The organism is Ochrobactrum vermis (genome assembly GCF_002975205.1).
In the GTDB taxonomy this organism is placed as follows: Bacteria; Pseudomonadota; Alphaproteobacteria; order Rhizobiales; family Rhizobiaceae; genus Brucella; species Brucella vermis.
On sequence record NZ_PCOC01000001.1, the window covers coordinates 2,109,777 to 2,164,613 of the forward strand.

Genomic DNA, 54,837 nt, shown 5'->3' on the forward strand with positions numbered 1-54,837 from the left:
GTGGGGGCGCGCGAGCTGTTCCTGTCTTATGTCGAGCTTGGCAATGATCTGGCGGAACAGCCGAAATTCTACAATACGCTGACCGCGAACTGCACCACGATCATCTTCCACATGGCGCGTGTGCTGGACCCTGCCTTCCCCTTCGACTACCGCATTCTCCTGTCAGGCTACCTGCCCGGCTATCTCTACGATCACGGCTGGATCGAGAATGGCGGTACGCTGGAGGAAGCACGGGAACGTGCGTCGATCGATGCAAGAGCGCTGGCAGGCGGACGCGACGGCTTTTCGGAACGAATCCGCAAATAAAAACCCCGCCGAAACCGGAATTTCGACGGGGTTCGCATCGATATGAAGAAATTACACCGCAGCGGTGATGATGATTTCAACCTTGTAGTCAGGCGTTGCCAGCGCTGCTTCGCCGGTGGCGCGGGCGGGCGTATGTGCCGGATCGACCCATGCATCCCAGACAGCGTTCATTTCGGCAAAGTCCTTCATGTCGGCGAGCCAGATGATGGCCTGAAGGATCTTGGTCTTGTCGGAGCCTACTTCCTTGAGAAGACGGTCCACCTCAGCCAGAACGGCCTTGGTCTGTTCGGTGACGCTGGCGCCCGGATTTCCCACCTGACCGGCGAGATAAACGGTGTTGCCGTGAACAACGGCCTGGCTCATGCGCGGGCCGACTCCGATGCGACGGATGCTCATGGTGAACTCCTCTCAATACTGCTCTTCTGCGGGACCAGTCCCGCATGTGAATATGTTGCGCATCCTTATTAAAGCCCTAGTCTGCTTTGGCAATGCCAATGCCGGTCCGAATGATGCAATTTCAGTAAAAAGAGCATTTCCAGCAAAAGTGCGAAGCGGTTTTGCGTGAGGATAATGCGAGGAAACAAATACTTGGAGCGGTCTCAGCGACTCAGCTTCAACTGAAACCGCTCCAAAGAGGAGGACAGCCATGTCGGAACCGCTCGCCGAGATTTATCGCGACTATATTGCATGTCTGAACCGGCAGGCCTGGGACGACCTCGGACTATATGTGCACGAGGAGGCCATTCATAATGGCAGACCCTTGGGACTGGATGGTTACCGTGCAATGCTGGAGCAGGATTTCGAGGCTATCCCCGACCTGCGCTTCAATATTGAACTGCTTGTCAGCGAACCGCCTTATATTGCCAGCCGCCTTCAGTTCGACTGCACGCCGAAGGCGATGCTGTTCGGACTTCCGGTCAACGGCAGACGAATCCAGTTCGCCGAGAATGTTTTCTATGAGTTCGAGAACACGCTGATACGGAAAGTCTGGTCCATCATCGACAAGGCAGCAATAGAGGCACAGCTCGGGTAAAGCAGCGAAACAGCGCGCGGTTGATCAGCGAGCTTCCTCGAAGTCGCCCGGTTTCCAACTGCCGTCGAACGCGGGCTCTTGCGGCCCGTAGATACGAATGTAAGCGAACCACCCACGCCCCGGCACCGTCTTGATCCAGCGCCCATCTTCACCTGACGGCTTTTCGGGACCGAAGAAGAGATTGACCGGTTCACCACCCTTCAAATCCTTCAGCTCGAACAACGAGCGCAAGGCAGCTTTGTCCTGATCTGTCTGAACTTCCGAGCGCGTCTGAGCGTCATAGACCGTCACCGACCAGAACAGATTGCCCGGAACCGGCTGCGGGATCGACAGCCTGTAGGTCTTGCCACCGTCAAGATAGGCCCCGGTGCCATCACGCGCTGCGAGCCAGTAGAGCGACCCCGCGCCCGCGCTGCGCCGGAACATGGCAGGCGAAGTCACGATCGCCTGGGCGAACCATCGGTCGCGCGCTTCCAGATCGATTCCCGCCGGCGTTTCGAACTGAGCGCTATCCGGCACCAGACCGGCCCATTCCCATTTGCGATCCGGCCATGCGAGACGGTCAGGGCGGTTGCTGTCGAAAGCAGAAACCAGCATCTGGTCACGCCCTTCCCTTGCCGCGCGCTCCAATATGGCCTTCATCCGCTCATCCGGCTTGAATGCCTTGCCTTTTTCTATTCCAAGCGCCGAAAGAAGGCCGTACATCGGTTCGAACTTCTGTACGACGGGTTCTTCATCAATAACGCGGCTCAAAACTTGCCAGAACTGGATATTGTCTTCCCAGCGCAGGGACGTGCTATCCATTTTCATCTCGGTGGTATCGACGACTTTTGCCAGCTTTGGCTCTCTCGCGGTCGAAAGCGGATAGATCTTGATGGCGTGCAATGCCTCCAGCGCCTTTTTTTGGTCGCCCGCAACCGGCAGGGCTCTGGCCGCCATCAAGGCCTTGTTCGTCGCGGAGTGGCCAACATAAAAACCGTCCGGAATTTCTCCCGTGTAGCCGGGCCCGACAATCAAATGTTTTCCACCCTTGCCAGCATCGGGGCCCGGAATTCCCATATCGAGAATCCAGCCCTGATTGTGATCGTTGACAAGGCCGATATATGCCCCTTCCGGCAGCTCTATAACCATCGGTTCCTTTGAGACATCAAGTGTCGCCGAACCATAGGGCGTGTCTGAATTCAATGTGAACCCAACCTGTCGCGGACCTGCTGCGGCAGCACCCAGCGCTTCGTTGTCTTTCAACCCTGCTTCCCTGTTCCCGTTGAAGATGCCTTCGACCGAAACTGTCGGATACCAAAAACGGTAGGCGGTGACGGCGCGCTGAAAATCAGCATCGTCACGCGCCCGAGCGCTGGTTTCGGCGGTGGGGTACCCCTGTTCAAATGTGTAACCCGGCAGGTCTGCCGCCCGAGCCGAACCAATGCCCAAAGATGTACTCGCCAGAACGGCGACCAGCACCGCGCCAACAAACTGCGAATTCGTCCCCTTGATGTGCGTCATTTTTCGACTCCAGCGAAATGCAGTTGAACAGAATATGGAAATTCCCCTGCCTGCCTCAGCAACCGACTGTCATTCGATCTTTTCGACATCAGGCAGAACCCATGCTTTCTCGAACAGGGCCTTGGTCGGTGCATAAAGCCGGAACATCAGCTCGAAGCCGCGTTGAGGATCGGTGGGCACCCAGTTGCTTTCCTTGCCCTGCGGCGCAGCCGGACCGAAAAAGATATCGACGAAACCGTCCGGATTCTTTTGCAGGTCAGCGATTTGCGACGAACGACTAGCCCTTGCCATGTTTTTGACGAGAGCGTGGGTATCGCGATCATAAACGGTGACAGACCAGTATTGTTGAACCGGTGGTTTCGGCGGCACGGTCAGACGATAAGTCTTGCCGCCATCAAAGTTCTCGCCATTCTTGTCCTTGATGGAGATCAGATACATCTGGCCAGTTCCCAGATGCTTGATGCCAATATAACCGTAAGTATAGGTCAGGCCGCGCGCATCGACTGGATAGGCATTGGGATCGTTGAACGAGGCCTGCGCCGCCTTCACCAGTTCTGGAAAAGCGGGTGCCGCCCAATGGCTGCCGTCCCAGAATGCGGGCAATCCGGCATCGTATCTGGCTGCAAGCGTCGCATGGGCTTCCTTGACCGCAGCGTCCAGTACCTGCCTGGTCTGACCTGTGGGAGTATAGGCTTTGCCTTTCTCGATGCCGATCGTTCGGAGCGGATCAATCATGAGCCGATCACGATCCAGCCATGGTTCCTCCTGAACAATGCGATTAAGATTGTCGAAAAAGCTCGCATCGTAGCGAATCGTCGTATCGAACAGGACGTCCTTTGCATCCACAAACACGGTTTCCGGCGGATTATCGGCCCGCGAAAGTGGATAGATCCTAAGTTTGCGACCGTACTCCACCGACTTGGCGACGTCCTCATCGCTGTGACTTGGCAGATTGGAGCGCAAAAGCGCATAACCGCCAAAACTATTCGATCTCAATGGGATAAAGCCTTCTGGCACGGGCTTCTCGTAGTCCGGTGGGAGAAGCAGATATTTACCACCCTTGCCCTTGTCGGCGCCCAGCAGCCCCACATCCTCCAGCGGCATCTGCCAGATGTCGACAATATTACCGTTGAACGAACCACCATTTGCAGTTGGTACATCAATGACCACCGGACCGACTTCTCTGGTGTCGTAGAACACCATGAAATAGAGAGCATCCGGATTGGGCGTCAGTGTCTGGTTGTGCCAGTCGAGAGGATGCCCCCAGTAAAGAACCTGATTGACCCTGGCGTCGGTCGTGGTCAGCATTTCCTGACGCATCAGATCATAATTGACCGCTGGCATGCCCCAGATCACCGCGCTGACGGCCTTTCGCTCCAGATCGCGTTGCGCTAACTGGTCCGGGGTGTCGCTGGCGGCCCATCCGACAGACCCGGCGAACAGTAGAAACAGAAATACGAGGAACCTCATCTGACCTTCCTCCATTTGGGAAAATGAACGGAAAATACGCCTCGTCAGACGCGAGTATAAGTTGTGTTACGGTAAATCCAGATGTTTTAGCCAAACCGGGGTATCAGGGTGGGCCGGCCGCCATTGACTCTTTGCCACCCTCCCCCTATAAGCCGCGTCACGTTCGCCCGCGCGGTTTACGGATGGTTTTTTGCTGTCCGTCGCAAAGGACAAGAACCAGCTCCTGTTCAATAGAACATGATCCCGAAAGGTGAAAACGTTTTCGGACAAGATCGTGTTCAACGGAAAAACAGAATTAAGAAGGGCCGCACACCGCGGTATTAAATAAATGAAGCGCACTTACCAGCCATCCAAGATCGTCCGCAAGCGTCGCCACGGTTTCCGTGCACGCATGGCAACCACCGGCGGCCGCAAGGTTCTCGCCGCTCGCCGTTCGCGCGGCCGTAAGCGGCTTTCCGCTTAATCTTTTCCCGCGCTGTCGCGCGGTGAATGAAGATATGAAAAAGCCGAAACAAATACTCCGCCTTCGCAAGAGAGCGGAGTTTTTGGCTTTGAGGAATGGTGAAAAGCGACGTGGTCCACTGTTTCTTCTCGAAGTCCGTGAACGGACCGAAGAAGAATCGCAAACCGCCAAAATCGGCGAAAAACCCCGTGCCGGTTTCACCGTAACGAAAAAAAACGGCAACGCCGTGATACGAAACCGCATCCGCCGCAGGCTGCGAGAAGCGGTTCGTTGTCACGCAGGGCGTGACATGGCGCCTTCGACCGACTATGTGATCGTAGCGCGCGAGCAAGCCCTCACTGCGCCCTTTTCGCGACTGACCGAAGAACTCTCCCGCCGCATCAAGGCGAAGGGTGAACGGCGGGGCGATGGGAAACGCCGAACGGAAAGACCGGAATCAGGACCCGTCAATGGAAAATAATCGCAATTTCTTCATCACCATTGCCCTGTCCATCCTCGTGCTAACGCTGTGGCAAGTGTTTTATCTGGGTCCGAAAACGGAAGCCCAGCGGGAGCAGGCGCGCATTGAGGAGCAGCAGCAACAGAAACAACAGGCTACGCAACAGCAGGCCCAAGGTGGCCAGGCCAGCGGCGACACGCCGCAAATGCCGACCACATCCGGGAACATTCCCGGCCATGGCGATGTTGCAGCCGCCGGCGGCACACTCACCCGTGAAGCAGCCGTCGCACAGACGCAGCGTGTCGAAATCGATACGCCTTCGCTACGCGGTTCGATCAATCTGACCGGCGCACGTCTCGATGATCTTTTCCTGAAAAAGTACCACGAGACCGTCGATGACAATTCTCCGAATATCGAACTGCTCGCACCCTCGGCGCTGAAGCAGGGCTATTTCGTCGAACTTGGCTTCACCGGCAACGACACGACAGGCCCCGTTCCGGGTCCGAACACGGTCTGGACTGTTGAAGGCAACGACCGGCTGACGGCGTCCACGCCCGTCACATTGACCTATACCAACGAGAAGAACATCACGTTCAAGCGCGTCATCTCGGTCGACGACGCCTATATGTTCGCCGTTGAAGACACCATCACCAACAATACCGGCGCGCCGATCTCGCTGGCCTCCTATGGCCGCGTGACCCGCTTCAACCAGCCGGAACATGCAAGCGCGACCTATGTGCTTCATGAGGGCCTGATCGGCGTCATGGGCCAGGACGGCCTGCAGGAAATCAAATATTCCAAGGTCGAAGACGACAAGGACATCTCGTTCAAGGATGTCATGGGCGGCTGGCTCGGCATCACCGACAAGTACTGGGCGGCAACGCTCGTACCGCCGCAGGACGAAAAGTTCACCGGTCGTTTCTCGCACTTCACCAATGATCGTCCGCGCTACCAGACCGACTTCCTTGGCGCGCCGATGACCATCGCACCTGGCCAGGCACAGACGCTGAAAAACCACGTCTTCGCCGGTGCGAAAGTGGTTTCCAACATCAAGAACTACGAAGAAAAGCTCGGCATCAAGCAGTTCGAACTCCTGATCGACTGGGGCTGGTTCTACTTCATCACCAAGCCGATGTTCTATCTCATCGACTGGATCTACAAATTCTCGGGCAATTTCGGCGTCGCCATTCTGGTCGTCACCGTTCTGCTGAAGGGTCTGTTCTTCCCGCTTGCCAACAAGTCGTACAAGTCGATGGCGCGCATGAAGCTTGTGCAGCCGAAGCTGACTGAAATCCGTGAAAAATATGCGGATGACAAGATGAAGCAGCAGCAGGAGATGATGCAGCTCTACAAGCAGGAAAAGATCAATCCGCTTGCCGGTTGCTGGCCGGTGGTGGTGCAGATTCCGGTGTTCTTCGCCTTGTATAAGGTTCTGTATGTCACCATCGAAATGCGTCACGCGCCGTTCTTTGGCTGGATTCATGACCTTGCAGCGCCCGATCCGACCTCGCTCTTCAACCTGTTCGGCCTTCTGCCTTACACCGTGCCGCACTTCCTGATGATCGGCGTCTGGCCGCTCCTGATGGGCATCACGATGTTCCTGCAGATGCGCATGAACCCGACGCCGCCGGATCCGACGCAGGCAGCCATCTTCACCTGGATGCCAGTGATCTTCACCTTCATGCTGGCTTCGTTCCCGGCCGGTCTGGTGATCTACTGGGCATGGAACAACCTGCTCTCCATCACCCAGCAGGGCGTCATCATGAAGCGCCAGGGCGTGAAGATCGAGCTCTTCGACAATCTCAAGGGCCTCTTCAAGCGAAAGCCGAAAGAAGCTAAAAAGTAAAATCTGAAAAACCCCGCTTCGGCGGGGTTTTTTGTGCCGTCATGTTGACAATGCGGTTCATAACATTGATGCGTGTACGCAAGAGAATACACCATCGGGATAGAACCATTGAGCGAGCAGGATAAGAAGCAGGCGGCGATCAAGGCCGCTCAGGCAGCAGCGGATGCGGTCCGGGAAGCCCAGGCGGCCCTCGCCGAGGAAGGACGCCTGCTCTTCAAGAAATCGTGGATTTTCATCCGCGGCGTCCCGTCGATGAATTTCCTGCCTCCCGAAGGCCCGGTGGAGATCGCCTTTGCTGGCCGCTCCAATGTTGGCAAGTCATCGCTGATCAATGCGCTGGTCAACAAGAAGGGCCTCGCGCGCACATCCAACACACCCGGCCGCACGCAGGAACTGAACTATTTCGTGCCAGACGGCTATTCCGGCGAAAATGGCGATCTGCCGCCGCTCGCACTGGTCGACATGCCGGGCTACGGCTTTGCCGAAGCGCCGAAAGCACAAGTCGACGCCTGGACGCGTCTGGTGTTCGATTATCTGCGCGGACGCACCACACTGAAACGTGTCTATGTGCTGATCGACTCCCGCCACGGCATCAAGAAAAACGACGCGGAAGTGCTCGACCTTCTCGACAAGGCGGCTGTGTCCTATCAGATCGTGCTGACCAAGATCGACAAGATCAAGCCTGCGGGCGTACCGCGCCTGATAGAAGAAACGCACAAGCTTACTTACAAGCGCGCCGCCTGCTTCCCCGGCATCATCGCCACATCGTCGGAAAAAGGGGAAGGTTTCGATGACCTGCGTGCAGCTATCGCGCTGCTGATAAAGGAATACTGATACTTAGAGCATTTTCAGCAAAAGTCCGAAGCGGTTTTGCATCGGATAATGCGTAAGCACAAAGAGATAGAGCGTCTCCCGTTCTTCGTGAACTACTGGAAATGTTCTGTCTATTTTTAAAGCATGTCTTTATCCTGAAACCGGCTTCTACTTTCGGGATGCGCTCTAGCCCGGGCAGCTTTCCGGTTGTCCGTCCAGCCCTTCATTGAGGCGTTCGAAACGGGCACGTACATGCCCGTCACCGCGCCGGATGCGCAGCACATAAATGCTGTCGAAATCCTCCCCGCGCCATTTCGGCACCGCAGCCTTGTCGCCGCCATTGTCCTTCAGCAGATTTCTGGCCAGTTTGAAAAGCTGCTTGTGTTCCCATCCGACCAGTATCGTCGCATTGCTGTATTGCGGCTGCTCGAGCGCCGCCTGCAGTTTCCCGATCTCGTCATAGCCGAAGCGCGTATCGACCGGCATTTGAAAAATGGATGGCAGTCGGCTCCACCGTCGCCAGCGGACGGTTATAGGCATAGGAAATGCCGTTATCCGTCTTCTCCTTGGCGGGATCGGGCGCGAAAATGGCATCGGGCTTGCCGAAATCCCTTGCAATGACAGCGGGCAGTTTCAAGGAACGATTGAGCCCCCGGCAAGTGAGCTGTCCCAATCCGCCCTCCGGCTTTTCCCCGTGGCGGATGAGGATGATCGTTTCGCTCGTTTGCGCTGGCGCAGCATAAGATGCAGATGTGCCAGACAGGGCAGCAAGTGCGGCGAGGAACATTTTGCGCATGAAACAGCTTCTCTGAAAATTATTCCGGTTCAAAAACCTGCATAGACCGCGCATCCGGCTTTTTGTTGGGCATGTTTTGGACCGTAAAATCAACTAATCGCGAACGGACGGTCGAAAATATTCCTCCAAACGGGTTTCACGGATTCCAATTGCAGCCAAACCAGTCTAGAAAAACGTGCCTCTTTTTGCCCTGTCGCCAGCCATGGAGCCCGCGATGACGACACTTGAAAATCCCGAAATGCAAGCGCAACTCCTGTCGGCGGCCCTGCCCTACATGCAGCGCTATGAGAATAAGCATGTCGTCGTGAAATATGGCGGCCATGCCATGGGCAATGCGGAACTGGGCAAGGCCTTCGCGCGCGACATCGCGCTTTTGAAACAGTCGGGCATCAATCCGATCGTGGTTCATGGTGGCGGCCCGCAGATCCAGGCCATGCTGACCAAGCTCGGCATCGAATCCCGTTTTGAAGGCGGTCTGCGCGTCACCGACGAGAAGACCGTCGAAGTGGTGGAAATGGTTCTGGCCGGTTCCATCAACAAGGAAATCGTCGCCCTCATCAATGCCGAAGGCGAATGGGCAATCGGTCTTTGCGGCAAGGACGGCAACATGGTCTTTGCGCAAAAGGCCCACAAGACCGTCATCGATCCCGATTCCAACATCGAGAAAGTGCTGGACCTCGGCTTCGTCGGTGAACCGGCGGAAGTGGATCGCACTTTGCTCGACCTTCTGGCGCGTTCCGAGATGATCCCGGTCATTGCCCCGGTCGCTCCCGGTCGCGACGGCCACACCTATAACATCAATGCAGACACTTTTGCGGGCGCTATCGCAGGCGCGCTTGCCGCAACGCGCCTCCTGTTTCTGACCGATGTTCCGGGCGTGCTGGACAAGGACAAGAACCTCATCAAGGAACTGTCTGTTGCCGATGCGCAGGCGCTGATCAAGGACGGCACCATTTCCGGCGGCATGATCCCCAAGGTGGAAACCTGCATCGATGCGATCCGTCGCGGTGTGGAAGGCGTCGTCATTCTCAACGGCAAGACCCCGCATTCCGTGCTGCTGGAGCTTTTCACCGAACACGGTGCCGGCACGTTGATCGTGCCATAAGGAATCGACCATGACCGATATTCCGGACAGAGCTGCCTTCGCCCACGTCACCGACTGGGTGTTCGACCTCGACAATACGCTCTACCCGCACGCCGCCAATCTGTTCTCGCAGATCGACGTGAAGATGACGAGCTATGTCGAAGCCCTTCTGAAACTGCCGCGTGACGAAGCGCGCAAGATTCAGAAGCAGTTCTATCTGGAATATGGCACCACGCTGAAAGGCCTGATGGAGTGCCATCAGATCGACCCGGACGACTTTCTGAGACAAGTCCACGACATCGACTATTCCTGGCTGACGCCCGATCCGGCCCTCGGGCAGGCAATCAAGGCGTTGCCGGGCCGTCGCTTCATCTTCACCAATGGCGATCGAACTCATGCCGAACGTGCCGCCAGCCAGCTCGGAATCCTTGATGATTTTGACGACATTTTCGACATTGTCGCGGCAGGCCTGACACCGAAGCCGGAACGGGTCACCTATGACCGCTTCCTCGGTGCCTTCGGTATCGATGCAGGCAAGGCCGTGATGTTCGAGGATCTGGCGCGCAATCTGGTCGTCCCCAAGGCGCTCGGCATGAAAACTGTGCTGGTGGTGCCGAACAACTTTGAGCCTACTTTTTCCGAAATATGGGAAAGCGATCCCGAGTTCACCGATCAGGTGGACTATGTGACCGATAATCTGACCCGGTTTCTGGAAGAGATCATTGCGCGAAGATAGGCATTTTACAGGTCTTGAAAAACGCATCGAGAAAGCCGCCCACGGCCTTCTCGACAATCTGCCCCGTCACCGGATCAGCGATGCGCTGATCGAATTTCTGGTTTTCGGGCTGAAACAGGCATGGGCCTGCCTTTTCGGTGGAGCCATGCTGGCGCTCATCATACTGACGCGCTGGTTCTGGCCGGATGGCGGTGCAGGCTTCATCACGCGCTACGACTTCCTGTTCCTGTCTGCACTTGCGATCCAGCTTGCCATGCTGGTCTTCAAGCTGGAAGCATGGGAAGAAGCCAAGGTCATCGTCATCTTCCATATCGTCGGGACAGCGATGGAAGTGTTCAAGACCCATGCCGGTTCATGGGTCTATCCGGAGGAGAATTTCTTTCGCATCGGCGGCGTGCCGCTGTTTTCCGGCTTCATGTATGCGGCTGTCGGCTCCTATATGGCGCGCATCAACCGCATCTTCGATATCAGGCTGAACCATTATCCGCCGCTGTGGATGACCATCGTTCTGGCTACCGCAATCTACATCAATTTCTTCGCGCACCACTTCATCTGGGATATGCGCTGGCTGCTGTTTGCCGCGACCTTCGCCCTGTTCTGGCGCACCACCATGCATTACCGCGTCTTCCGCTTCCGGCACAAAATGCCGCTGCTGATCGCCTTCCTGCTGACCTCGCTCTTCATCTGGATTGCCGAGAATATCGGCACATGGTCGAAGGCCTGGCTCTATCCGAACCAGCGCAACGGCTGGGAGCTGGTATCAATGAGCAAGCTCGGCTCGTGGTATCTCCTGATGATTATCTCGGTCGTGCTGGTGACACTTGTTCACCGCCCACGCCCCTATCAGGCAGAGGAAGAAGCGCAAAAAGAAACGCCCGACCTTTTGGCCGGGCGTATCGAACAGAATATCCAGGGCGGTCAGAGCTTATAGAAATCCTTGATCTGATCCCAGGCTTCGTCGGCAGTTTCGACAAAGTTGAGCAGCTCGATATCGGCAGGCGAAATCGTGCCCTGCTCAGCCAGAAACTCGATATTGATCGCCTTGGTCCAGAATTCCTTGCCGAACAGGATCAGCGGCACGCGCTCCATGCGGTTGGTCTGGATCAGCGTCATTGCCTCGAAAAGTTCGTCCATCGTTCCGAAACCGCCGGGGAACACGCAGATCGCCTTGGCCCGCATCAGGAAGTGCATCTTGCGGATCGCAAAATAATGGAAGTTGAAGCAAAGGTCTGGCGTGACATAGACGTTGGGCGCCTGTTCGTGCGGCAGCACAATGTTGAGGCCGATCGTCGGCGCACCGACATCGGCCGCACCGCGATTGCCGGCTTCCATGACGCCGGGGCCGCCACCCGTCACCACGATGAACTCGCGATAATAGGTCGTCGCGGAATATTCGGAGCACAGCCGCGCAAACTTGCGCGCTTCCTCGTAGTAATGCGCATTGGCTTCTAGGTTCTTCTTCTGAACCTCGTTCTTGGCCGCCCACGCCTCGCCGCCGGGCTCCGGAATACGCGCACCGCCGAACATGACGACTGTGGATTTGATCCCCCGGTCAGCCAGAATCATTTCAGGTTTCAGAAGCTCAAGCTGCAGCCGGATCGGCCGCAGCTCGCGCCGCGTCAGAAAATCATCGTCTGTGAAAGCAAGGCGATAGGCAGGGGCTTCGGTCTGCGGCGTCTGCGGTACGGTTCGCGCCTGCTTGACCGCTTCTTCTGAATTCGGGAACGGCGTCCAGCCGGACTTCTCCATTGGGTTCATTCGTCTCACCTGCTCCTTCATTCTTGCCATTCAACGCATAACAGCATCCATTCTGGCGCTAAATGCTTAATCTGTCTCAAACGTGGCACTGCAATCGGATGATGAACAACATTGACCCTCATGGCGCCTTCGCTTAATCAATTTCCCAACAGATGGGCCGGACTTGTGCCGCGCCTGCCATCCGCTGCCCTTTCATGGAGACCGCACCCTATGACCAAGCCAGACCTCGCCTCCCTTGAGAAGATAATCGACAAGGCTTTTGACGAGCGCGACGGTGTCAACACGGCAACGCGCGGCGAAGTGCGTGAAGCTGTCGAACAATCGCTCATTCTGCTCGATCGCGGTGAAGCCCGTGTCGCAGAAAAACAGGCGGACGGCAACTGGCATGTCAACCAATGGCTGAAGAAAGCGGTTCTGCTCTCCTTCCGTCTCAACCCGATGGAAGTCATCAAGGGCGGCCCCGGCCAGTCATCCTGGTGGGACAAGGTGCCCTCGAAATTCGACGGCTGGACGGCCAATGAGTTCGAAAAGGCCGGCTTCCGCGCCGTGCCGAACTGCGTCGTGCGCCACTCGGCCTATATTGCGCCAAATGCGATCCTGATGCCGTCCTTCGTCAATCTCGGCGCCTATGTCGATGAAGGCACCATGGTCGACACCTGGGCAACCGTCGGCTCCTGCGCACAGATCGGCAAGAATGTTCACCTTTCAGGGGGCGTCGGCATCGGCGGCGTTCTGGAACCGATGCAGGCTGGCCCAACCATTATCGAAGACAATTGTTTCATCGGCGCCCGTTCGGAAGTCGTTGAAGGCTGCATCGTGCGCGAGGGCTCGGTCCTCGGCATGGGCGTTTTCATCGGCAAGTCGACCAAGATCGTGGATCGCGCAACCGGCGAAGTCTTCTACGGTGAAGTGCCGCCCTATTCGGTCGTCGTCGCCGGCACCATGCCGGGCAAGAACGTTCCCGGTGAAAACTGGGGCCCAAGCCTCTATTGCGCCGTGATCGTCAAGCGCGTCGATGAAAAGACCCGCTCCAAGACCTCCATCAACGAGTTGCTGCGCGACTAAAGCATATCTCCCGAAAGTGGGAACCGGTTTCGGGATAAAGACATGCGTAAAACAAATGGATAGCGCGTTTCGACAATCACTGAGATCGTGCTGAAAACAAAAGGCGACGCTGTTGGCGTCGCCTTTTTTATAACTGGTCGCCCCTTCGGGTGGCGCAATGCCTCTGATCCGGGCAATCCGGGGAGACATTGACGCCATCCTCCGGGGAGATTTTTAGAGCATTTCCAGCAAAAGCGCGAAGCGGTTTTGCGTCGGAAAATGCGTAAAAACAAGCAGATAGAGCATTTCCAATGTTTCATGAAATAACGGAAAATGCTCTAGCAGCCCTCCGGTTGCCTGCCTGTCTCATGCGTGAGGGGGACGAACGCAGGAGACAATCGCAGGACAACCGACAGGCTCAGCTATCAGAGCAAATTAGTTCTGGTAGCTGGATGGGGAGGCGTCGCCGAAGCGATGAGCCGAACCGTCCTGATAAACCGGAGCAGACTGACGAATGGCAGCCGGAGCCGTGTAATCGAGATTGCTGCGGGTCGAAGCGACCGGAGTTTCACCCGGAAGAACGAAAGCCTTGTCTTGGGCAGCCATTGCAGGCGGCTGGCCAACAAACGGGTTTTCGGCATAGGCAGCACCGGCGCTAAGAGCGACAGCAAGAGCGGCGAGAGCAAACTTCTTCATTTCTTTATTCCTTTTCTCCATCGCGTCCCCTGAAATCGGTACTTCACCGACCGGATCTCGAGACCACGTCTCAAGATTGCTGGGGACATTCGGTTAACTGGGCCTTCGTGGCCCGCCCTAAGGTGTCCGGCACATCTGGGAGGAAATGCCCCAACACCATCGGGATACATGCAATGCGGTATTTCATTCATGCCGGTCCGAACGAACCGGAGAGGCCAAAAGTCCGAACGGGCTTTTAGTTCTGGTAAGAGGAAGGCGATGCGTCACCGAAGCGGTGAGCCGAGCCGTCCTGATAAACCGTTGCCTTGTTGATAGAGGCAGGAGCCGTATAGTCGACGCTCTGCGTTGCAACCGGCGTGCGGTCATTTGCATAAAGATCGGCAGGTTCACCGACATGTGGGTTTTCTGCAAAAGCGGCACCGGCAGTAAGAGCGAGGGCAGCGGCAGCAAGAACAATCTTCTTCATTTTCCTATCTCCTTGGAAAGTGGAGCGGCGGTTTGTTCGTCGTTCCGATGCTGCTGAAATGGGTGACAGTGCGGAAAAGTTCCAGTCACGAAAATGTTTTCTTAATCACACATTCGTGCCCGTAATGTTTTGAGAAACGAGAATGGTCTTTTAAAAAATACAATAATAACAATAAGTTGATTGATATGCCAGCGATCACATGACTGTTACAAAGCCATCTTTGTTCGAAATGCGCGAACAGTCTGTCCCATTATATTGTCCAATGGGAGTGAACAATAGCGCGATTTTTCGCGAAATGGGCATTGTACAAACGGAACCAGCGCCGTCGAAATGACACCCTGATTTGCTGCTGGCATCGATCAGCAGGTCAAATCAGCTCGTGCTGTAAAGAAAAAGCCGCATCGAGATGCGGCTTGATAAAGCTCTATGAACTGACCGGCCAGCCTTTGATCGAACGTTGTGATCCTGTCAGTTGTTTGCGACCGCGACCGAACGTCCGGCGATGGAAACCCACTGGCCGGAATTGGCGGGCGACTGCATCTTGATATAGCGGTAAGAGGTTTTTTCGACCGGCAACACCTCGTCACGCAGATTGTCGAGGATGTAATCGCCATGATCGGTACGTGCCGTCAGAACGACGTGCGGCTCGCTGCCCTGCACCATGGTGATGAGGAGTTGTGACGGGCTGATGCCGCGTGCCATCAACTGGGCGCGCTTCATCAAAACATAGTCCTCGCAATCACCCTTGCCGTTGACGGGCATGGTCCAGTAATCGCGCTTGCCATAATTATCCTGATCGGAAACAGGCTTGATGCGGTGATTGACGGAACTGCTGACCGATTGCAGCAGCTTGGCGCGCTGCGGGGTCATTTTCATCGGCGGCAACACGCGATGCGTGCCGCAATCGCGCCGGTTGCGATCACAGTAATCCTTGTGTCCGTAAGGAATGCTTGTTAGCCCGCCTGCTTCACTCCATTGCGCGGCCTTGGCCGGTATTGTCGTCGCCCCGAAGAGCACCATCATGCCTGCTATCGCAGAAGTGACAAAACGCATACGCAGTTTCCCATTTAAAAGAGTCCCCGTTGACCGGCCCTTTGCGGGTCTCGTTATCAACTTTTTTTTAACTAACGATGACAGGGCCCCTCCGGTCAAGGAAATTTCGTTCCCAAATTGAAACCGGTTGAGAAAAACAAGTGAAAGGCGAAAAATGCATCCTGCGCGCAACCGCCGGATTATTGTTTCATCGGGTGATTTCTATCTGTTTGTTTCAACGCGCATCCTGATCCGAAAACCGCTTCGCACTTTTCGGGATGCGCGATAATCTCGCCGTCAGACGATTCCCTTTTCAAAAAGTTCCGATCTCATGAGTTTAGCCGTCAATCCCGCCGATAACCTTGCCGCCCTGATCCGCTGCCCATCCGTGACGCCCGCCGAAGGCGGCGCGCTGACGGCGCTGGAAGCGATGCTGAAGCCGATGGGGTTCTCGGTGGAACGGCCCCTCTTCCGCGATGAAGACACGCCGGATATCGAGAATCTTTACGCGCGCAAGTCCGGCAATGGTCCGCATCTCATGTTCGCAGGACATACTGATGTCGTCCCCCCCGGCAATGAAGGCGATTGGAAACACCCGCCCTTCTCCGCCGCAATCGAAAACGGCGTGATGTACGGTCGTGGTGCTGTGGACATGAAGGGCGGCGTCGCCTGTTTCGTGGCAGCGGTTGCCCGTCACATCGAAAAACACGGCAGCATCAAGGGCAGTGTTTCCTTTCTCATCACTGGCGACGAGGAAGGCCCGGCCATCAATGGCACGGTCAAGCTGCTCGACTGGGCAAAAGAGCGCGGCGAAAGCTGGGATGCATCCATCGTCGGCGAGCCGACCAATCCCGACGCGCTCGGCGACATGATCAAGATCGGGCGGCGCGGCTCACTGTCCGGCACGATCACCGTTCACGGCGTACAGGGCCATGCCGCCTATCCGCATCTGGCCGAAAATCCGGTGCGCGGCATTACCACGCTGGTCGACAGCCTGCTTTATCCGGCCTTCGATGAAGGCACGGCTGATTTTCAGGCCAGCAATCTGGAAGTCACTACCATCGACGTTGGCAACAAGGCCACCAATGTCATCGCGAACAAGGCAACAGCCTCGTTCAACATCCGCTTCAACGACACCTGGACGGCGGAGAGCTTGCAGGCCGAAATCGTCGCGCGCCTTGAAAAAGCCGCCCGCGACAATCGCCTTCGGCCCGGACGCGAAACGCCGATCAGTTATGAACTCACCTGGCGCGAGCATCCGAGCCATGTGTTCCTGACCCGCGACGAAAAGCTGATCGGCACGCTGACGGCTTCCGTCGAGGCGGTAACAGGCAAGCGTCCCGCACTATCGACATCGGGCGGCACGTCTGACGCCCGTTTCATCAAGGATTACTGCCCGGTGGTCGAGTTCGGCCTTGTCGGACAGACCATGCATATGGTTGACGAGCGCGTGGCCCTTGCCGACCTCGAAGGCCTGACACAGATTTATGAACGCTTCATCGCCGATTTCTTTGGGTAACGCATAATCCCGAAAAGTCGCATGACTTTTCCGCCAGGATTACGCGAAAAATTGGGAATCTCATGCCAAGTCTGGATGATATTTTCAGATATTTCTGGGGCGTCTGGAAAATGATGCTCGGGCGCAAGGAAGGACTGGGTTATCTCGACGTTTCCGCCGAGGGGTTCTGGTCGTCTTTCTATGCAATTGCAATTGCGCTGCCGCCGCTATTTGCAAGCTGGGTCGCCTATGCAGCAGATCTGACGGCGGGCCGCGAGGAGGCCGGCTTGCGTTTTGCCATCGTCACCCGCGCGGCCGTCGTGGACATAGCGGCGTGGATTATCCCGCTCGTCATCATCGGCCTCATTGCCAAGCGGATCGGCATCGCCAAGCGCTATGCGGCCTTCGTGATTGCCACCAACTGGGGCAGCGCACTGATTTCATGGATCTTCGCGCCAATCACGCTGCTGCAACTGTTCTTCCCCGGACGCTTTGATGTGGCGACACTCTTCGCCATCATCATGTTCGGCATATCCGTCGTACTGGGCTACCGGCTTACATTCGTCGCGCTGCAGCGCCCGCATACCTATGTAGCACCGTTTTTCGCCAGCATCTTCTTCGGGTCGCTGTTCCTGACTGTGCTGTTGCAGCAACTGCTCGGGATCGGTTTCGATCCGCACGCGTACTAAAAGGAACTGTTACATCGGCATAGGATGGTTGAGGGCGCTGGCGATCTCGGTCATGACCACGCGTAAAGCTGGAACCGTCTTCATATCGGAATGCACGACCATCCAAACCTCCCTTATGAGGGGAGCATGATCCGGCAGCGCTGGCGTCAGGTCCTCCTGTGTCTCGACCATGAAATCAGGCAACATGGCTATGCCTGCGCTTTCTCTTACAAGAGCGAGCTGCATCTCCAGCGTATTCGCGCGCAAGGCAATTGGCCGGGCACCTGCCAAAGCAAGCAGATAAGCCTGTTGCGGAGCGTCCTCCAGACTTTCGTCATAAGCGATAAACTGCCATTCTTCCGGAGGCGTTCGGGCCAGATAAAGTCGGCTCGCATAGGGACGGAATGCTTCCTCCCCCAGCCTGCGAATGGTGAGATCGCCACTGGTCGGGCGCGTTAAACGAATGGCTATATCCGCTTCCCGACGGTTCAGCGAACTGAAGCGCGCTTCTCCCATCACACGCATATGAATACCCGGATATTGCGCCGTGACCGCCGCAAGCGGCCCGGCTAGCCTTGCAACCGCGTAGGAAGGCGGCGCTGTCAGTGTAATGGTGGCGTTCATTCCAGTATCGCGGACCGCGCCGAAACGGCTGATAGCTTGCGCCTCATCTTGCATCTTACGGGCGATTGCCGCTATCCGCTCGCCGTCTTCCGTCAGCAGAAAGCGCCGCCCCCGGCGATCAACCAGTTTCAGACCGGTTTCGGATTCCAGGGCCGCCACACGCCGTCCTATCGTCGCGTGTTCTACATTCAGCAACCGCGCGGCACCCGACAAAGTACCCGTATCAGCCAAAGCAACGAAATAACGTACGCTTTCCCAATTCACCATTGTGAAATGTTTCCCATTCGATGCGATCAAATCGGCAATTTTTTCCCGTATCTCTATCGTCGATATTGTTCCGGATTTCAACGGAGGTGAAAGATGGACTACGAGATCATTTTGAATGAATCAGGCGAAGCGGAACGCCTTCAGACAGTCCCGCACACACCACGTAACCCCGATGCAGGTGAGATACGCATTCGCCACGAGGCGATCGGCGTCAACTTTGTCGATATATACCATCGGACCGGCTTGTATCCGCTGCCCACCTTTCCGGCTGCGCTCGGCGTCGAAGGTGCAGGGATCGTGGAAGCAGTCGGGTCAGATGTGACTGACCTCCAGCCAGGCGACAGGGTAGCCTATGCAGGCCTGCCGGTGGGGGCATATGCTTCAACCCGGCTCCTGCCTGCCCAAAGGGCGCTGAAGCTGCCCGATACAATATCGTCGAAGCTGGCGGCAGCAACCATGCTGCGTGGCCTGACCACCCACATGCTTCTTACCAATACATTTCCAGTCGGCCCGGATACGACCATGCTGGTGCATGCCGCAGCAGGTGGACTGGGCACCTTGCTGACCCGGTGGGGCAAGGTGCTCGGGGCAACGGTGATTGGAACGGTCAGCTCAGAAGACAAAGCCGAGACGGCCCGCCAGAACGGCGCGGATCATGTTCTCGTCGGACGGGATTGCGATTTCGTCGCGGCAATAAGGCGTCTTACGGACGGACAGGGCGTTCACGTCGCCTATGACGGGATCGGCGGAGAGACTCTGGCAAAAACCGCACAATCTGTGCGTCGTCTCGGAACCTTGGCGAGCATAGGTCAAGCCGGCGGAAAAATCTCCCAGGCCGTCATTGATGCGCTTGGCAATCAAGATGATCTTTCTTTCGTCCGGCCAAGCGTGATCGCCTACATCAACGACCTGGAAAACTATCGGAACTCTGCATCCCGGCTTTTCAACGTCATGGAAAAAGGGCTGACTGGAACCATTGGCGCCACCCATGCGCTGACCGAAGCAGCGCAAGCCCACCGCGCTCTGGAAACAGGAAAATCGTCAGGAAGCTTGCTCTTGATTCCGTAAAAACTGGATAGCTGCACTTCAGCTCTTAATATGGAAAAGCGTAGTCCACACCGACCAGATAGAGCCCATAGGGCGGGGCAACCTGCCCGCAGGCCTTGCGATCTCTGGCTTCCAAAGCCGCCTGCAGATCATCCGCCGTCCAGCGACCGACGCCCACTTCCATCAGGCTGCCTGCAAAGGAACGCACCTGATTGTGCAGAAAAGAGCGCGCTGATACGCGCATTTCCACATAATCGCCGTTACGGGTGATGTCGAGCCGGTCGAGCGTCTTGACCGGGCTTTTGGCCTGGCATTGCGTGGCGCGAAACGTCGTAAAGTCGTGTTCGCCCAGAAGCCGCTTTGCCGCTTCATGCATCGCTCCAGCATCGAGCCGCTTCTGCACCCACCATGCGCGCTGATAATCGATAGCCAAAGGCGCACGACGATTATGGATACGATAGAGATAATGCCGGGCACGCGCCGAAAAGCGCGCATCGAAACTGTCCGTCGTCTTCTCGACATTCAGGATACTGACGCGCTCATCCGCCATGACGAGATGGGCATTGACCGCATCGCGCACCTTGCCTGCATCCCAGTCCTTGGTGAGATCGACATGGACAACCTGTGCGGTTGCATGCACGCCCGCATCGGTACGGCCCGCAGCACCCAGCGTCAGGTCTTCGCCGCAGAACTTCTTGAAGGCCAGTTCGATGGCATTCTGCACCGCGTGGCCGTTTTCCTGCCGCTGCCAGCCGACATAGGGCGTGCCGTCATATTCGACAGTGAGCTTGTAGCGCGGCACGGGCCTACAAAACCTTCGTAACCGCTGCGCCACGCAAAAACTCTTGCGCAGGCAATGGCTTGCCGCCGGAACGCTGCAGCGTGACGAGCCGCACCGCACCTTCCTCGCAAGCAACCGTCAGGCGATCGTCCAGCATCGTGCCAGCCGCACCGGAGCCTTCGCCAAGCGTGGAGCGCTGCAACTTCACGCGCTCGACAGCGCCATTGATTTCCATCTCGCACCATGCGCCCGGAAACGGCGACAGACCGCGAATGGTGTTGTGCACATCCTTTGCGGGTTTCGACCAGTCGATGCGTGCCTCTGTCTTGTCGATCTTGGCGGCATAGGTCACGCCTTCTTCCGCCTGCGGCTGCAAGGCAAGGCTCTCGCGCTCAAGTGCGCCGAGCGCACGGATCATCAGGTCGGCACCGATCTGGCTCAGACGATCATGCAGTTCGCCTGCCGCCATGTCAGGTGTGATCGCAACCTTTTCAACCATGGCAACGGGGCCGGTATCAAGTCCCGCATCCATCTTCATGATCATCATGCCGGTTTCGCTGTCGCCCGCCATGATGGCGCGCTGGATCGGAGCAGCACCGCGCCAGCGCGGCAGAAGCGAGGCATGGCCGTTGTAGCAACCCAGACGCGGCGCATCCAGAATGGCCTGCGGCAGCAGCAGGCCATAGGCCACGACAATCGCGACATCGGCTTCGAGGCTTGCAAAAACCTCCTGCTCTTCCACGCCCTTGAGGCTCTTCGGCGTGAACACCGGAATGCCGAACTGTTCGGCCTTTTCATGCACCGGCGACTTGGTCAGCTCCAGCCCGCGACGGCCCGCCGGACGCGGCGGCTGCGTATAAACCGCAACCACTTCATAACCGTGACCGATGATGGCGGTGAGGATCGGCACGGAAAACTCCGGCGTTCCCATGAAAACGACACGCATTAAAGCACTTTCCCGGATGCGCGCTGGCTGGCGAGCTTCTTGAACTTCTTGATGACCATATCGCGCTTCAGCTTGGAAATATGATCGATGAAGAGTACGCCATTCAGATGGTCGATCTCATGCTGCAGACAGGTAGCCATCAGCCCATCGGCTTCCATCGAATGCGGCTTGCCGTCAGCATCGAAATAATTGACCTTGATGGCGGCTGGCCGTTCCACTTCGGCATAATAATCCGGGATCGAAAGACAGCCTTCCTCATAGGTGCTGGCTTCATCCGTCACGCCGATGATCTCGGGATTGATGAAGACATGCGGCGCTTTCGGTTCACCTTCCTTAGCAAGGTCGATGACCAGCATCCGGAGAGGCTCGCCCACCTGAATGGCGGCGAGGCCAATGCCCGGCGCATCATACATGGTGTCGAACATGTCGCCGGCAAATTTGCGCAGCTGGTCGTCAAAGCGCTCCACAGGCTTCGAAACCTGACGCAGGACGGGATCGGGAAGGATGACAAGCGGTTTTACAGACATGGGCTTTCACGTAATGGCTCACGCGAGAATCGTCAATTACACTTTGTAAAATGTTCTTGTTTTGATCTCATCAAGACGGCACGAATCAGCTAAGCTCTCTGCATGGAAAACCAGAATCTCTTGAATGAGCCGCTTCTGCAGCTCGGCGCCACATCCTTCACGCTGGGGAATATCCTGCTGGCGGGCATTGTCGTGCTGGTGCTGTGCCTTGCTATTTTTCTGATCGCGGCGACGCGCTCCGCCCGGCTGCGTGCCGTTGCAGAAGCGCAGGCCGAGGACCGTGCCCGCGACGCCGAACATCGCATGGCGGAAATCCTCAAAGCGCAAGCCGAGATGCAGGGCCGTATGCAGACCATGGCCGAAGTGTTCGGCTCGCGACAGGCCGAACTCAACCAGTCGATCCGCGAACGGCTCGACGGCATGACACATCGCATCGGCCAGACCATGACCGAGCAGACCCGCTCGACGCATGAAAACCTCGCCAAATTGCAGGAGCGTCTCGCCGTCATCGACACGGCGCAGAACAATATCCAGTCGCTTGCCGGACAAGTGGTGCAGTTGCAGGCGATCCTCGCCAACAAGCAGACGCGCGGCGCTTTCGGCCAGTCGCGCATGGAAGCGATCATTGCCGACGGCTTGCCGCAGGGTGCTTACGAGTTTCAGGCAACGCTTTCCAACAGCACCCGCCCCGATTGCCTCGTGCGCATGCCCAACAACGCGCCATCGCTGGTGATCGATGCGAAATTCCCGCTCGAAGCATGGAACACCATGCGCGAGACAGAACAACCCGAAGCCAGGAAATCAGCCGCCGCACAGTTTCGCCGCGATATGGAAATCCATATCAAGGATGTATCCGACAAATATCTGATCCCCGGCGAAACGCAGGATACGGCGTTCCTGTTCGTGCCGTCGGAATCGATCTTTGCCGATATTCACGAGCATTTCGAAGCGCTGATCCAGCGCGCGCACCGGGCGCGGGTGGTCATCGTCTCGCCATCGCTGCTAATGCTTTCCATTCAGGTCATTCAGGCAATCCTGAAAGACGCCCGCATGCGCGAACAGGCGCATGTCATTCAGGGCGAAGTGATCCGGCTGATGGAAGATGTGGGCCGCCTCGACGAACGTGTGCGCAAGCTGCAGACCCATTTCGTACAGGCCAACAAGGATATTGACGATATTCTGGTGTCTTCCAGCAAAGTCACGAAGCGCGGCGCGAAGATCGAGGCGCTGGAATTCGGTCCGGCACCTGCCGAGGAAACGCCCCGTCCGCAGGCGAGACCCGCAGAAAGTGCTCCGCCCCAGATGCGCCTGCGCGTGGTGGATGAGGACTAAGAGCTTCAAATAGCAAAGCCCGCGATTTGCGGGCTTTTTCTATTCGGGTTTTGACATCCTGTCAGAGTGACCGAGATCGCGGTCCGGCCAGACAAGATCACGCACGCGCTGTTTCAAAACCTTGGCTTCCGGAAAGCCGCCGTCACGCTTGCGCTCCCAGATAAGTTCTTCGTTGCCATCCGGCATCAGCACGCGGATTTCGAACACACCACCTGAGAGGTGGCTCGGTTTGTCTGAACAGTTTCGGGCGTTTCGCTAAGTGGATTTCCGCCTCGATTATGCCGCCACCATCATTGGTGCCAGCGCGTTGAAGTAGGCCTGATCCGGTGTCTGCCGGTCAAGGGATGAATGTGGGCGTCGGCTATTGTAAAAGGTCAGATAGCGGCCGATGCCAGCGCGGGCCTCGGACACTGTTTTATAGGCGTGGAGGTAGACTTCCTCGTATTTGATCGAACGCCAGAGCCGCTCGACGAAGACGTTGTCTCGCCACGCACCCTTGCCATCCATCGAGATGGCGATTTCCGCCTTCTTCAGCACCGTCGTGAAGTCCATCGAGGTGAACTGCGAGCCCTGATCGGTATTGAATATGTCGGGTCTGCCATAACGGGCCAGCGCTTCCTCGACTGCTTCGATGCAGAAGGCTGCCTCCATCGTGATCGACAGTCGCCACGACAGAACCTTCCGGCTGAACCAGTCCACAACGGCGCAGAGATAGACAAATCCGCGAGCCATCGGAACATAGGTCAGGTCCATCGCCCAAACCTGATTGGGTCTGGTAACCGCCAGCTTGCGCAGGAGGTAGGGATAGATTTTGTGCCCAGGTGCCGGTTTCGACGTGTTCGGGCGACGGTAGATCGCCTCGATGCCCATCTTCTTCATCAGCGTGGCGACGTGCAGTCGACCGGTTTGTAACCCTTCTCCCCTCAAGAGCCCTTGCAACATCCGGCTTCCGGCAAACGGGTATTCGAGATGCAACTCGTCGATCCGGCGCATCAGAGCCAGATCGCCGTCAGACACCGGACGCGGCGAATAATAGACACTGCCACGGCTGAAGCCGAGAAGCTTCGCCTGACGCACGACGGACAGCTTGTGCTCGCGGTCGATCATTTCTTTCCGCTCAGCAATCCCGCCTTGCCGAGCGCTCCGGCTAAAAAATCATTCTCCAGCGTCAGCTCCCCGATCTTGGCGTGCAGCGTTTTGACATCGACGGTTGGACCCGTCGGTTCCGCCTTCGCTTCATCGCCGAAAACGCCTGTCGCCCCCTCAAGGAGCTGGTCTTTCCATTGCTTGATCTGGTTGGCGTGCACGTCAAACTGTTGGGACAGTTCCACCAGCGTCTGCTCGCCTCGAATGGCGGCGAGCGCCACTTTTGCCTTGAAAGCCGGGCTATGGTTCCGGCGCGGTCGTCTCGTCATGGTATCTCCTGTTCACGGCATCTAAGCCGAAGTCAGGCAGAAATTCCACTTATCCCCCCTGTTCAAATTTCCCGAGCCAGCTCTCCTGTGCCAGGCCGCAATGCCACCTCACCTAAGTCCTGCCCGAATGTCTGTAGCAATTCCTGCGCCATCCATGCAGCGCGCAACAGCCAATTGCATTGGGTGCAGTAGGTGATGGAGATGCGGCATCGCATTACCATGATGAACTAAATCTTGCCGCCGGCACGTTCGTAAGCATTCTTAAGCTGAACAGCGAGCATACCTGATAGGAGATCTTCCATCACTGATAAATCTATTCTCCCGTCAGCAAAAGCCGCATCAGCAGCATCTAATGCTGCAAAATATGGATTCCTATTCTCGACAATCTGTTCCGGAATAGTTGGTGTCCCAGGGAATATGCTTCCGGTTTTAATGCATAGAATAACGTACGATAAAATTCTCGATGTGCGTCCATTACCATCCGAGAAAGGATGTATCCAATTTAGACGCCACATAATGTATGACGCCAAATGAATAGCAGTAGCGTCATTCCAGTGATCATTTACATAATCACACATTTCTTCGATGCGCTCAGCAACAAGATGCGCTTCAACCGGCTTATGCGTGCTTCCAAGTATCTCGACACCCGCTGGACGGAAGTTACCGGCATACGCACTTATCCCCGCCAACGCTTCGCGTTGAAGTGCCAAGACAACAGATACTCGAAGTTTAAAAGTACCGCGATCAAGCGCTTGCTGAACGACCTGCATCCCAAAATCATACTGCTTTAGCCCATTTCGGGCCTCAGCTTCAGCTTTTTTCCGCGAATCATTAATAATCTCGGCTTCAAGTGCTACGCTATGTCTTTCCTCTTGTTCTTCGTTATCCGCCATAGCGATTCACTCTTACTTATCAAGACTTAATTACTTTGTTCCAACAGAACGCAACTTCTCAGCCTGGTCATCGATCATGGCCCGAGTGATCATTTCGTTCTCAAACTTCGTATTTCCATAGGCAAAACTGCGACGCTGCTGTTCCAAGTCTTGCTTGCTTTGCTCGATTGTTTTGGCAGCTTCTATTAGCCGTTTCAAAGCTTCGGTCATCGCTAACTCCTGTCTGCCCAGTTCGGACAGCATTCCCCGCCCAGCACCCAAATCAGTCTATATAGGGTGCGGGAAAAGAAAGTTAAATTCCAGTGGTAAATTCGTGAACAACGCTCACAAAGGCAATGGAGTAATCATAGCCTCAATCATCGCCCATCTTGAGCGCCTGAATGAAGGCCTCCTGCGGGATTTCCACCTTGCCGAACTGGCGCATGCGCTTCTTGCCTTCCTTCTGCTTGTCCAGAAGCTTGCGCTTACGCGAAATATCGCCGCCATAGCACTTGGCCGTCACGTCCTTGCGCAGCGCCGAGATCGTCTCGCGGGCCACGATGCGGCCACCGATTGCAGCCTGGATCGGAATCTTGAACATGTGCTGCGGGATCAGCTCTTTCAGCTTTTCGCACAGCACACGGCCACGCTTTTCCGCCGCCGAACGGTGAACCAGCATCGACAGCGCATCGACAGGCTCTTCGTTGACAAGGATCGACATCTTGACCAGATCGCCTTCGCGGTAATCCGAAAGATTGTAGTCAAACGAGGCATAGCCCTTCGAGATCGACTTCAGACGGTCGTAGAAATCGAACACGACTTCATTGAGCGGCAGATCATAGGTGATCATCGCACGCGGACCGACATAGGTCAGATCGATCTGGAGGCCGCGACGCTCCTGACAAAGCTTCATGATGGCACCTAGATAATCATCCGGCGTCATGATGGTTGCGCGAATCCAAGGCTCTTCAATCGCTGTGATCTTGACCACATCAGGCATATCTGCCGGATTGTGCAGTTCCTTCTGCGAACCGTCCTGCATGTTCAGGCGATAGACAACGGAAGGCGCTGTCGTGATGAGATCGAGATCGAATTCGCGCTCAAGACGTTCCTGAATGATTTCAAGATGCAGAAGACCGAGGAAGCCGCAGCGAAAGCCGAAACCGAGCGCGGCAGAGGTTTCCATTTCGAACGAGAACGACGCATCGTTGAGGCGCAGCTTGCCCATGGCGCCGCGCAGATCTTCGAAATCCGCCGCATCAACCGGAAACAGGCCGCAGAACACCACCGGCTGCGCAGGCTTGAAGCCGGGCAGCATCTTGTTCGTCGGGCGGCGATCTTCGGTAATCGTGTCGCCGACGCGCGTATCGGCCACTTCCTTGATGGAAGCGGTGATAAAGCCCAGTTCGCCGGGGCCGAGTTCATCCATCTGAACCATCTTCGGCGTGAAGACGCCGGTACGCTCAACCGGATATTTCGCGCCCGTACCCATCATGCGGATGGTCTGGCCCTTTTTCAGCACGCCGTCGATGACGCGCACGAGAACGATAACGCCGAGATAGGAGTCATACCAGCTATCGACCAGCATGGCCTTGAGCGGCGCATTGCGGTCGCCTTCCTTCGGCGCGGGAAGCTGGGTGACGATGGCTTCCAGCACGTCTTCGATGCCGATGCCGGTCTTGGCGGAAATATGCACGGCCTGTGCGGCATCGATACCAATGACTTCTTCAATCTGCTGTTTCACGCGCTCTGGCTCGGCAGCGGGCAGATCGATCTTGTTCAGCACGACCACGATTTCGTGGTTGTTGTCGATAGCCTGATAGACATTGGCCAGTGTCTGCGCTTCCACTCCCTGGGAGGCATCGACCACCAGAAGCGAACCCTCGCACGCTGCCAGCGAGCGCGAGACTTCATAGGCGAAGTCGACGTGTCCGGGGGTGTCGATCAGGTTCAGCACATAATCTTCGCCGTTCTTCGCCTTATAGGTGAGACGGACGGTCTGCGCCTTGATGGTGATGCCGCGCTCGCGCTCGATATCCATCGAGTCGAGAACCTGATCCTTCATCTCGCGCATATCCAGACCGCCGGTCAATTGAATGAGGCGGTCGGCCAGCGTCGATTTGCCATGATCGATATGTGCGACGATCGAAAAATTGCGAATATGGTCAAGTGGTGTGCTCATGCGCGCGATTTAACAGCAAGCAGCGGAATCTCAAAGCTCTATTGCGCTTTAATTACTGGAAAAAGCCCTGCTATCATGATCGTGACAACAAGTCCCCTTTGCCTTGTGGCAAAAAGGCGATAAATCACCGGCAATACAGAAGCACCGCGACCGCTCTTCGAAAGCGGCGCAACTGGCTTTCATGCAGGAGTTTAGGATGAAGACCGAACCGAACGAAGTCCACAATAGGCCGAAACTGGTCACCGTTTTCGGCGGCTCCGGTTTTGTCGGGCGCGCGGTCGTAGCGGCTCTCACCAAGCGCGGCTACCGCGTGCGCGTCGCCGTGCGCAAGCCGGAAGTCGCCTATTACATGGCACCGCTCGGCAATGTCGGCCAGATCCAGATGGTGCAGGCCAATGTCCGCCATCGCGCTTCGGTCGAACATGTCGTCAAAGGCTCCGACCATGTCGTGAACCTCGTCGGCATTCTCGCCGAAAGCGGGCGCCAGCGTTTCAACACCGTTCAGGTGCTGGGTGCAAAGAACATTGCCGAAGCGGCCAAGACCGCAGGCATCCGCATGACGCATGTGTCCTCGCTTGCCGCCGACGCCAATTCGCCATCGGATTATGCACGCACCAAGGCGGAAGGCGAAAACGCCATTCTTTCGGCTCTGCCGGAAAGCGTCATCCTGCGCCCATCGATCATTTTCGGCCCTGAAGACCGCTTCTTCAACCGGTTTGCCAACATGGCGCGCTTCTCGCCGTTCCTGCCGGTCATCGGCGGCGGCGAAACCCGCCTCCAGCCGGTCTATGTCGGCGATGTGGCGGAAGCGGTCGCGCGCGCCGTCGACGGCAAGCTGATGCCGGGCGGCGTCTACGAACTCGGCGGCCCGGATGTGCAGCCGTTCAAGAACTGGATGAAGGACATGCTGCGCGTTGTCGACCGCAAGCGCATCCTCATCTCGATGCCTTGGTGGGTTGCCCGCTTGCAGGCATCGGTCCTCGGCCTGCTGCCAAATCCGCCGATCACCAATGATCAGGTGACGCTGTTGAAATTCGACAATGTCGTTTCCGACAAGGCGACCAAGGAAGGCCGCACGCTGCAGGGCATGGGCATCACGCCGGAAGGTGTCGACGCCGTGCTACCTGCCTATCTGTGGCGCTACCGCGTTGCCGGCCAGTACACCAAGACCGGCTTTGCGTGAACGATAGCCGACAGCGGAAATGAACAAGGGGCCGAAAGGCCCCTTTTCTTTTGGCTAACTTTTATGCGCCGAAGCTCTGTCAGAATTTTCGCTCTGACGAGGCGAAAATGGTGGCTTTCGAGAACCGGAGCGGAGTGTACTTTAGGGTACATGAGCACCAGAAGCGCAGAAAAACGCCATTTGCAGACCGTCAGCGCGGAAATAATGGCGGAGCTTTATCCCCAGACGAGAAGCGCAGCCAATCCCACCGACCCGACAATCAGGCGCCACCAGCCGAACAGTCTAAAGCCATGGCGGGACACATAATCGAGCAGATAGCGCACGACAAAAACGCCCGATATGAAAGCCATCACGAAGCCGACCCCGATCAGCGCGCCGTCGTTGAACGACAGGGTATTGTGGCTCTTGTAGAGATCATAGGCAAAAGCGCCTGCCATGGTCGGCATGGCGAGGAAGAACGAGAACTCAGCCGCCGAGCGCTTGTCCGCGCCGAGCAGCAGCGAACCGACGATGGTAGAACCGGAGCGCGACACGCCGGGGATCATGGCCAGGCACTGGATGAAGCCGATGGCAAGGCAGATCGGCAGCGGATAATCCATCACATCATGATAGCGCGGACGCAGATTGAGCTGGTCCACCCAGAGCAGAATGAACCCGCCGATGATAAGCATGATGCAGACCAGCATCGGCGTCTCGAACAGCACCCCCTTGATAAAGCCATGCGCCAGCGCGCCGATAACGGCAGCAGGCAGAAAAGCGATCAGGATACCGAAAACAAAGCGCCGCGTGCGGGCATCGCGAGGAAAATCGGTCAGGATTTTCAGAAGTTTTGCCGAATAAACGGTCAGAATGGCCAGAATGGCGCCGAGCTGGATCAGCACCTCAAAGGTCTTTCCTGTGGATTCAAAGCCGAGAAAATGACCGATCAGCAGCAAATGCCCGGTGGAGGAAACCGGGATAAATTCGGTCAAGCCTTCGACAAGACCGAGAAATGCGGCTTCCAGCAGATTAAAAATATCCATGAAGTCAGTACCTTAGAATAGTGAGTACAATGGAGGCATCTGAACCGGCCCGCGATTGCGGGTGTTGTGGCGACAACGAGCACGTCCAGCGATTGCTTGTCTCCCGCAAACATAGGTCTTATAGACTTTATATTCCGTTGAGGCGGCGTCGAATCGCTTGGCAGCAGAAATAGCCTGCTGCATGCGCAAACGCCATGCCAATCTCCGGACGTTCAATTCAAGCTTCAGTCGAGAGTCTCGCGTCGATCATGCTTACGCTTTTTCATCACCCCATGTCTTCGGGTTCGCGCTATGTGCGGCTCATCCTCGGCGAGTATGGCGTTGAAGCGGAGCTGATCGAGGAACGACCATGGTCACGCCGCAGGGAATTTCTGGCACTGAACCCGGCAGGCACCTTGCCCGTGCTTCTGGCTGAAAACGACCTTCCGGTCGTCGGCCCGACGGTCATCGCCGAATATCTCGATGAAACACGCGGCGCTTTGAAACGCAGCCGCCGTCTTCTGCCGGAAAGCCCGATGGAACGCGCCGAGGTGCGCCGCCTCGTCGACTGGTTCCTGCTCAAGTTCGAAAACGAAGTGACGCGCCATATCGCCCGCGAGCGTGTATTCAAGCTGCAGATGGCCGCCGAGATGGGCGGCAGCGCGCCGGATTCGACCGCCATTCGCGCCGCCCGCACCAATATCCGCCAGCACATGAAATATATCGACTGGCTGGCCGCCACCCGCGACTGGCTCGGCGGCGCGCATCCAAGCTATGCCGACACGGCGGCGGCGGCTTGCATTTCCGTTCTCGATTATCTGGGCGAGATCGAATGGAGTGAAACCAAAGCGGCACGTGACTGGTACGCCCGGATGAAGTCGCGCCCGGCTTTCCGACCCCTGCTTTCCGATCGTGTTCGCGGACTTGCCCCGGTGGCTCATTATGGCGACCTCGACTTCTAGTACCAAAACAGAAAAGCTGAAGCGCTTCCTGATCGAAGAGGCGAAGGCGGTTGGTTTCGATGCCGTCGCCTTCACCACGCCGGATGCAATTCCGCAAGCGCCGGAACGGTTGCGGCAATATATTGCCGACGGTCACCATGCCGATATGGAATGGATGGAAGAAACCGAAGCGCGCCGCGCCGATCCGGGTGTGCTGTGGCCGGAAGTCCGTTCCATCATGATGCTGGCCATGAATTACGGACCAAACGTCAATCCGCTCGCCATTCTGGACGAGAAGGACCGCGCGGCCATTTCGGTCTATGCGCAGAACCGCGACTATCATGACATCATCAAGGGCAAGCTGAAGCATGTGGCGAGCCGCTTTGCAGCACGCGCCGGGCAGGACGTCAAAGTCTTCGTCGATACCGCACCTGTGATGGAAAAGCCGCTGGCTGAGGCCGCCGGTCTCGGCTGGCAGGGCAAGCACACCAATCTGGTGAGCCGCGAGCTCGGCTCCTGGCTGTTCCTCGGTTCGATCTTCACCACGGCGGAAATCCCGCCCGACCAGCCCGACCGCGACCATTGCGGCTCGTGCCGCGCCTGTCTGGATGTCTGCCCGACCAAAGCTTTCCCGTCGCCCTATCGCATCGATGCAAGGCGCTGCATTTCCTATCTCACCATCGAGAACAAGGGACCGATCCCGCACGAATTCCGCGAGGCGATGGGCAACCGCATCTATGGCTGCGACGACTGTCTTTCCGTCTGCCCATGGAACAAGTTTGCGCAAGCCACCAGCGAAATGAAGCTCAAGGCGCGCGATGACCTGAAAGCGCCGCGTCTTGCCGATCTGTTGGCACTGGACGACCCTGCTTTCCGCACCTTGTTTTCCGGCTCCCCGGTGAAGCGGATCGGACGCGACCGCTTCATCCGCAATGTGCTGATTGCCGCCGGTAATTCCGGCGATGAGGCTCTTCTGCAGGATATTGAACGATTGCTCGAAGACGAAGCGCCGGTCGTGCGCGGCGCGGCTATATGGGCCTTGAAGCAGCTGGCCGGGCCGAACCGCGTCGATGCCTTGCAAAAACGTCTGGCCTCATCAGAAGAGGATGCTACGGTACAGGCAGAGTGGAATACTGCATCGGCCCGAAAATCGGAATCGATTTTCGGAAAGCACGATACGTAGATTTAATAATAGGCTAGAGCGTCCTTTGTGCGTCCTGAAGGTCGCACGGCGCTCTATGGAGACAGTCTGATATGCGCATTTTCCTGTTCGGGGCCGGATACTCGGCACAAGCTTTTGCCAAACGGATGACAGGAGAAGCGGAACGCATCGACGGAACCACACGGCATGAGCAGAAATTCCCGATCATCGAGAAATCCGGCATTTCGCCGGTCCTGTTCGATGGCGAGACGCCCTCGCCCGAACTTCTGGAGCGGCTTGCCAAGGCAACCCATGTGGTGATTTCGATTGCGCCCGGCGAAAGCGGCGATCCTGCGGTCGCGGTCGTTGAAGAAGCGCTTCGCCGCCCCGACAACACCATTCGCTGGATCGGTTATTTGTCAACGGTCGGCGTCTATGGCGACCATCAGGGCGAGTGGGTGGACGAGACGGCAGCCTGCAAGCCTGCATCCCGCCGTAGTCTGGAACGCGTCGAAGCCGAAGAGGCATGGGGACAATTGAGCGAACGGCATGGAACGCCGCTCGCGGTCCTGCGCCTTTCAGGTATCTATGGGCCGGGCCGCAACGCCTTCGTCAATCTGGAACGCGGCACTGCACGGCGCATCATCAAGGAAAATCAGGTTTTCAACCGCATCCATGTCGATGACATTGCCGGTAGCCTGCGCTTTCTGGCAGGCACGAATACGGGTGGCGTCTTCAATATCACCGATAATGAACCGAGCCCCCCGCAGGATGTCGTCACCTATGCCGCCGAACTGATGGGCGTGACGCCGCCGCCGGAAGTCCCCTTCTCAGAAGCCGACATGACGCCGATGGCGCGTTCCTTCTATGGCGAGAACAAGCGCGTCTCCAACCAGCGCATCCGGGATCTCGGCTATGAATTTGCCTATCCAGACTACAAGACGGCCTTCTCGGCCATGTGGCGCGAGGATTGCTGGCGCTGATTTGCATTGCCCCGATGGGGCTGCTAAAAATGCGACCACAATCAAACCGGGACAGACCTATGGGTAACGAAAAATCAGCAGATAAATAAGCCGCAGCAGCTTTCCAACCTGTTGCGGCATCTGCCCCGGATCAATTTCCTTTAAAGCGCATCCCGAAAACTGTGTAACGGTTTTCGATCTGCTTCAATCAGATCGAAACGCGCTCCAACGAAGGCAGATCGCCGCCCGATTTTTTCTCGAGCGGATGCTTCGTCATGCCTTTTGATAACAAACAAACCCCGCGCTGGGGTCACTCCCTGCCTTTTGCACTCGTGCTGATGGCGCCCTTCGACATTCTCGCCTCACTGGCCATGGACATCTACCTACCGGTGGTGCCGTCCATGCCCGCCATCCTGCAAACGACACCCACAATGGTGCAGCTCACGCTCAGCCTCTACATGGTGATGTTGGGTGTCGGGCAACTCCTGTTCGGCCCGTTGTCAGACCGTTTCGGACGCAGGCCCATCCTGCTTGGCGGCGGATTGACCTTCGCCCTTTCGTCCTTCGCTCTGGCGATCACCGACAATGCCACAGCTTTCGTGGTGCTTCGTTTCGTGCAGGCAACGGGCGCCTCGGCAGCACTTGTCGCCACTTTCGCAACGGTGCGCGACGTCTATGCGGCACGTCCAGAAGGCGCGACGATCTACGGCCTTTTCAGCGCCATGCTTTCCTTCGTTCCGGCGCTTGGGCCAATCGCTGGCGCACTCATCGCAACAGGCTTCGGATGGCGAGCAATTTTTGCAACGCTTGGCATGTTCGGCCTGGTCGCAACATGGCGCGCTTTGCGCCACTGGCACGAGACGCGACCGATCACCAATGCATCAAGCACTGGAAGTCTGGGCCGGATTATGAAGGATTTCGGTTTCTGGACCTATACATCGGGCTTTGCGACGGCAATGGGCACGTTCTTCGTGTTCTTTTCCACGGCGCCGCGCATTCTGATCGAGCGCGGCGGTTTCGGCGAAACCAGCTTCAGCCTTGCCTTTGCAAGTGTTGCCGTCGTCATGATCGCCGCCACACGTATCCTGCCGCGCCAGACACAGAAATGGGGCGCCCGCACCAGCGTCGCACTTGGTATGGGCGTGCTCCTTGCCAGCGCGCTTCTGCTTTTCGCAGGCGAAAAACTGCTGCAACCATTGTTCGCAAGCCTCATCGTCCCGATGTGGCTTGCCGCTGTCGGGATCGTGCTCACGGCATCCATGACGGCAAATGGTGCACTCGCAGCCTTTGACGACAGTGCAGGCATGGCGGTCGCCATCTATTTCTGCATTCAAAGCCTGATCGTCAGTCTGGCAGGAACCGCACTCGTCATTTTCCTGCCCGGCGATACTGCCTGGCCATTGATAGCGTTCTGCACATTCATGCCGTTACTGGTTCTGGCCTTACTTGCGAGGATACCGAAGAGCTGACGGAAATGGCGGTCGGCAGCGCCAAACTGTCGACCGCCATTGAAGCCCCGCCGTCGACACAGCATAATGCCTGCAATCAGGTTGCCTTGATTCGCAGCCGCATCCCGCTTGGCAAAACATGGAATCGCCCCATGATCGCAAACAAACTGAAGAAGATCGTTCTCGCAGCCTCGCTGGCCGCAATGATCGCGCCCGACTTCGTGCCGGTGGCCATGGCGGAAGACATGCCTGCCAAACAGGCTTTCGGTGGAGAGGCGCTTCCCGTTCTGACGCAGCAGCCGCAATCCATTGGCTTTTATGCCAAAGGATGTCTTGCCGGTGCCGTGGCACTGCCCACAGACGGACCGAACTGGCAGGTCATGCGCCTTTCGCGCAATCGCCGCTGGGGCCATCCACGCATGATCGGTCTCTTGGAAAAATTATCCCGCGATGCGGCAAAGGACGGTTGGCCCGGCCTTCTCGTCGGCGATATCTCGCAGCCTCGCGGCGGGCCGATGCTCACCGGCCATGCTTCGCATCAGGTCGGGCTCGACGCCGATATCTGGCTGACGCCGATGCCGAAAAAGCGCTTCACCGATGCCGAACGCGAAAGCGTTTCCGCCGTATCGATGCTGAAAGGGGATTCGCTTTATGTCGATCCCAAGAAATGGACCCCTGCCCGCACGGCCCTGATCAAACATGCCGCAAGCTATCCGGAAGTTGAACGCATCTTCGTGCATCCGGGCATCAAGAAGCAGCTTTGCGACACGGTGACGGGTGACAGAAGCTGGCTCGGCAAGGTGCGCCCCTATTGGGGTCACTTCTATCATTTCCATGTGCGTCTGACCTGCCAGCCCGGTTCGCCCCAGTGCAAGGCACAGCCGAAAGTGGCTGCAGGTGACGGTTGTGACAAGTCGCTCGCATGGTGGTTTACCGACGAGCCTTGGAAGCCTGCAAAGCCGTCGAAGGAGCCGCCGAAAAAGCCGCGTCCGGTGATGGTTTCCGATCTTCCGAAAGCCTGTGCTGCCGTCCTGAACGGCCCTGCACCGAATTCGGTCGCGGATGTCACCTACGGCGTGCAGTAGAAAGGCTTTTAGCGCTTTTCAGGTCTTTGGCACTTCGCTATAGATTTAAACGATTTAGAACGCCAGAACGGTTCCTGTCAAAATGAGTTGTTGGAACCGCTCTAACTATTTGTTTCATCGCATTTTCCTACGCAAAACCGTTTCACACCTTTGCTGGAAATGCTCTAATGACAAGGTTATCAACTCGTAAGGTTGCTCATTCATGACGGAACGCCTGCGCATCGCATTGATCGCCCACGACCAGAAGAAGGATGACATGGTTGCCTTTGCAACGGCTCATGAGCAGGCTCTCGCCCGCTATGACATTGTAGCGACAGGCACAACCGGCGGCCTCATTCTGGATGCCTGCCCCTCGCTCAGCATTCAGCGTGTGAAAAGCGGGCCGCTTGGCGGGGACCAGCAGATCGGCGCGATGATCGCGGAAGGCACGGTCGAAGTGCTCATCTTCTTCATCGATCCGCTATCGCCATTACCACATGATGTCGATGTGAAGGCGCTGACGCGCCTTGGCAGCGTCTATGATATTCCAATGGCGCTCAATCGCGCGACAGCCGAAAAGCTGATCAAGGCGCTTGATTGAAACAACACATAATGATGCGCCGCAGGCAGTTCACCTACAGGCGGAAGACATGACCAGGGAGAGGACGTGCTGGCGACTACAGCGTGTCTCCCAAAAGTGGGAAGCAGTTTTGGGACAAAGACATGCATGAAAACAAAGAGATAGAGCGGGCCGAACAGAGTTTCCGGTTTCCAGTACTCGTCGGCGATATCGGCGGGACCAATGCCCGCTTTGCTATCCTCGTGGATTCTAATGCCGAGCCGAAGGAGTTTCCCGTTCTCCAGACGGCGGATTATGCCACCATCGATCAAGCGATACAGAGCGCCATTCTCGATCACACCTCGATCCAGCCACGCTCCGCCATTCTTGCTGTGGCTGGCCCCGTCGACGGTGACGAGATCGACCTCACCAATTGCGACTGGGTCGTACGTCCGAAGAAGATGATCTCCGATCTCGGTTTCGAGGATGTGACCGTGCTGAACGATTTCGAGGCACAGGCACTCGCCGTTGTGGCTCTCGGCAGCGATCATCTGGAACAGATCGGCGGCAAGCCCGAAGAAGTGATCGCCACCCGCGTCGTGCTCGGGCCGGGCACGGGGCTTGGCGTTGCCGGTCTCGTCCGCACGCGCCATGCATGGGTGCCGGTGCCGGGCGAAGGCGGTCACATTGATATCGGTCCCCGGAGTGAACGCGATTATCAAGTTTTCCCGCATATCGAGCGCATCGAAGGCCGCGTCGCGGGCGAGCAGATCCTGTGCGGCCGTGGCCTGCGCAATCTCTATCTTGCCATATGCGCCGCCGATGAAGTTTCGCCAACGCTGGAGACACCCGCCGACATCACGTCAGCCGGGCTCGACGGCAGCAACGCGCAGGCGGAAGAAACCCTGCATTTGTTCGTCACCTATCTCGGGCGTTTTGCGGGCGATCTGGCGCTGATCTTCATGGCACAGGGCGGCGTCTATCTTTCCGGCGGCATTCCACAGCGCATCCTTTCCGCACTCAAGGCTGGTGCTTTCCGCGAGGCCTTCGAAGACAAGGCCCCGCACAAGGCGATCATGCGCGATATTCCTGTCCGCGTGATCACGCACCAGCTCGCAGCCCTCGCCGGGCTTTCCGCCTTCGCGCAGGCCCCTGCCCGTTTCGAAGTCTCTACCGAAGGGCGGCGCTGGCGCATCGACTGAGCAACAAAGCTTGAGGATGGTCAAGCCGCACGGATAACGTTATAGAAACGCTGCACTGAAATTGCCGATGGCTTTTCCTTTGCAGCGTTTCCGTATGGGAAGTCGTATTTTTCAACGATAGCCGCCGGGCCAGCCGGAAGGCTAAGAGACAAAAAGCGCTTTTGCACGTGAGTCTATTCAAGAAGAAAAACAAGAAGATCGATACGGGCGAAGCCACCCGCGTAATCCGGCGCATGATGTCGGAAAACATCCGCGAATATAAGAAAAACTACATTATCGCCATTCTGGCATCACTCATTGTCGGCGGATCGAATGGCGCGCTGGCCTATCTGATGAAGCCGATGATCGACAAGATCTTCTACGAGCAGAATCTGAGTCTGGTCTGGGTCATTTGCGGCACATTGCTGGCCGTCTTCATATTGCGCGGCATTTCCGGCTACATACAGGCGGTGGAACTGGCCAAGATCGGCAATAATCTGGTCGCGCGCTATCAGAAGCGCATTTTCGACCATCTGATGAAGCTTGGTCTCGATTTCTACAACGACACCCGTTCGGGTCATCTGGCGGCGCAGATCAACCAGAATGTTTCCGGCATCCGCGATCTTCTCAACATGACGATCTCGTCGATCGCGCGCGACTTCATCTCACTCGTCGGCCTCGTCGGCATGATGTTCTACATGGACCCGGTTCTGTCGGTAGCGATTTTTCTGATCGGACCGCCGCTCATTCTCGCCGTGGCTTATATTTCGCGCCGCATTCGCTCCGTCACCCGCGATCTCGTGCATCTCAATTCCCATCTGCTGGGCGCCATGCAGGAATCGATTCAGGGCATTGCCATCGTCAAAGCCTTTACGATGGAAGATCAGTTGCGCGCCAAAATCGGCAAGCTTATCGATCAATCCGAAGGCCGTAGCAACAAGATCGCCAAGGTCTCCGAGCGCACAACGCCCATTTCCGAAATGCTGGCCGGTGTTGCCGTCTCCGGCGTGCTGGCCTATAGCGGCTATCGCGCCATTCTCGAACAGCAGCCGCCCGGTGCAACCTTTGCCTTCATCACTGCAATGCTGCTTGCCTATGATCCGGCTCGCCGCCTCGCCCGCCTTCAGGTCGGACTGGAAAAGGCGCTCGTCAATGCGCGCATGATCTATGAAGTGCTGGATATTGAGCCGCGCCAGCGTGATCTTCCAGGCGCTGTGGCGCTGAAAGCCGGTCCCGGCGAAATCCGCTTCGAAGATATCTATTTCTCCTACAACGAGACAGCCCCGGTGCTGCATGGCGTCAGCTTTGTCGCCAAGGCGGGCGAAACCACCGCCGTGGTCGGCGCTTCAGGCGCGGGCAAGTCGACGCTCATCAATCTTGTCCAGCGCTTCTACGATCTCGACAGCGGCAAGATCCTGTTCGACGGGCAGGATATCGCGCAGGTCAAGAAACGGTCGCTGCGCCACGACATCGCCTATGTCTCGCAACAGCCCTATCTGTTCGAAGGCACCATTGCCGACAACATCCGCTATGGTCGCCCGGACGCGACGGATGAGGAAATCATCGAAGCCGCGAAGCTTGCCCATGCGCATGAATTCATCCTGCAACAGCCGCAGGGCTACGATACACCGGTCGGTGAAAACGGTGTGACCCTTTCCGGTGGCCAGCGCCAACGCGTTTCCATCGCCCGCGCCATTGTCCGCAATGCGCCGGTTCTTCTGCTCGACGAGGCAACTTCCGCGCTCGATAATGAATCGGAGAAGCGGGTCCAGCAGGCGCTGGAAGGTATCATGCAGAACCGCACCACAATCGTGATCGCCCATCGCCTTTCCACGGTGGTGAATGCAGATCGGATCGTGGTGATGGAAGCCGGTCGCGTGGTGGAGGAAGGTCGCCACGACGATCTGATCGCTATCCAGAACGGCGTCTATGCCCGCTTCTACCAGTTGCAAAGCGGCAACGGCGATATCATCACCGAAAAGACGGCAGAAGAATTGCGGACAGGAGAAACCCGATGAGCGGCGAAACACAGAACAGCGAAATCGGCCTCGTCGTTGTCGGCGCCGGCGGGCGCATGGGCCAGACGCTGATCCGCACCATCCAGACCATTGAAGGCGCGAAACTGGTCGGCGCCATCGAACGTTCCAGCTCTCCCCTTCTGGGCCGCGATGCGGGCGAAGTGACCGGCATTGGCCCGCTCGGCGTTACCATAACCGACGATCCGCTGCCGGTTTTTGCCAAGGCGCAAGGCGTTCTTGATTTCACAAGCCCCACAGCCAGCGTGGAATTTGCAGGGCTTGCCGCACAGGCGCGCATCGTTCATGTGATCGGCACGACAGGCTGTTCGACCGAGGATGACGAAAAAATCCGTGCCGCTGCCCGCCACGCAACCATCGTCAAATCCGGCAATATGAGCCTTGGCGTCAATCTTTTGTCCGTTCTTGTTCAGAAGGCGGCACAAGCGCTCGACCCGCAAGATTTCGACATCGAAATTCTCGAAATGCATCACAAGCACAAGGTCGATGCACCGTCGGGCACCGCGCTGCTTCTCGGCGAAGCCGCAGCCAAGGGGCGCGACATAGCACTGGCGGAAAACAGTGTCCGCGTGCGCGACGGCTATACAGGCCCACGCGAAACAGGTTCCATCGGCTTTGCAACATTGCGCGGCGGTTCGGTGATCGGCGATCATTCGGTGATGCTGGCCGGTCCCGGTGAGCGTGTCGTTCTCTCCCATCATGCCGAAGACCGTTCGGTCTTTGCGCGCGGCGCCATCAAGGCTGCACTTTGGGCCTATGGCAAAAAACCCGGTCTCTACTCGATGCTCGACGTTCTCGGGCTGAACGACTGATTATTTCCACCGGAGCGCCGATCCGATCTGTTCAGATCAGCGCTCCAGAGTTTTGTTTTATCGCGCATCTTGTCCGAAAACCGCTTCACACTTTTCGGGATGCGCTCCAACGGAGCGTTGCATATGTCTCGTACTCTCGTCCTGGTCCGTCACGGTCAAAGCGAATGGAACCTCAAGAACCTTTTCACCGGATGGCGCGATCCGGGCCTGACCGAACAGGGCCATGCCGAAGCCAAGGCTGCGGGCCAGCGCCTGAAGGCCGCCGGTCTCAAGTTCGACATCGCCTATACGTCCGCGCTGTCACGTGCGCAGGTGACCTGCCAGCACATTCTTGACCAGCTCGGCCAGTCTGATCTCAAGACAATCCGTGATCAGGCCCTGAATGAGCGCGACTATGGTGACCTGTCCGGCCTTAACAAGGATGACGCCCGCGCCAAGTGGGGTGAAGAACAGGTCCATATCTGGCGCCGTTCCTATGACGTCCCGCCTCCGGGTGGCGAAAGCCTGAAGGACACCGGCGCGCGCGTCTGGCCATATTATCTGCACACGGTGCAGCCGCACGTGCTGCGCGGCGAGACAGTTCTGGTTGCCGCGCACGGCAATTCGCTCCGTGCACTCATCATGGCGCTGGACGGCCTGACGCCGGAACAGATTCTCAAGCAGGAACTCAACACCGGTGTTCCGGTCGTTTACCGGCTCAATGCTGATTCGACAGTCGCTTCGAAGGAAATTCTCGAAGCCTGATAGCTGTCTGGCAGCGAATTTGACGGGCGCGCCAACGCGCCCGTCCCTCTTTTCAACGCGAAAAAAGCATCGGCTGAAAAAAAGCTGGCTGAATGTAGAAAACGCGATTGACAGAGGCAGGTCGACCCCTTAGATGGGTCCTCGTCGCCCAGATGGCGGAATTGGTAGACGCACCAGCTTCAGGTGCTGGCGCTCGCAAGGGCGTGGAGGTTCGAGTCCTCTTCTGGGCACCATTCCTAAGTCTTCGGACCACTACCAAGGTTCAGAAGCACCCCAAAAAGCCCGCGCAAGCGGGCTTTTTTGCTATCTGGATCAAGGTCCAGCCATTCTGGCTTATATCCAGATATTCGAACCAACAGATTTGGCAGTCGATGCAGTTTTCTCCCTCCGAACGCGATGCTTTCTTTGAATTGCTGAAATGGCGGCGCGATGTTCGTCACTTCAGCGATGCCCCACTGGACGATGGGATCATCACGGCTTTGCAGGAAGCGATGGACTACGCCCCCTCCGTCGGCAATGCCCGTCCGTGGCGCGTAATCTCAGTCGAGAGCGCCCCAACACGTGCTGCCGTCCGCGATATATTCACGCAAGCCAACCGGTCGGCAGCACAGATTTATGAAGGGCCGCGTGCCGAGCATTACCGCGATTTGAAACTGGAAGGCATAGAGGTTGCTCCCCTGCAGCTTGCAGTTTTCACCGAAACGGCACCCACCGAGGGGCATGGTCTTGGCAGACAGTCCATGGCCGTCACTCTGGAACACAGCACGGCAATGGCGGTCCAGAACCTCAATCTGGCGGCAAGATCGTTCGGACTGGGCGTCGGCATGGTTTCCATTCTCGATCCACGCGCAATGGAAACGCTTTTCAAGGTCCAACCCAGCTGGCGCTTCAGCCTTTATCTGTGCATCGGCTGGCCAGAGGCAGACGACGACACGCCTTTGCTGCACAAAAACGGCTGGCAGAAAAACAAGCCGACGGTCTGGCATCGTTTCTGATCGTGGCATGTTGCAACCGGCAGTCACTCCACGCATTCTCGTCATACCGAAATCGGAGGCGAGATGAGCCATGCAGCAACCGGACTATGATCAGGACTTTGGTGAAATCATCCGTTGGCTGAAACAGGAAGGCTTCATTTTGCAGACCGATCTCGCCGGCAATACAGAGCTTTCCACCCGTGCCGAACGCATCGACCGCAAAAGGCGCAAGACGGCGGAATCACTTCCTGACAGCCCTCGTCTATCCTGATCCGCTTCCAACCTGTAAGGTAAGCCCTGCGAGGCGGGCTTTCCTGGGAGGAAAATCATGCGACGGATCATTGTTGGAACGTTCCTGAGCCTCGACGGCGTGATGCAGGCGCCGGGTGGGCCGGAAGAGGATCGTACCGGTCAATTCGAATATGGCGGCTGGACAGTACCCTATTGGGACGACGTGGTTGCCGGAGCGATGGGCGAAAGCTTTTCCAAACCGTTCGACCTGCTTCTGGGCAGACGCACCTACGATATTTTTGCTGCCCATTGGCCGCATCAGGAAACAGACCCTAATGCCCCCGGCTTCGTGCCCGGCGAAGGCGAAATCGCCAGAATGTTCAACGAAGTGACGAAATACGTCGCGACGCACAGGCCGGAAAGCCTGAACTGGCAGAACAGCGAGCTGCTTGGCGACGATATCATCGCCTCATTGAAAGCCATCAAAGCGACCGAAGGGCCCGACCTGTCGGTCTCGGGCAGCAGCGAACTAGCCCATCAGCTGCTTGCCAGCGATCTGGTCGACGAGTTGCGGCTATTGATCTATCCCGTCGTCCTCGGCACAGGCAAGCGCCTGTTCGACGGGCAATCCATGCCCTCAGCCTTCAAGCTCGTCAGCTCCACCACATCGCCCAGCGGCGTCATCATTGCCAATTATCAGCGTTCAGGCGATCTCAAGACCGGCTCTTTTGCGATGGATCACCCTTCCGAAGAAGAAATCGAGCGACGCAAGAACCTTTCCTGATTCCAAACGGGCTTCCCGAAATGCTCCAGGGCCGGGAGCCCGCTTCCTTCAGCATTGCTTTGTCAACAGCCCGATGAATTGTGCCTATTGCGCCGATCGCGCAATTGGCGGCACAATCCGACGACCTTTTGACCCTAATTCATTTGCTTACAAATATAATAACGGGGAGCGAGTATGCGCCGGAAAGGCTTGCTGGAATTCGAAGGAAACAAAACGCTTTACGGCCTGTTTCTGGTCTGCGCAGTCTGTGCCATTGCAGGCAGTCTCATGAGTTATAATGGCGAGGATTCCGCCTGGCGCTGGCTGCATTATCTGACCAAGCCGACCGCCACCTTGCTGCTGCTCGCAGCCGTTCTTTGCGCCGGGCGCCCCAAATCGAGAACCTACGGCTTTGCCGTCGCCTTTGGCCTGGCTTTCGCCGCACTCGGTGATTTCTTTCTGATGCTGCCCGGCGATTATTTCATGGCGGGACTGATCTGCTTTCTCATCACCCATTGCGCCTATATCTATGCGCTTTGTCGCCGTGCACGCTTTGCCGCGCATAAAGGTGTTTTCGCCATTTTTGCCATCGCCGCCTTTGCCATCATAGCGGGCCTGTGGCCGTCACTGCCGACGCTCATGAAAATCCCTGTCATCGTCTATGCCGCAGCCCTCGGCATTATGGCGGCACAGGCGATGAGCCGCGCGCTCAGCACCGAACCGGAGACACCGCAGCGCTACGCCGCCTGGCTTGCCGCCGCTGGCGGCCTCTTCTTCCTGGCCAGTGACACATTGCTTGCCTATGGACGGTTCAGCTTCGACATTCCGCTGAACGGCCTCTGGGTGCTTGCAACCTATTATGTCGCGCAATTCCTCTTTGCCCGTTCGACCGAGGATTTTGCCTATGACAACTGAAGAACAGGCATTGCAAATCTCATTCGAGCGCCTGCGGCAGGCATGGCTTGAAGATCGGCCTGCCTATGAGCAGCGTCTGGACGACCTGAAGCGTCTGCGTGAAAGGCTTGAAGCAAGGCTGGATGAAATGGCGAAAGCCATCAGCACGGATTTCGGCAATCGGTCGCTGCACGAAACCCTGCTCGGTGAGGCGAGTGTCGTTTTCGCCGAAATCGATGATGCCTTGCACAAACTCAAGCGCTGGATGAAACCGAAACGCCGCAGGGCCGGCTGGAAAATGTGGCCGGCCAAAGCCGAAATTCGCTATGTCCCGCTTGGTGTGGTGGGGATCATCGCACCGTGGAATTATCCGGTCAATCTGGCGCTGGCGCCGCTTGTTGCGGCAGTTGCAGCCGGAAACCATGTTTTCCTCAAACCATCCGAACACACGCCGCGCACCGCCGAATTCCTGCAAAGCCTGCTTGCCGACGTGTTCCCGGAGGATCGTGTTGCCGTGGCACTTGGCGATGCATCGCTTTCGGCGCAATTCGCGTCGCTGCCATTCGACCATCTCTTTTTCACCGGATCGACTGCTGTCGGGCGCAAGATCATGGCTGCCGCAGCACCAAACCTGACACCGGTAACGCTCGAACTCGGCGGCAAGTCACCGGCCATCGTCAGCGAAAACGCCAATCTCAAACGCGCCACCAGCGCCATCGCGACGGGAAAATTCTTCAATGCGGGGCAAACCTGCATCGCGCCGGATTATGTCCTGATCCATCACAGCAGGCGCGACGATTTCGTGAGCCTTCTGCGTGCCGAAATGCAAACCCGCTACAGTGGCACATCGTCGGAAAAAGACCGCACGACAATCATCAACGATGCTCAGGAAGCGCGGCTGTCGAAACTGCTCGCCGATGCCGCAGACAAGAGCGAGGCTGTGATCGAACTTGAGACGGGCTCCGACCAGCCCCGATCAATGGCACCAGCCCTCGTGCTGGAACCCGCCACAGACTGCGTGATCATGCAGGAGGAGATTTTCGGCCCGCTTCTGCCAATTATCAGTTATCGCCTGCTTGATGATGCAATCGGCTTTGTTCTCAAGCTTAATCGTCCGCTGGCGCTTTACTGCTTCAGCGACAATACCGCAGAGATTGAAATGATGCTCAGCCGTATCGTTGCAGGTGGTGTCTGCGTCAACGATACACTCTACCACTTCGCCTGCAGCGACTTGCCGTTCGGCGGCGTGGGCGCAAGCGGCATGGGGCAATATCATGGCCATGACGGTTTTCTGACCTTTTCCAAGGCCATGCCTGTCCTGACCAAATATGCCCCGGCTCCGAGCGATCTCATCAAGCCGCCCTACACAGGCCTTACCGACAGGCTGATCCGTTTCATTGCAAGGTAGTCGCCTAATTGTGTAGGCGATTGCTATTCAAACAGGGGCGCAACCTGTCTATATATAGGATGTTGCAATAGAGTTTCAGACGGATTGCCGGTTCATCTCGCCGGCATATGTCGTAATCTTTCGGAACCGAATACCTGACAGGTGAAGAACGGGTGCTGAAGAAGAAAGAACCAAACCGGATCTCGAAGTCGCTCCTGACTGCAATCCGGAACAGGCCAGGTTTCAGGCCGCTCAACGCCAATATTACCGGCGGTGATATCGTCATTGCCTCTTACAATGTTCACAAATGCATCGGTATCGACAAGCAGTTCAATCCCCAGCGCACAGCCGAAGTCATCAGTGAAATCGACGCGGATGTGATCGCCCTGCAGGAAGCCGACAGGCGTTTCGGTGAGCGTTCCGGCCTGCTCGATCTCGGCCTGCTCGAGCGACGCCACGGACTCATACCTGTCCCCATCACCTCAACAATGCCCAAGGGTCATGGGTGGCATGGCAATGTGCTTCTGTTCCGCGAAGGCGTGGTGCGCAACGTGCAGCAGCTCAAGCTGCCCGGTGTCGAACCGCGTGGCGCGCTGGTCGCAGACCTGCAGTTTCCGGCGGGGCCCCTCCGCGTGATCGCCGCGCATCTTGGCCTCTTGAAACGCTCCCGCGAACAACAGGCCGAAAGCATTATCACCGCCTTGCAGGAGGCCGACACACTGCCGACCTTGCTGATCGGCGACCTCAATGAATGGCGCATCGGCAAGCGCTCGTCACTTGCAGCGCTCATGCCAACCTTCAATCACGTCGCGACAGCAGTCCCGAGCTTTCCGTCGCGGTTTCCAGTTTTTGCTCTGGATCGCGTGCTGGGTGCCCCGCACAATCTGGTCACGTCGGTTGAAGTGCACAACACGCCGCTGGCGCGCCTGGCATCCGATCACCTGCCCATCAAGGCGCATCTTGATCTCAAATCGGCGACGAACCTGCTTGAAGAGTTCAACCCGGAAATATTCACCAGCAGGGCCGGATAGTTTTAGAGATAGGGCGAACCAAGCCAGATGATCCGGTCCAAAAGCCGCTCCAGAAATGGCCGGTTCTTGAGGCGCGTGAGATTGACCTCGCGACTTTCCTCTATCACCTTGCCGATGCGCTCTTCCACCCGACGCGCCACATCGCGGTCGAGAATTTCAAGATCGACTTCGAAATTCAGCCGTAGCGAGCGCGGATCGATATTGGACGATCCGACATAGGACCATGCGCCGTCGATGGTCATCAGCTTCGAGTGATTGAAAGCGCCACCGGCCCGCCAGATGCGGCAGCCATCCTTCAAGAGCTGATCGAACTGGGCGCGCATGGCGCGATCCACCAGCTTCAGATTGTTGACGCCAGGCACGACAATATCCACCGAAACGCCGCGCCGCGCTGCCGTCACCAGCGCGCTGATCAGTTCTCGGTCCGGCAGAAGATAAGGCGTCATAATGAGAATATGCTGCTCGGCAATCGAGAAGGCTCCCATCATCATGCGCTGGTTGGTTTCCACATTCTTGTCGGGACCTGATCCGACGACGCGCACCAGCGTTCCCGTTCCCGGCGGATTTTTCGGCGGCGCTATCTTCCAGGCTTCACCTGTCAGAAGCTCGCCGGTCGCAAAGCGCCAGTCTTCGGATGCTATGTGAAAGAGATCGGCAATCGCCGGGCCTTCCAGCTTGAAATGCGTATCGAAGGCAACCGCATCACCCGCTATCGCGCGCACGAAACCTGCACGAATGTTCATGCCCCCGGTAAAGGCAATCTTGCCGTCAACGATGAGGATTTTGCGGTGGGTGCGCAGGTTCGCATAAGGCAGGCGCAGCCCGATGATGATATTGCCGTTGAATACGTCGACGGCAACGCCTTTGTCCTTCAGAAGCTTGACGATACTCGGAAATGAATAGCGCGCGCCGACCGCATCGACCAGCACCCGCACCTCTACCCCGCGCTTGACTGCATCGCCCAAAGCATCGACGAATGTTTCGCCAATACCATCCCGGTCGAAAATATAGGTTTCCAGCATGACGCTGCGCTCGGCCTTGCCAATGGCGTCGAGCATCGCGGCATAGGCTTCGTCACCCGTTTCCAGCATCTCGATGCTGTTGCCGCTGGTGAAATCATAGAGGCTGACTGCGTCGCCAAGTATCTTCATCGCTCCGAACTGGCGTCCGAAAACGGCGCGCACGAGGTCATTCGTCGTATCGAAATGCGACAGATGATAGAGCGCGATCTTGCCCATATTGGCGCGCTGGTGGGTGAGCGTCGAACGCCGGATCCGGTTCACACCGGCTATGGCATACACAACCGCCCCGACGATTGGCGACAGCACGATCACGCCGACCCAGCCGATGGCGGTGCGCACCTCCTCCTTCGTCATGGTCGCGTGAATGGCAGCGATCGCTCCGAGAACGCCCGACAGGACAAACAGGATATGCGGCCAGTAGTGGGAAACAAGATCGAACATCACATCAACTTTAAGCGGAAAACGGCTGCAATAGCAAAGAGATATAAAGCCAGGCAGACCAAACGAACAGTGGGGGCAATGACGATCTGACCTGTCCTGCGCATAAAAACAACCGTTGCAGATTCGTCAGGCTGAGGCGAAAAGAATGATTATCGAGCACAGGAGCGGAGCGTACTTTAAGAGTACGTGAGCACCGGAGCGCAGAAAATTGCTCTTTGCAGCCCGGCATCACGAAAAATGCAACTGTTGTGACAAGCTGGTCAAATTCCAGACATGCCTTATATTGTTCACGAGGCATGAAAATTTGAGGGACGACTCATGGCAACAGCTCACAATGATTTCGACCGCCCAACCCTTCCAAAGGAACTTACCGGCAAGTGGGGGTGGTTCGTCGCCCTTGGGGTGGCACTGCTGATCCTCGGAGGCATCGCCTTCGGCAACCTCGTTCTGGCCACCGTGGTCTCGGTCTACTATGTGGGCCTGATGATGCTGATCGGCGGCGTCATCGAGATCATTCACGCGTTCGGCGTCAAAACCTGGGGCAGCTTCTTCTTCTGGGTCCTGAGCGGCCTGCTTTATACGGCAGCCGGTATCGTCGCCTTCGTCAATCCGGTGCTGGCGGCTGGTGTAATGACCTTCCTTCTGGCGGCAGCTCTCCTCGGTTCGGGTGCTTTCCGCATCTGGCTCGGCTTCAAGTCGAAACCGTCGGCGGGCTGGGGCTGGATCGTTGCAGCCGGTGTCATCACCATGCTGCTGGGCCTCATCATCGCCATGCAATGGCCGGTCAACAGCCTGTTCATTCTTGGGCTTTTCCTGGCGATAGACCTGATCTTCCAGGGCTGGTCGTTCATCGCCTTCGGCCTTGGCATTAAGAGCCGATAAACACCGCGCATCACAGTCAAAGCGGCGCACACAGCGCCGCTTTTTCATTTGAACTCGACCTTTCGGCCAAGTCCTGCTAGATGCTCCCCAACATCTTCGCGGCGCGCTTTCACGCGCAGCCCAACGTTTCGCCATCACGAGTTTCTTCATGCCCGCTGACAATCCCGTTTCCAAGCGCCGCACATTCGCGATCATCGCGCACCCGGACGCCGGTAAGACTACACTGACCGAAAAGCTGCTGCTGTTTGGCGGCGCCATCCAGCTTGCCGGCGAAGTGAAGGCCAAGAAGGATCGCATCCAGACCCGTTCGGACTGGATGAACATCGAACGCGACCGCGGCATTTCCGTCGTCACCTCAGTGATGACCTTCGAATACAAGGACTGCATCTTCAACCTGCTCGACACGCCGGGCCATGAAGACTTCGCAGACGACACCTACCGCACACTGACTGCAGTGGACTCAGCCGTCATGGTCATCGACGCCGCAAAGGGTATCGAACCACGCACGCTGAAGCTGTTCGAAGTCTGCCGCATGCGCGACATTCCGATCGTCACCTTCGTCAACAAGATGGACCGCGAAGCACGCGATCCGCTTGAAATCCTCGACGAGATTGAGGAAAAGCTGGCGCTCGACACGGCCCCGATCACCTGGCCTATCGGTTCCGGCAAGAGCTTTGCAGGCACCTATGACCTGCACAACGATACGATGCGCCGTCAGGACAATGAAGAGCAGCCAACCAAGGTCAGCGGCCCGGAAGAAGCCGCCGCACTTCTGCCTGAAAATGAGCGTGAAGCCTGGCTGGAAAGTATCGAACTGGCACGCGGCGTCTGCCGTCCGTTCGACCTCGCCTCCTTCCGCGAAGGCCATATGACCCCGGTCTATTTCGGCTCGGCATTGAAAAACTACGGCGTGCGCGACCTGATCGAAGCCTTCTGCGATTTCGGCCCCGCCCCGCGCGATCAAAAAGCCGACACCCGTATGGTCGGTTCCACCGAAGACAAGATGACCGGCTTCGTGTTCAAGATTCAGGCCAATATGGACCCGAACCACCGCGACCGCATCGCTTTCCTGCGTGTCTGCTCGGGCAAGCTTTCACGCGGCATGAAGGCAAAGCTGGTGCGCACCGGCAAACCGATGAGCTTGTCTGCGCCGCAATTCTTCTTTGCGCGCTCGCGCCAGATTGCCGACGAGGCTTTTGCGGGCGACGTGGTCGGCATCCCGAACCATGGCACGCTGCGCATCGGCGACACGCTGACCGAGGGCGAGGATATCCTGTTCCGCGGCGTACCTAACTTTGCGCCGGAAATTCTGCGCCGTGTGCGTCTCGACGATGCGATGAAGGCCAAGAAGCTGCGCGAAGCGTTGCAGCAGATGGCTGAAGAAGGCGTCGTGCAGCTCTTCGTGCCGGATGACGGTTCTCCGGCTATTGTCGGTGTTGTCGGCGCTCTCCAGATCGACGTTCTGACGGAACGCCTGAAAGTGGAATATTCGCTGCCGGTTGGCTTTGAAATGTCGCGTTTCTCGGTCTGCCGGTGGATTACGGCAGATGATCCGTCAGAACTCGACCGCTTCATTGCTTCGCACCGTGCAGACATCGCGCATGACCTCGACCACGATCCGGTCTTCCTCGCCCAGAACGGCTTCTCGCTCAATTACGAGGCTGAACGCTGGAAGGATATCCGCTTTGCCACCATCAAGGACTATCAGGTCCGCGACAAGGTTTGACCCGATAGTGAGGCCATGAACGATCCGGTTCTTAAAGCGCTCGACCTATCTCCTGCCCTTCAGCAACGACTGAAGGGCTATGGCGGCGAGCACGACGAACTGGGGCGTTCAACAGCCAGTGTCCATCTGCTCGATCATCTCGATCTCGAGCCTCTTGTCTTGAAGATCGAACCTGCAAGCCCGGTCGGTGAACTGGCAGATGAAGCCGCGCGGCTTCGCTGGCTCGCAAAACAGAATCTGCTCTGCCCTGAAGTTCTCACTTTTGAAGCCGTAACAGGGCAGAGTCTCCTGCTGATGACCCGGCTTCCCGGCATCGATCTCGCTTCCGCCGTCGGCTCAGTTCCGCCAGATCGTATTGTGCATGTTCTGGCTACCGCGCTGAAATCGATGCACGCCATCGACCCGGCTTTATGTCCGTTTGATCACAGGCTTGATATCCGGATCGAAGATGCGCGCAAGCGCGTCGAAGCAGGTGCAGTCGACGAGGAGGATTTTGACAACGAGCGCGAAGGACAGACCGCACAGGACCTGCTTGTGGAACTGCGTCGGCAGAAGCCGAAAAGCGAAGACATCGTCGTCACCCATGGCGACGCCTGCCTGCCCAATTTCATGATGGACGATAGAGGCTTTACCGGTTTCATCGACTGCGGCAGGCTCGGCCTTGCCGACCGCCATCAGGATCTGGGACTTGCCTGCTGGAGCATTCGTTACAATCTGGGCGAAGAATGGGTAAAGCCCTTCCTCGACACCTATGGTGGCCCTGCAATCGACGATGCAAAGATCGCCTATTACCGCCTGCTGGACGAGTTTTTCTAAGAACAGTCAGCCTTTCGCTTCCAGAAGCCGTTCGGCGATTTTTGCCGCCAGCCTTTCAGCCACCTGTTCCTTGCTCATTTCCGGCCATTCCTCAATGCCCGAACGGCTCAGAATACGCACGCGATTATTGTCGCCGCCCATGACGCTGCTGCCGTCCGGGCCATGCGAAACGTCGTTGGCGACAATCCAGTCCGCACCTTTCTTCTCAAGCTTGGCTCGCGCATTTTCGGCCACGTCTTGCGTTTCCGCCGCAAAGCCCACCACAAGACCAGGGCGCTTTTCACTATGGCCGACACCGGCCAGAATGTCGGGGTTCTCGACCATGGCAAGCGTTGGAGCGCCTTCTCCGGGCTTCTTCTTGATCTTCTGCCCGGCTTCATTGGCGGTGCGCCAGTCGGCAACGGCTGCGACCATGATTGCCGCATCGGCGGGCAGGTGTCGCTCCACAGCAGCCTGCATTTCACGCGCCGTCTCGACTTGAATGACATCGACGCCTTCAGGATCGGCAATGGTGACCGGACCGGACACCAGATGCACGGTGGCACCCAACCGCGCCAGAGCGGCGGCAATGGCATGGCCCTGCTTGCCCGACGAGCGGTTGGCAATGTAGCGCACCGGGTCGATCGGCTCATGCGTCGGTCCGGAGGTCATGACAACGGTTTTGCCCGCAAGAGGCTTTGCCTGTGGTGCCAGCAGCGTTTCCACTGCCGCCACGATGGCCAACGGCTCGCTCATCCGGCCTGTACCGGCTTCGCCGCTTTCCGCCATCTCGCCCTTCTCGGGGCCGATGAAATGCACGCCGTCCTTTTCCAGCGTCAAGCGGTTGCGCCGGGTCGCGGAATTGTCCCACATGGCAGGGTTCATGGCAGGTGCAATCAGAACCGGAACTTTGCGCGCCAGCAGCACCGCGCTTGCCAGATCGTCGGCAAGGCCGTTGGCCATCCTGGCCATCAGATTGGCTGTTGCAGGCGCAACCACGATCAGATCGGCATCGCGCGCCAACCTTATATGCCCGACATCCTGCTCATCCTCTCGCGAGAACAGATCGGTGAAAACATGATCGGCGGAAACCGCGCCGATGGTCAGCGGTGTTACGAATTGCTGCGCTGCAGCCGTCATCAACGGACGCACATGTGCGCCACGCTCACGCAGCCGCCGAATGAGGTCCGGCGTCTTATAGGCGGCGATGCCACCACCGATGATGAGAAGAATGCGTCTGCCAGCCAGCGAAGCTCCCGCACCTGAAGACACTGCAATAGCTTTTGGAGCTTCATTCAGTCCGGCCAGAAGAAGCCGCGCCTCTTCTTCCATGGAGCGCCCATTCTGCGCTGCCCTGATACGCAGCCGTTCTTTCGCTGCATCGTCGAGATTACGGATGGTAATGCTAGCCATCTGATTGCACTCACTCGTTATAAGTGCAATCATTGAAATCACATCGTGGGTTATCTGTCACTTTAAAAGTGAGTTTATAGCCAAAGATAGAGTTTAATCGCGATCGCCGCGAGCGAAATTGCAATCACCACCTGCGCAATGCGACCCCAGCGTGAATGCCTGGCTTCAGCACGACCGATAGCTTCCGCCGTCGCCGCATCGAAACGCAAACCGTTGGCGGCCATATCGTCCAGTGCCACTGAAACACGTTCTACGCGCGCCACAAGTTCCGGTGTCTTTCGCGTGAAATGAAGCAGCGAATAAACGCTATCCTTCGCATCGACAAGCATGCCTTGCGGTCCAAGATTTTTGCGTATCCAGTCGCCGACGACCGGCTCGGCCGCTTTCCACATATTGAAATGCGGATTGAGCGTGCGCGACACCCCTTCCACGACAACCATGGTTTTCTGGAGCATCAGCAGTTCCGGCCGCGTCTCCATGTCGAAAAGCTGGGTCACTTCGAACAGAAGCGTCAGCAGCTTGGCCATGGAAATGGTTTCAGCCGGCTGACCATGGATCGGCTCGCCGATAGCGCGGATCGCTTGCGCGAAGCTCGCCACGTCATGCGTATGCGGCACATAACCCGCCTCGAAATGCACTTCCGCCACGCGCATATAATCACGCGTGATGAAGCCATAGAGAATTTCAGCAAGGAAGCGCCGCTGCTGCTTGTTAAGCCGTCCGGTAATACCGAAATCGACCGCAACGATGATGCCTTGCGGGTCAACGAACAGATTGCCCGGATGCATGTCGGCATGGAAAAAACCATCGCGCAGCGTATGACGCAGGAAGGACTGGATCAGCGTTTCGGCAAGCTTCTTCAGATCGAACCCGGCCGCTTCAAGCGCAGAAATATCCGACATCTTGGTGCCGTCGATCCATTCGAGCGTCAGCACATCGCGACCGGTCCGTTCCCAATCGACGTTGGGAACACGGAAACCCTCGTCGCCCTTGATGTTCTCGGCGATTTCGGAAAGGGCGGCCGCTTCCAGCCGCAGATCCATCTCGATGCGAGTGGTCTGCTGCAGTGTCTCGACAACCTGAACCGGGCGCAAACGGCGCGTAAACGGAACGTGGCGCTCCTGCATGCGCGCCACCATGTAGAAACCCTCAAGGTCGCGGGCGAAACGCTGGCGGACGCCGGGACGTATAACCTTGACCGCAACCTTCTGCGGTTTGCCGTCCTTCGTGACTTCAGCCGGATGCACCTGTGCCATCGAGGCAGCCGCTATCGGCGCATCGAAATGCAGGTAAAGATCGTCGATCTTGCGACCAAGCGAGCCCTCAATACCGGCAATCGCATCGGATTGTGGGAAGAAGTCCAGGCGATCCTGCAAAAGCTCCAGATCGGCGGCCACATCTTGCCCGACAATATCCGGGCGGGTTGCCAGAAACTGGCCAAGCTTCACATAGGATGGGCCAAGCTTGTTCATGGCCCGCGACATGCGCTCGGAACGTTGCATGTGCCGCGCACGCGGGCGCGCCAGAATGCCTGCAATCTTGTGCCCGAACGCCGGAAGACCGGAAAGCCCTTCCACCGGCAAGGCGCTGATAACGCCTTCGCGCGTCAGTATCCATCCAGCCCGCATCAACCGGAAAGCGGCCGACAAATTACTCATGCCCCGATGCCCCGTTCCTGACCCCAATTCATCACAGGCACAATCAAAGCTTCCAGCCGGAATGAAGCGCGGCAATGCCGCCAGTGAAATTGCGATAGCTCACGCGCTCGAAACCAGCCTTCCCGATCATCGCGGCAAAATCCTGCTGCTTGGGGAATTTGCGGATCGATTCAACCAGATAGCTGTAGGAATCCGCATCGCCGGTAATCATCTTGCCGATACGCGGAATGGCGTGGAACGACCACTGATCATAGATTCTGTCGAGAACCGGCAATTCAACCTCGGAGAATTCGAGGCAGAGGAAACGACCGCCCGGCTTCAACACGCGATAGGCTTCAGACAGCGCCTTGTCGATATGCGGAACATTGCGAATGCCGAAGGCAATCGTATAAGCGTCGAAACTGTTATCTTCAAAAGGCAGCTCTTCGGCATTTGCCTCGACGAATTCAAGATTATCCGCAAGGCCCTTCTTGATCGCCCGTTCACGCCCCACGCCGAGCATCGAGCCATTGATATCGAGAATGGTGACATGGGCCTGACGACCGGAAGCCTCGACAATGCGGAAGGCAATATCACCGGTGCCGCCTGCAACGTCGAGCGAGGTCCAGCCGGGGCGCTTCGACGGCGCCAGCCATGCAATCATCGCATCTTTCCAGACGCGGTGCATACCCGCAGACATGAGATCGTTCATCACGTCGTACTTGCTGGCGACCTTATGGAAGACGTCGTTAACCAGGCTCTGCTTTTCGCTTTCGTCAACCGCCTTGAAGCCGAATGAATGCTCCATGCCACCTTGTGCGCCGACGCGGTCTGCATTGCCGTTCTGCTGGCTCATAGCTCATCCTGCTTTTTGAATAGTCTGACGAAAATGATTTTCGGTTATGCATATAAAGCTTGTGCCGAA

At 57.2% G+C, this 54,837-nt stretch carries 56 protein-coding genes, 1 tRNA gene and 2 pseudogenes (1 of these 59 cut by a window edge); 35 read left to right on the top strand and 24 right to left on the bottom strand.

Features of this window, described 5'->3' with window-relative positions; genetic code table 11:
* Positions 1-306, top strand: partial view of an Lnb N-terminal periplasmic domain-containing protein gene (locus CQZ93_RS10390; protein ID WP_181153337.1) — the end only. 690 nt of this gene lie to the left of the window's left edge; only the last 306 of its 996 coding nucleotides appear in the window; the start codon falls outside the window, past its left edge; its stop codon occupies positions 304-306.
* Between the two features lie 51 nt (positions 307-357).
* Here CQZ93_RS10390 and CQZ93_RS10395 read toward each other — a convergent pair whose 3' ends face one another.
* Complete coding sequence (locus CQZ93_RS10395) at positions 358-702, bottom strand: RidA family protein (protein WP_105542498.1); 345 nt, start codon at positions 700-702, stop codon at positions 358-360.
* A gap of 250 nt (positions 703-952) precedes the next feature.
* Between CQZ93_RS10395 and CQZ93_RS10400 the strand changes: the two genes are divergently transcribed.
* Positions 953-1,339 (top strand): ester cyclase, encoded by a 387-nt coding sequence (locus CQZ93_RS10400; protein WP_105542499.1) that lies wholly within the window; start codon positions 953-955, stop codon positions 1,337-1,339.
* Positions 1,340-1,363: 24 nt separating this feature from the next.
* Here the strand turns inward: CQZ93_RS10400 and CQZ93_RS10405 are convergent, their stop codons facing one another.
* Together CQZ93_RS10405 and CQZ93_RS10410 are read right to left on the bottom strand one after the other, a co-directional pair.
* Positions 1,364-2,842, bottom strand: a complete 1,479-nt coding sequence (locus CQZ93_RS10405) for a DUF1254 domain-containing protein (RefSeq protein ID WP_105542500.1) — start codon at positions 2,840-2,842, stop codon at positions 1,364-1,366.
* Between the two features lie 69 nt (positions 2,843-2,911).
* Entirely contained in the window at positions 2,912-4,312 is a 1,401-nt protein-coding gene (locus CQZ93_RS10410) for a DUF1254 domain-containing protein (RefSeq protein ID WP_105542501.1), read from the bottom strand.
* Between the two features lie 328 nt (positions 4,313-4,640).
* Here CQZ93_RS10410 and rpmH point away from each other — a divergent pair, with 328 nt between their 5' ends.
* The 4 genes from rpmH (at position 4,641) to yihA (ending at position 7,894) form a co-directional block, all read left to right on the top strand.
* A complete protein-coding gene (rpmH, locus tag CQZ93_RS10420; protein ID WP_006467565.1) occupies positions 4,641-4,775 on the top strand; it encodes a 50S ribosomal protein L34 in 135 nt (44 codons plus the stop codon).
* A 34-nt stretch (positions 4,776-4,809) separates the two neighbouring features.
* Positions 4,810-5,235, top strand: coding sequence for a ribonuclease P protein component (gene rnpA, locus CQZ93_RS10425; protein WP_105542502.1), 426 nt, complete (start codon positions 4,810-4,812; stop codon positions 5,233-5,235).
* The gene (gene yidC / locus CQZ93_RS10430) at positions 5,225-7,060 is read left to right on the top strand and encodes a membrane protein insertase YidC (RefSeq protein ID WP_105542503.1); all 1,836 of its coding nucleotides are present in this window, start codon (positions 5,225-5,227) and stop codon (positions 7,058-7,060) included. The genes rnpA and yidC overlap by 11 nt, the downstream gene beginning before the upstream one ends.
* 108 nt (positions 7,061-7,168) lie before the next feature.
* Positions 7,169-7,894 carry a ribosome biogenesis GTP-binding protein YihA/YsxC gene (yihA, locus tag CQZ93_RS10435; RefSeq protein ID WP_105542504.1) on the top strand — a complete coding sequence of 242 codons (726 nt, stop codon included), beginning with the start codon at positions 7,169-7,171 and terminating at the stop codon, positions 7,892-7,894.
* 165 nt (positions 7,895-8,059) lie between these two features.
* Here the strand turns inward: yihA and CQZ93_RS26895 are convergent, their stop codons facing one another.
* Both CQZ93_RS26895 and CQZ93_RS26900 read right to left on the bottom strand, forming a co-directional pair.
* Positions 8,060-8,359: a hypothetical protein gene (locus CQZ93_RS26895; protein WP_286153029.1), complete on the bottom strand. Its 300-nt coding sequence runs from the start codon at positions 8,357-8,359 to the stop codon at positions 8,060-8,062.
* A complete protein-coding gene (locus tag CQZ93_RS26900) occupies positions 8,331-8,669 on the bottom strand; it encodes a histidine phosphatase family protein (protein ID WP_286153031.1) in 339 nt (112 codons plus the stop codon). The genes CQZ93_RS26895 and CQZ93_RS26900 overlap by 29 nt, the downstream gene beginning before the upstream one ends.
* Before the next feature lie 214 nt (positions 8,670-8,883).
* Here CQZ93_RS26900 and argB point away from each other — a divergent pair, with 214 nt between their 5' ends.
* Genes argB through CQZ93_RS10455 form a run of 3 tightly spaced genes read left to right on the top strand, consistent with a single transcriptional unit; the run spans position 8,884 to position 11,420 of the window.
* Positions 8,884-9,774, top strand: coding sequence for an acetylglutamate kinase (gene argB, locus CQZ93_RS10445; RefSeq protein WP_105542505.1), 891 nt, complete (start codon positions 8,884-8,886; stop codon positions 9,772-9,774).
* Between the two features lie 10 nt (positions 9,775-9,784).
* Entirely contained in the window at positions 9,785-10,489 is a 705-nt protein-coding gene (locus tag CQZ93_RS10450) for a pyrimidine 5'-nucleotidase (RefSeq protein WP_105542506.1), read from the top strand.
* Positions 10,476-11,420, top strand: a complete 945-nt coding sequence (locus CQZ93_RS10455; RefSeq protein ID WP_105542507.1) for a DUF817 domain-containing protein — start codon at positions 10,476-10,478, stop codon at positions 11,418-11,420. The genes CQZ93_RS10450 and CQZ93_RS10455 overlap by 14 nt, the downstream gene beginning before the upstream one ends.
* On the opposite strand, the gene CQZ93_RS10460 is transcribed toward CQZ93_RS10455, so the two are convergent.
* On the bottom strand, positions 11,408-12,247 hold the full coding sequence (locus tag CQZ93_RS10460; protein WP_105542508.1) for an LOG family protein: 840 nt from the start codon (positions 12,245-12,247) through the stop codon (positions 11,408-11,410). The two genes, CQZ93_RS10455 and CQZ93_RS10460, sit on opposite strands and share 13 nt — an antisense overlap.
* A gap of 210 nt (positions 12,248-12,457) precedes the next feature.
* Here CQZ93_RS10460 and dapD point away from each other — a divergent pair, with 210 nt between their 5' ends.
* The gene (gene dapD, locus CQZ93_RS10465; RefSeq protein WP_105542509.1) at positions 12,458-13,312 is read left to right on the top strand and encodes a 2,3,4,5-tetrahydropyridine-2,6-dicarboxylate N-succinyltransferase; all 855 of its coding nucleotides are present in this window, start codon (positions 12,458-12,460) and stop codon (positions 13,310-13,312) included.
* Positions 13,313-13,726: 414 nt separating this feature from the next.
* Here dapD and CQZ93_RS10470 read toward each other — a convergent pair whose 3' ends face one another.
* The 3 genes from CQZ93_RS10470 to CQZ93_RS10480 form a co-directional block, all read right to left on the bottom strand.
* Positions 13,727-13,987 (bottom strand): hypothetical protein, encoded by a 261-nt coding sequence (locus CQZ93_RS10470; protein ID WP_105542510.1) that lies wholly within the window; start codon positions 13,985-13,987, stop codon positions 13,727-13,729.
* A gap of 235 nt (positions 13,988-14,222) precedes the next feature.
* On the bottom strand, positions 14,223-14,453 hold the full coding sequence (locus CQZ93_RS10475) for a hypothetical protein (RefSeq protein ID WP_105542511.1): 231 nt from the start codon (positions 14,451-14,453) through the stop codon (positions 14,223-14,225).
* Positions 14,454-14,921: 468 nt separating this feature from the next.
* The gene (locus tag CQZ93_RS10480) at positions 14,922-15,473 is read right to left on the bottom strand and encodes a transglutaminase-like cysteine peptidase (protein WP_105543266.1); all 552 of its coding nucleotides are present in this window, start codon (positions 15,471-15,473) and stop codon (positions 14,922-14,924) included.
* 343 nt (positions 15,474-15,816) lie between these two features.
* Here CQZ93_RS10480 and dapE point away from each other — a divergent pair, with 343 nt between their 5' ends.
* Both dapE and CQZ93_RS10490 read left to right on the top strand, forming a co-directional pair.
* Positions 15,817-17,004 carry a succinyl-diaminopimelate desuccinylase gene (gene dapE, locus CQZ93_RS10485; RefSeq protein WP_105542512.1) on the top strand — a complete coding sequence of 396 codons (1,188 nt, stop codon included), beginning with the start codon at positions 15,817-15,819 and terminating at the stop codon, positions 17,002-17,004.
* A gap of 62 nt (positions 17,005-17,066) precedes the next feature.
* Positions 17,067-17,672, top strand: coding sequence for a hypothetical protein (locus CQZ93_RS10490; protein WP_105542513.1), 606 nt, complete (start codon positions 17,067-17,069; stop codon positions 17,670-17,672).
* Positions 17,673-17,681: 9 nt separating this feature from the next.
* Here the strand turns inward: CQZ93_RS10490 and CQZ93_RS10495 are convergent, their stop codons facing one another.
* A complete protein-coding gene (locus CQZ93_RS10495; RefSeq protein WP_105542514.1) occupies positions 17,682-18,542 on the bottom strand; it encodes a LysR family transcriptional regulator in 861 nt (286 codons plus the stop codon).
* A gap of 93 nt (positions 18,543-18,635) precedes the next feature.
* Between CQZ93_RS10495 and CQZ93_RS10500 the strand changes: the two genes are divergently transcribed.
* A complete protein-coding gene (locus tag CQZ93_RS10500) occupies positions 18,636-19,610 on the top strand; it encodes a quinone oxidoreductase family protein (RefSeq protein WP_105542515.1) in 975 nt (324 codons plus the stop codon).
* 25 nt (positions 19,611-19,635) lie between these two features.
* Here CQZ93_RS10500 and truA read toward each other — a convergent pair whose 3' ends face one another.
* Genes truA through def form a run of 3 tightly spaced genes read right to left on the bottom strand, consistent with a single transcriptional unit; the run spans position 19,636 to position 21,843 of the window.
* A complete protein-coding gene (truA, locus tag CQZ93_RS10505; RefSeq protein ID WP_105542516.1) occupies positions 19,636-20,391 on the bottom strand; it encodes a tRNA pseudouridine(38-40) synthase TruA in 756 nt (251 codons plus the stop codon).
* 4 nt (positions 20,392-20,395) lie between these two features.
* On the bottom strand, positions 20,396-21,316 hold the full coding sequence (gene fmt, locus CQZ93_RS10510; RefSeq protein WP_105542517.1) for a methionyl-tRNA formyltransferase: 921 nt from the start codon (positions 21,314-21,316) through the stop codon (positions 20,396-20,398).
* Positions 21,316-21,843 (bottom strand): peptide deformylase, encoded by a 528-nt coding sequence (gene def, locus CQZ93_RS10515; RefSeq protein ID WP_105542518.1) that lies wholly within the window; start codon positions 21,841-21,843, stop codon positions 21,316-21,318. Before def ends, fmt begins: the two co-directional genes overlap by 1 nt.
* A gap of 102 nt (positions 21,844-21,945) precedes the next feature.
* Between def and CQZ93_RS10520 the strand changes: the two genes are divergently transcribed.
* Entirely contained in the window at positions 21,946-23,175 is a 1,230-nt protein-coding gene (locus CQZ93_RS10520; RefSeq protein WP_105542519.1) for a DNA recombination protein RmuC, read from the top strand.
* Between the two features lie 39 nt (positions 23,176-23,214).
* On the opposite strand, the pseudogene CQZ93_RS10525 reads toward CQZ93_RS10520, so the two are convergent.
* From CQZ93_RS10525 to lepA, 6 genes and pseudogenes are all read right to left on the bottom strand, one after another.
* Positions 23,215-23,391 (bottom strand): annotated as a pseudogene (locus CQZ93_RS10525) (Rdx family protein); the annotation flags it as partial.
* 60 nt (positions 23,392-23,451) lie between these two features.
* A protein-coding gene (locus tag CQZ93_RS10530; RefSeq protein WP_105541261.1) for an IS3 family transposase occupies positions 23,452-24,590 on the bottom strand; the annotation gives its coding sequence in 2 pieces (ribosomal slippage) (positions 23,452-24,323 and positions 24,323-24,590; 1,140 coding nt in all).
* Between the two features lie 83 nt (positions 24,591-24,673).
* Positions 24,674-24,811, bottom strand: a pseudogene (locus tag CQZ93_RS10535) (Rdx family protein); the annotation flags it as partial.
* Positions 24,812-24,817: 6 nt separating this feature from the next.
* Positions 24,818-25,483 carry a Fic family protein gene (locus tag CQZ93_RS10540; RefSeq protein WP_105542520.1) on the bottom strand — a complete coding sequence of 222 codons (666 nt, stop codon included), beginning with the start codon at positions 25,481-25,483 and terminating at the stop codon, positions 24,818-24,820.
* A gap of 30 nt (positions 25,484-25,513) precedes the next feature.
* The gene (locus CQZ93_RS10545) at positions 25,514-25,693 is read right to left on the bottom strand and encodes a hypothetical protein (RefSeq protein WP_105542521.1); all 180 of its coding nucleotides are present in this window, start codon (positions 25,691-25,693) and stop codon (positions 25,514-25,516) included.
* Between the two features lie 142 nt (positions 25,694-25,835).
* Positions 25,836-27,644: a translation elongation factor 4 gene (gene lepA, locus CQZ93_RS10550; RefSeq protein WP_105542522.1), complete on the bottom strand. Its 1,809-nt coding sequence runs from the start codon at positions 27,642-27,644 to the stop codon at positions 25,836-25,838.
* A gap of 196 nt (positions 27,645-27,840) precedes the next feature.
* On the opposite strand from lepA, the gene CQZ93_RS10555 reads away from it, so the two are divergent.
* Positions 27,841-28,827 (top strand): complex I NDUFA9 subunit family protein, encoded by a 987-nt coding sequence (locus CQZ93_RS10555; RefSeq protein WP_105542523.1) that lies wholly within the window; start codon positions 27,841-27,843, stop codon positions 28,825-28,827.
* 215 nt (positions 28,828-29,042) lie between these two features.
* Here CQZ93_RS10555 and CQZ93_RS10565 read toward each other — a convergent pair whose 3' ends face one another.
* Complete coding sequence (locus tag CQZ93_RS10565) at positions 29,043-29,849, bottom strand: undecaprenyl-diphosphate phosphatase (protein ID WP_105542525.1); 807 nt, start codon at positions 29,847-29,849, stop codon at positions 29,043-29,045.
* 248 nt (positions 29,850-30,097) lie between these two features.
* Between CQZ93_RS10565 and CQZ93_RS10570 the strand changes: the two genes are divergently transcribed.
* From CQZ93_RS10570 to CQZ93_RS10650, 17 genes are all read left to right on the top strand, one after another.
* Positions 30,098-30,790 (top strand): glutathione S-transferase family protein, encoded by a 693-nt coding sequence (locus CQZ93_RS10570; RefSeq protein WP_105543267.1) that lies wholly within the window; start codon positions 30,098-30,100, stop codon positions 30,788-30,790.
* On the top strand, positions 30,771-31,952 hold the full coding sequence (queG, locus tag CQZ93_RS10575; RefSeq protein WP_105542526.1) for a tRNA epoxyqueuosine(34) reductase QueG: 1,182 nt from the start codon (positions 30,771-30,773) through the stop codon (positions 31,950-31,952). Before CQZ93_RS10570 ends, queG begins: the two co-directional genes overlap by 20 nt.
* A 71-nt stretch (positions 31,953-32,023) precedes the next feature.
* Positions 32,024-32,893 carry an SDR family oxidoreductase gene (locus CQZ93_RS10580; RefSeq protein WP_105542527.1) on the top strand — a complete coding sequence of 290 codons (870 nt, stop codon included), beginning with the start codon at positions 32,024-32,026 and terminating at the stop codon, positions 32,891-32,893.
* A 254-nt stretch (positions 32,894-33,147) separates the two neighbouring features.
* Positions 33,148-34,341, top strand: coding sequence for a CmlA/FloR family chloramphenicol efflux MFS transporter (gene cml, locus CQZ93_RS10585; protein ID WP_105542528.1), 1,194 nt, complete (start codon positions 33,148-33,150; stop codon positions 34,339-34,341).
* Between the two features lie 131 nt (positions 34,342-34,472).
* Complete coding sequence (mepA, locus tag CQZ93_RS10590) at positions 34,473-35,405, top strand: penicillin-insensitive murein endopeptidase (RefSeq protein WP_105543268.1); 933 nt, start codon at positions 34,473-34,475, stop codon at positions 35,403-35,405.
* Between the two features lie 202 nt (positions 35,406-35,607).
* Entirely contained in the window at positions 35,608-35,985 is a 378-nt protein-coding gene (locus CQZ93_RS10595) for a methylglyoxal synthase (RefSeq protein WP_105542529.1), read from the top strand.
* Between the two features lie 122 nt (positions 35,986-36,107).
* Entirely contained in the window at positions 36,108-37,145 is a 1,038-nt protein-coding gene (locus CQZ93_RS10600) for a glucokinase (protein ID WP_105542530.1), read from the top strand.
* A gap of 167 nt (positions 37,146-37,312) precedes the next feature.
* Complete coding sequence (locus CQZ93_RS10605) at positions 37,313-39,142, top strand: ABC transporter ATP-binding protein (RefSeq protein WP_105542531.1); 1,830 nt, start codon at positions 37,313-37,315, stop codon at positions 39,140-39,142.
* Positions 39,139-39,972: a 4-hydroxy-tetrahydrodipicolinate reductase gene (dapB, locus tag CQZ93_RS10610; RefSeq protein WP_105542532.1), complete on the top strand. Its 834-nt coding sequence runs from the start codon at positions 39,139-39,141 to the stop codon at positions 39,970-39,972. Before CQZ93_RS10605 ends, dapB begins: the two co-directional genes overlap by 4 nt.
* Positions 39,973-40,095: 123 nt before the next feature.
* Complete coding sequence (locus CQZ93_RS10615) at positions 40,096-40,716, top strand: 2,3-bisphosphoglycerate-dependent phosphoglycerate mutase (RefSeq protein WP_010659395.1); 621 nt, start codon at positions 40,096-40,098, stop codon at positions 40,714-40,716.
* Between the two features lie 146 nt (positions 40,717-40,862).
* Positions 40,863-40,949: transfer RNA gene (locus CQZ93_RS10620), tRNA-Leu, on the top strand.
* 138 nt (positions 40,950-41,087) lie between these two features.
* Positions 41,088-41,711, top strand: a complete 624-nt coding sequence (gene bluB / locus CQZ93_RS10625) for a 5,6-dimethylbenzimidazole synthase (RefSeq protein WP_105542533.1) — start codon at positions 41,088-41,090, stop codon at positions 41,709-41,711.
* A gap of 70 nt (positions 41,712-41,781) precedes the next feature.
* Positions 41,782-41,961, top strand: a complete 180-nt coding sequence (locus CQZ93_RS10630; RefSeq protein ID WP_105542534.1) for a hypothetical protein — start codon at positions 41,782-41,784, stop codon at positions 41,959-41,961.
* A 57-nt stretch (positions 41,962-42,018) separates the two neighbouring features.
* Entirely contained in the window at positions 42,019-42,705 is a 687-nt protein-coding gene (locus tag CQZ93_RS10635) for a dihydrofolate reductase family protein (RefSeq protein ID WP_105542535.1), read from the top strand.
* A 174-nt stretch (positions 42,706-42,879) separates the two neighbouring features.
* Entirely contained in the window at positions 42,880-43,599 is a 720-nt protein-coding gene (locus tag CQZ93_RS10640; protein WP_105542536.1) for a lysoplasmalogenase, read from the top strand.
* On the top strand, positions 43,589-44,986 hold the full coding sequence (locus CQZ93_RS10645; RefSeq protein WP_105542537.1) for a coniferyl aldehyde dehydrogenase: 1,398 nt from the start codon (positions 43,589-43,591) through the stop codon (positions 44,984-44,986). Before CQZ93_RS10640 ends, CQZ93_RS10645 begins: the two co-directional genes overlap by 11 nt.
* Before the next feature lie 152 nt (positions 44,987-45,138).
* Positions 45,139-45,996: an endonuclease/exonuclease/phosphatase family protein gene (locus tag CQZ93_RS10650; protein WP_105542538.1), complete on the top strand. Its 858-nt coding sequence runs from the start codon at positions 45,139-45,141 to the stop codon at positions 45,994-45,996.
* 2 nt (positions 45,997-45,998) lie between these two features.
* Here CQZ93_RS10650 and cls read toward each other — a convergent pair whose 3' ends face one another.
* On the bottom strand, positions 45,999-47,459 hold the full coding sequence (cls, locus tag CQZ93_RS10655; protein ID WP_105542539.1) for a cardiolipin synthase: 1,461 nt from the start codon (positions 47,457-47,459) through the stop codon (positions 45,999-46,001).
* Positions 47,460-47,777: 318 nt separating this feature from the next.
* Here cls and CQZ93_RS10665 point away from each other — a divergent pair, with 318 nt between their 5' ends.
* From CQZ93_RS10665 to CQZ93_RS10675, 3 genes are all read left to right on the top strand, one after another.
* Positions 47,778-48,341 carry an HdeD family acid-resistance protein gene (locus CQZ93_RS10665; protein WP_105542541.1) on the top strand — a complete coding sequence of 188 codons (564 nt, stop codon included), beginning with the start codon at positions 47,778-47,780 and terminating at the stop codon, positions 48,339-48,341.
* 148 nt (positions 48,342-48,489) lie between these two features.
* On the top strand, positions 48,490-50,067 hold the full coding sequence (locus tag CQZ93_RS10670) for a peptide chain release factor 3 (RefSeq protein WP_105542542.1): 1,578 nt from the start codon (positions 48,490-48,492) through the stop codon (positions 50,065-50,067).
* A gap of 15 nt (positions 50,068-50,082) precedes the next feature.
* On the top strand, positions 50,083-50,883 hold the full coding sequence (locus CQZ93_RS10675; protein WP_105542543.1) for an APH(3')-II family aminoglycoside O-phosphotransferase: 801 nt from the start codon (positions 50,083-50,085) through the stop codon (positions 50,881-50,883).
* Between the two features lie 6 nt (positions 50,884-50,889).
* Here the strand turns inward: CQZ93_RS10675 and coaBC are convergent, their stop codons facing one another.
* From coaBC to ubiE, 3 genes are all read right to left on the bottom strand, one after another.
* Entirely contained in the window at positions 50,890-52,275 is a 1,386-nt protein-coding gene (gene coaBC / locus CQZ93_RS10680; protein WP_286153053.1) for a bifunctional phosphopantothenoylcysteine decarboxylase/phosphopantothenate--cysteine ligase CoaBC, read from the bottom strand.
* Positions 52,276-52,349: 74 nt separating this feature from the next.
* Positions 52,350-53,933 (bottom strand): 2-polyprenylphenol 6-hydroxylase, encoded by a 1,584-nt coding sequence (ubiB, locus tag CQZ93_RS10685; protein ID WP_105542544.1) that lies wholly within the window; start codon positions 53,931-53,933, stop codon positions 52,350-52,352.
* Positions 53,934-53,976: 43 nt separating this feature from the next.
* A complete protein-coding gene (gene ubiE / locus CQZ93_RS10690) occupies positions 53,977-54,768 on the bottom strand; it encodes a bifunctional demethylmenaquinone methyltransferase/2-methoxy-6-polyprenyl-1,4-benzoquinol methylase UbiE (RefSeq protein WP_105542545.1) in 792 nt (263 codons plus the stop codon).
* Between the last annotated feature and the right edge of the window lie 69 nt (positions 54,769-54,837).

Excerpts from the sequence above, each read along its gene's own strand:
- CQZ93_RS10640 (WP_105542536.1), top strand. The coding sequence starts at position 42,880 with ATGCGCCGGAAAGGCTTGCTGGAATTCGAAGGAAACAAAACGCTTTAC.
- CQZ93_RS10400 (WP_105542499.1), top strand. The coding sequence starts at position 953 with ATGTCGGAACCGCTCGCCGAGATTTATCGCGACTATATTGCATGTCTG.
- cml (WP_105542528.1), top strand. The coding sequence starts at position 33,148 with ATGCCTTTTGATAACAAACAAACCCCGCGCTGGGGTCACTCCCTGCCT.
- CQZ93_RS10500 (WP_105542515.1), top strand. The coding sequence starts at position 18,636 with ATGGACTACGAGATCATTTTGAATGAATCAGGCGAAGCGGAACGCCTT.
- CQZ93_RS10545 (WP_105542521.1), bottom strand. The coding sequence starts at position 25,693 with ATGACCGAAGCTTTGAAACGGCTAATAGAAGCTGCCAAAACAATCGAG.
- CQZ93_RS10410 (WP_105542501.1), bottom strand. The coding sequence starts at position 4,312 with ATGAGGTTCCTCGTATTTCTGTTTCTACTGTTCGCCGGGTCTGTCGGA.
- CQZ93_RS10645 (WP_105542537.1), top strand. The coding sequence starts at position 43,589 with ATGACAACTGAAGAACAGGCATTGCAAATCTCATTCGAGCGCCTGCGG.
- def (WP_105542518.1), bottom strand. The coding sequence starts at position 21,843 with ATGTCTGTAAAACCGCTTGTCATCCTTCCCGATCCCGTCCTGCGTCAG.
- ubiE (WP_105542545.1), bottom strand. The coding sequence starts at position 54,768 with ATGAGCCAGCAGAACGGCAATGCAGACCGCGTCGGCGCACAAGGTGGC.
- queG (WP_105542526.1), top strand. The coding sequence starts at position 30,771 with ATGGCGACCTCGACTTCTAGTACCAAAACAGAAAAGCTGAAGCGCTTC.
- CQZ93_RS10600 (WP_105542530.1), top strand. The coding sequence starts at position 36,108 with ATGCATGAAAACAAAGAGATAGAGCGGGCCGAACAGAGTTTCCGGTTT.
- CQZ93_RS10570 (WP_105543267.1), top strand. The coding sequence starts at position 30,098 with ATGCTTACGCTTTTTCATCACCCCATGTCTTCGGGTTCGCGCTATGTG.
- coaBC (WP_286153053.1), bottom strand. The coding sequence starts at position 52,275 with ATGGCTAGCATTACCATCCGTAATCTCGACGATGCAGCGAAAGAACGG.
- ubiB (WP_105542544.1), bottom strand. The coding sequence starts at position 53,933 with ATGAGTAATTTGTCGGCCGCTTTCCGGTTGATGCGGGCTGGATGGATA.
- CQZ93_RS10460 (WP_105542508.1), bottom strand. The coding sequence starts at position 12,247 with ATGAACCCAATGGAGAAGTCCGGCTGGACGCCGTTCCCGAATTCAGAA.
- rpmH (WP_006467565.1), top strand. The coding sequence starts at position 4,641 with ATGAAGCGCACTTACCAGCCATCCAAGATCGTCCGCAAGCGTCGCCAC.
- CQZ93_RS26895 (WP_286153029.1), bottom strand. The coding sequence starts at position 8,359 with ATGCCGGTCGATACGCGCTTCGGCTATGACGAGATCGGGAAACTGCAG.
- CQZ93_RS10595 (WP_105542529.1), top strand. The coding sequence starts at position 35,608 with ATGACGGAACGCCTGCGCATCGCATTGATCGCCCACGACCAGAAGAAG.
- CQZ93_RS10520 (WP_105542519.1), top strand. The coding sequence starts at position 21,946 with ATGGAAAACCAGAATCTCTTGAATGAGCCGCTTCTGCAGCTCGGCGCC.
- CQZ93_RS10540 (WP_105542520.1), bottom strand. The coding sequence starts at position 25,483 with ATGGCGGATAACGAAGAACAAGAGGAAAGACATAGCGTAGCACTTGAA.
- CQZ93_RS10565 (WP_105542525.1), bottom strand. The coding sequence starts at position 29,849 with ATGGATATTTTTAATCTGCTGGAAGCCGCATTTCTCGGTCTTGTCGAA.
- CQZ93_RS10480 (WP_105543266.1), bottom strand. The coding sequence starts at position 15,473 with ATGGTGCTCTTCGGGGCGACGACAATACCGGCCAAGGCCGCGCAATGG.
- CQZ93_RS10495 (WP_105542514.1), bottom strand. The coding sequence starts at position 18,542 with ATGGTGAATTGGGAAAGCGTACGTTATTTCGTTGCTTTGGCTGATACG.
- CQZ93_RS10675 (WP_105542543.1), top strand. The coding sequence starts at position 50,083 with ATGAACGATCCGGTTCTTAAAGCGCTCGACCTATCTCCTGCCCTTCAG.
- mepA (WP_105543268.1), top strand. The coding sequence starts at position 34,473 with ATGATCGCAAACAAACTGAAGAAGATCGTTCTCGCAGCCTCGCTGGCC.
- CQZ93_RS10580 (WP_105542527.1), top strand. The coding sequence starts at position 32,024 with ATGCGCATTTTCCTGTTCGGGGCCGGATACTCGGCACAAGCTTTTGCC.
- argB (WP_105542505.1), top strand. The coding sequence starts at position 8,884 with ATGACGACACTTGAAAATCCCGAAATGCAAGCGCAACTCCTGTCGGCG.
- CQZ93_RS10630 (WP_105542534.1), top strand. The coding sequence starts at position 41,782 with ATGCAGCAACCGGACTATGATCAGGACTTTGGTGAAATCATCCGTTGG.
- CQZ93_RS26900 (WP_286153031.1), bottom strand. The coding sequence starts at position 8,669 with ATGCGCAAAATGTTCCTCGCCGCACTTGCTGCCCTGTCTGGCACATCT.
- CQZ93_RS10555 (WP_105542523.1), top strand. The coding sequence starts at position 27,841 with ATGAAGACCGAACCGAACGAAGTCCACAATAGGCCGAAACTGGTCACC.
- CQZ93_RS10670 (WP_105542542.1), top strand. The coding sequence starts at position 48,490 with ATGCCCGCTGACAATCCCGTTTCCAAGCGCCGCACATTCGCGATCATC.
- CQZ93_RS10470 (WP_105542510.1), bottom strand. The coding sequence starts at position 13,987 with ATGAAGAAGTTTGCTCTCGCCGCTCTTGCTGTCGCTCTTAGCGCCGGT.
- CQZ93_RS10405 (WP_105542500.1), bottom strand. The coding sequence starts at position 2,842 with ATGACGCACATCAAGGGGACGAATTCGCAGTTTGTTGGCGCGGTGCTG.
- dapE (WP_105542512.1), top strand. The coding sequence starts at position 15,817 with ATGAGTTTAGCCGTCAATCCCGCCGATAACCTTGCCGCCCTGATCCGC.
- cls (WP_105542539.1), bottom strand. The coding sequence starts at position 47,459 with ATGTTCGATCTTGTTTCCCACTACTGGCCGCATATCCTGTTTGTCCTG.
- CQZ93_RS10475 (WP_105542511.1), bottom strand. The coding sequence starts at position 14,453 with ATGAAGAAGATTGTTCTTGCTGCCGCTGCCCTCGCTCTTACTGCCGGT.
- CQZ93_RS10450 (WP_105542506.1), top strand. The coding sequence starts at position 9,785 with ATGACCGATATTCCGGACAGAGCTGCCTTCGCCCACGTCACCGACTGG.
- dapD (WP_105542509.1), top strand. The coding sequence starts at position 12,458 with ATGACCAAGCCAGACCTCGCCTCCCTTGAGAAGATAATCGACAAGGCT.
- fmt (WP_105542517.1), bottom strand. The coding sequence starts at position 21,316 with ATGCGTGTCGTTTTCATGGGAACGCCGGAGTTTTCCGTGCCGATCCTC.
- dapB (WP_105542532.1), top strand. The coding sequence starts at position 39,139 with ATGAGCGGCGAAACACAGAACAGCGAAATCGGCCTCGTCGTTGTCGGC.
- CQZ93_RS10615 (WP_010659395.1), top strand. The coding sequence starts at position 40,096 with ATGTCTCGTACTCTCGTCCTGGTCCGTCACGGTCAAAGCGAATGGAAC.
- CQZ93_RS10665 (WP_105542541.1), top strand. The coding sequence starts at position 47,778 with ATGGCAACAGCTCACAATGATTTCGACCGCCCAACCCTTCCAAAGGAA.
- CQZ93_RS10395 (WP_105542498.1), bottom strand. The coding sequence starts at position 702 with ATGAGCATCCGTCGCATCGGAGTCGGCCCGCGCATGAGCCAGGCCGTT.
- rnpA (WP_105542502.1), top strand. The coding sequence starts at position 4,810 with ATGAAAAAGCCGAAACAAATACTCCGCCTTCGCAAGAGAGCGGAGTTT.
- bluB (WP_105542533.1), top strand. The coding sequence starts at position 41,088 with ATGCAGTTTTCTCCCTCCGAACGCGATGCTTTCTTTGAATTGCTGAAA.
- CQZ93_RS10490 (WP_105542513.1), top strand. The coding sequence starts at position 17,067 with ATGCCAAGTCTGGATGATATTTTCAGATATTTCTGGGGCGTCTGGAAA.
- CQZ93_RS10635 (WP_105542535.1), top strand. The coding sequence starts at position 42,019 with ATGCGACGGATCATTGTTGGAACGTTCCTGAGCCTCGACGGCGTGATG.
- yidC (WP_105542503.1), top strand. The coding sequence starts at position 5,225 with ATGGAAAATAATCGCAATTTCTTCATCACCATTGCCCTGTCCATCCTC.
- lepA (WP_105542522.1), bottom strand. The coding sequence starts at position 27,644 with ATGAGCACACCACTTGACCATATTCGCAATTTTTCGATCGTCGCACAT.